This is a genomic window from Microcoleus sp. D3_18_C2, from assembly GCF_036702395.1.
Lineage (GTDB): Bacteria > Cyanobacteriota > Cyanobacteriia > Cyanobacteriales > Microcoleaceae > Microcoleus.
Genome location: NZ_JAUBTG010000003.1, coordinates 1 through 57,671, shown reverse-complemented (window position 1 = coordinate 57,671; position 57,671 = coordinate 1). Strand labels below are relative to the sequence as shown.

Annotated in this window: 48 protein-coding genes, 1 tRNA gene and 1 pseudogene (1 of these 50 running past the window's edge); 28 read left to right on the top strand and 22 right to left on the bottom strand. The window is 45.2% G+C overall.

Annotation, left to right across the window (positions count from 1 at the left end; genetic code table 11):
- From QUA88_RS02915 to QUA88_RS02905, 3 genes are all read right to left on the bottom strand, one after another.
- On the bottom strand, positions 1 to 968 hold the 5' end (the start) of the coding sequence (locus QUA88_RS02915) for an efflux RND transporter periplasmic adaptor subunit (RefSeq protein WP_333234121.1). Its footprint begins 976 nt before the window's first position; the window shows 968 of its 1,944 coding nt (coding positions 1–968); its start codon is at positions 966 to 968; the stop codon falls past the left edge of the window.
- Positions 969 to 1,170: 202 nt separating this feature from the next.
- Positions 1,171 to 1,368, bottom strand: a complete 198-nt coding sequence (locus QUA88_RS02910) for a hypothetical protein (RefSeq protein ID WP_333208625.1) — start codon at positions 1,366 to 1,368, stop codon at positions 1,171 to 1,173.
- 348 nt (positions 1,369 to 1,716) lie between these two features.
- Positions 1,717 to 2,448 carry a DUF305 domain-containing protein gene (locus QUA88_RS02905; protein WP_333262808.1) on the bottom strand — a complete coding sequence of 244 codons (732 nt, stop codon included), beginning with the start codon at positions 2,446 to 2,448 and terminating at the stop codon, positions 1,717 to 1,719.
- Between the two features lie 319 nt (positions 2,449 to 2,767).
- Here QUA88_RS02905 and QUA88_RS02900 point away from each other — a divergent pair, with 319 nt between their 5' ends.
- The 4 genes from QUA88_RS02900 (at position 2,768) to gloA (ending at position 6,580) form a co-directional block, all read left to right on the top strand.
- On the top strand, positions 2,768 to 2,968 hold the full coding sequence (locus QUA88_RS02900) for a heavy-metal-associated domain-containing protein (RefSeq protein ID WP_333208623.1): 201 nt from the start codon (positions 2,768 to 2,770) through the stop codon (positions 2,966 to 2,968).
- A 285-nt stretch (positions 2,969 to 3,253) separates the two neighbouring features.
- On the top strand, positions 3,254 to 5,509 hold the full coding sequence (locus QUA88_RS02895) for a heavy metal translocating P-type ATPase (RefSeq protein ID WP_333270147.1): 2,256 nt from the start codon (positions 3,254 to 3,256) through the stop codon (positions 5,507 to 5,509).
- A gap of 19 nt (positions 5,510 to 5,528) precedes the next feature.
- Positions 5,529 to 6,041, top strand: coding sequence for a cupredoxin domain-containing protein (locus QUA88_RS02890; RefSeq protein ID WP_333052872.1), 513 nt, complete (start codon positions 5,529 to 5,531; stop codon positions 6,039 to 6,041).
- 110 nt (positions 6,042 to 6,151) lie between these two features.
- On the top strand, positions 6,152 to 6,580 hold the full coding sequence (gene gloA / locus QUA88_RS02885) for a lactoylglutathione lyase (RefSeq protein WP_333270144.1): 429 nt from the start codon (positions 6,152 to 6,154) through the stop codon (positions 6,578 to 6,580).
- Positions 6,581 to 6,691: 111 nt separating this feature from the next.
- Here the strand turns inward: gloA and QUA88_RS02880 are convergent, their stop codons facing one another.
- The 3 genes from QUA88_RS02880 to QUA88_RS02870 all read right to left on the bottom strand — a co-directional run bounded on the left by QUA88_RS02880 (position 6,692) and on the right by QUA88_RS02870 (position 11,159).
- Positions 6,692 to 8,467: a hypothetical protein gene (locus QUA88_RS02880; protein ID WP_333270141.1), complete on the bottom strand. Its 1,776-nt coding sequence runs from the start codon at positions 8,465 to 8,467 to the stop codon at positions 6,692 to 6,694.
- A 281-nt stretch (positions 8,468 to 8,748) separates the two neighbouring features.
- A complete protein-coding gene (locus QUA88_RS02875; RefSeq protein WP_333270138.1) occupies positions 8,749 to 9,738 on the bottom strand; it encodes a DUF459 domain-containing protein in 990 nt (329 codons plus the stop codon).
- 5 nt (positions 9,739 to 9,743) lie between these two features.
- Positions 9,744 to 11,159 (bottom strand): MBOAT family O-acyltransferase, encoded by a 1,416-nt coding sequence (locus QUA88_RS02870; protein WP_333270135.1) that lies wholly within the window; start codon positions 11,157 to 11,159, stop codon positions 9,744 to 9,746.
- A 406-nt stretch (positions 11,160 to 11,565) separates the two neighbouring features.
- Here QUA88_RS02870 and QUA88_RS02865 point away from each other — a divergent pair, with 406 nt between their 5' ends.
- The 3 genes from QUA88_RS02865 to QUA88_RS02855 all read left to right on the top strand — a co-directional run bounded on the left by QUA88_RS02865 (position 11,566) and on the right by QUA88_RS02855 (position 15,202).
- Complete coding sequence (locus tag QUA88_RS02865) at positions 11,566 to 14,517, top strand: AAA family ATPase (RefSeq protein WP_333270132.1); 2,952 nt, start codon at positions 11,566 to 11,568, stop codon at positions 14,515 to 14,517.
- Positions 14,518 to 14,603: 86 nt separating this feature from the next.
- The gene (locus QUA88_RS02860) at positions 14,604 to 14,834 is read left to right on the top strand and encodes a DUF433 domain-containing protein (RefSeq protein ID WP_332947108.1); all 231 of its coding nucleotides are present in this window, start codon (positions 14,604 to 14,606) and stop codon (positions 14,832 to 14,834) included.
- Complete coding sequence (locus QUA88_RS02855) at positions 14,831 to 15,202, top strand: DUF5615 family PIN-like protein (RefSeq protein ID WP_333270128.1); 372 nt, start codon at positions 14,831 to 14,833, stop codon at positions 15,200 to 15,202. The genes QUA88_RS02860 and QUA88_RS02855 overlap by 4 nt, the downstream gene beginning before the upstream one ends.
- A 166-nt stretch (positions 15,203 to 15,368) precedes the next feature.
- Here the strand turns inward: QUA88_RS02855 and QUA88_RS02850 are convergent, their stop codons facing one another.
- Positions 15,369 to 15,599 carry a photosystem II protein, Psb35-related gene (locus QUA88_RS02850; protein ID WP_333270125.1) on the bottom strand — a complete coding sequence of 77 codons (231 nt, stop codon included), beginning with the start codon at positions 15,597 to 15,599 and terminating at the stop codon, positions 15,369 to 15,371.
- A 426-nt stretch (positions 15,600 to 16,025) separates the two neighbouring features.
- Between QUA88_RS02850 and treS the strand changes: the two genes are divergently transcribed.
- A complete protein-coding gene (treS, locus tag QUA88_RS02845) occupies positions 16,026 to 19,409 on the top strand; it encodes a maltose alpha-D-glucosyltransferase (RefSeq protein ID WP_333270122.1) in 3,384 nt (1,127 codons plus the stop codon).
- Between the two features lie 324 nt (positions 19,410 to 19,733).
- On the opposite strand, the gene QUA88_RS02840 is transcribed toward treS, so the two are convergent.
- Both QUA88_RS02840 and QUA88_RS02835 read right to left on the bottom strand, forming a co-directional pair.
- Positions 19,734 to 20,054 (bottom strand): 2Fe-2S iron-sulfur cluster-binding protein, encoded by a 321-nt coding sequence (locus QUA88_RS02840; protein ID WP_333046751.1) that lies wholly within the window; start codon positions 20,052 to 20,054, stop codon positions 19,734 to 19,736.
- A gap of 112 nt (positions 20,055 to 20,166) precedes the next feature.
- Positions 20,167 to 20,814: a sigma-70 family RNA polymerase sigma factor gene (locus QUA88_RS02835; protein ID WP_333270119.1), complete on the bottom strand. Its 648-nt coding sequence runs from the start codon at positions 20,812 to 20,814 to the stop codon at positions 20,167 to 20,169.
- A gap of 159 nt (positions 20,815 to 20,973) precedes the next feature.
- Between QUA88_RS02835 and QUA88_RS02830 the strand changes: the two genes are divergently transcribed.
- A complete protein-coding gene (locus QUA88_RS02830) occupies positions 20,974 to 21,444 on the top strand; it encodes an RNase H family protein (RefSeq protein WP_333052862.1) in 471 nt (156 codons plus the stop codon).
- Here the strand turns inward: QUA88_RS02830 and QUA88_RS02825 are convergent.
- On the bottom strand, positions 21,435 to 25,139 hold the full coding sequence (locus tag QUA88_RS02825; protein WP_333270115.1) for a hydantoinase B/oxoprolinase family protein: 3,705 nt from the start codon (positions 25,137 to 25,139) through the stop codon (positions 21,435 to 21,437). The genes QUA88_RS02830 and QUA88_RS02825 overlap by 10 nt on opposite strands.
- 146 nt (positions 25,140 to 25,285) lie before the next feature.
- Complete coding sequence (locus tag QUA88_RS02820; protein ID WP_333052860.1) at positions 25,286 to 26,188, bottom strand: M28 family peptidase; 903 nt, start codon at positions 26,186 to 26,188, stop codon at positions 25,286 to 25,288.
- A 47-nt stretch (positions 26,189 to 26,235) separates the two neighbouring features.
- On the opposite strand from QUA88_RS02820, the gene QUA88_RS02815 reads away from it, so the two are divergent.
- Genes QUA88_RS02815 through QUA88_RS02800 form a run of 4 tightly spaced genes read left to right on the top strand, consistent with a single transcriptional unit; the run spans position 26,236 to position 28,854 of the window.
- The gene (locus QUA88_RS02815) at positions 26,236 to 27,405 is read left to right on the top strand and encodes an AAA family ATPase (RefSeq protein WP_333270112.1); all 1,170 of its coding nucleotides are present in this window, start codon (positions 26,236 to 26,238) and stop codon (positions 27,403 to 27,405) included.
- A 1-nt stretch (position 27,406) separates the two neighbouring features.
- Positions 27,407 to 28,087 carry a phage tail protein gene (locus tag QUA88_RS02810; protein WP_333211921.1) on the top strand — a complete coding sequence of 227 codons (681 nt, stop codon included), beginning with the start codon at positions 27,407 to 27,409 and terminating at the stop codon, positions 28,085 to 28,087.
- A gap of 51 nt (positions 28,088 to 28,138) precedes the next feature.
- A complete protein-coding gene (locus tag QUA88_RS02805; protein ID WP_333052856.1) occupies positions 28,139 to 28,438 on the top strand; it encodes a hypothetical protein in 300 nt (99 codons plus the stop codon).
- The gene (locus QUA88_RS02800) at positions 28,435 to 28,854 is read left to right on the top strand and encodes a PIN domain-containing protein (RefSeq protein ID WP_333052855.1); all 420 of its coding nucleotides are present in this window, start codon (positions 28,435 to 28,437) and stop codon (positions 28,852 to 28,854) included. Before QUA88_RS02805 ends, QUA88_RS02800 begins: the two co-directional genes overlap by 4 nt.
- A 13-nt stretch (positions 28,855 to 28,867) precedes the next feature.
- Here QUA88_RS02800 and QUA88_RS02795 read toward each other — a convergent pair whose 3' ends face one another.
- Positions 28,868 to 29,941, bottom strand: a complete 1,074-nt coding sequence (locus QUA88_RS02795; RefSeq protein WP_333052853.1) for a DMT family transporter — start codon at positions 29,939 to 29,941, stop codon at positions 28,868 to 28,870.
- Positions 29,942 to 30,242: 301 nt separating this feature from the next.
- Here QUA88_RS02795 and sppA (QUA88_RS02790) point away from each other — a divergent pair, with 301 nt between their 5' ends.
- Both sppA (QUA88_RS02790) and aroH read left to right on the top strand, forming a co-directional pair.
- Positions 30,243 to 31,061 carry a signal peptide peptidase SppA gene (gene sppA / locus QUA88_RS02790; protein ID WP_333052852.1) on the top strand — a complete coding sequence of 273 codons (819 nt, stop codon included), beginning with the start codon at positions 30,243 to 30,245 and terminating at the stop codon, positions 31,059 to 31,061.
- 117 nt (positions 31,062 to 31,178) lie between these two features.
- Positions 31,179 to 31,586, top strand: a complete 408-nt coding sequence (gene aroH / locus QUA88_RS02785; protein ID WP_333052850.1) for a chorismate mutase — start codon at positions 31,179 to 31,181, stop codon at positions 31,584 to 31,586.
- Positions 31,587 to 31,868: 282 nt separating this feature from the next.
- On the opposite strand, the gene crtR is transcribed toward aroH, so the two are convergent.
- Positions 31,869 to 32,759, bottom strand: a complete 891-nt coding sequence (gene crtR, locus QUA88_RS02780) for a beta-carotene hydroxylase (protein ID WP_333052848.1) — start codon at positions 32,757 to 32,759, stop codon at positions 31,869 to 31,871.
- A gap of 455 nt (positions 32,760 to 33,214) precedes the next feature.
- Here crtR and pyk point away from each other — a divergent pair, with 455 nt between their 5' ends.
- Positions 33,215 to 35,002, top strand: a complete 1,788-nt coding sequence (pyk, locus tag QUA88_RS02775) for a pyruvate kinase (RefSeq protein ID WP_333052847.1) — start codon at positions 33,215 to 33,217, stop codon at positions 35,000 to 35,002.
- An 87-nt stretch (positions 35,003 to 35,089) separates the two neighbouring features.
- Positions 35,090 to 35,161: transfer RNA gene (locus tag QUA88_RS02770), tRNA-Thr, on the top strand.
- Positions 35,162 to 35,620: 459 nt separating this feature from the next.
- Here QUA88_RS02770 and QUA88_RS02765 read toward each other — a convergent pair.
- The 5 genes from QUA88_RS02765 to QUA88_RS02745 form a co-directional block, all read right to left on the bottom strand.
- On the bottom strand, positions 35,621 to 36,679 hold the full coding sequence (locus QUA88_RS02765) for a potassium channel protein (protein ID WP_333052846.1): 1,059 nt from the start codon (positions 36,677 to 36,679) through the stop codon (positions 35,621 to 35,623).
- Positions 36,680 to 37,041: 362 nt separating this feature from the next.
- Entirely contained in the window at positions 37,042 to 39,969 is a 2,928-nt protein-coding gene (locus QUA88_RS02760) for an AAA-like domain-containing protein (RefSeq protein ID WP_333211930.1), read from the bottom strand.
- A gap of 19 nt (positions 39,970 to 39,988) precedes the next feature.
- Positions 39,989 to 40,507: a type IV pilin-like G/H family protein gene (locus tag QUA88_RS02755; RefSeq protein WP_333052844.1), complete on the bottom strand. Its 519-nt coding sequence runs from the start codon at positions 40,505 to 40,507 to the stop codon at positions 39,989 to 39,991.
- 116 nt (positions 40,508 to 40,623) lie between these two features.
- Positions 40,624 to 41,184 carry an SPFH domain-containing protein gene (locus QUA88_RS02750; protein WP_333270106.1) on the bottom strand — a complete coding sequence of 187 codons (561 nt, stop codon included), beginning with the start codon at positions 41,182 to 41,184 and terminating at the stop codon, positions 40,624 to 40,626.
- A gap of 127 nt (positions 41,185 to 41,311) precedes the next feature.
- Positions 41,312 to 41,857, bottom strand: a complete 546-nt coding sequence (locus QUA88_RS02745; RefSeq protein WP_333211936.1) for an NfeD family protein — start codon at positions 41,855 to 41,857, stop codon at positions 41,312 to 41,314.
- A 175-nt stretch (positions 41,858 to 42,032) separates the two neighbouring features.
- Here QUA88_RS02745 and QUA88_RS02740 point away from each other — a divergent pair, with 175 nt between their 5' ends.
- From QUA88_RS02740 to QUA88_RS02725, 4 genes are all read left to right on the top strand, one after another.
- Positions 42,033 to 43,784: an AAA-like domain-containing protein gene (locus tag QUA88_RS02740; protein ID WP_333270103.1), complete on the top strand. Its 1,752-nt coding sequence runs from the start codon at positions 42,033 to 42,035 to the stop codon at positions 43,782 to 43,784.
- A gap of 434 nt (positions 43,785 to 44,218) precedes the next feature.
- Positions 44,219 to 44,782, top strand: coding sequence for a hypothetical protein (locus tag QUA88_RS02735; protein WP_333211940.1), 564 nt, complete (start codon positions 44,219 to 44,221; stop codon positions 44,780 to 44,782).
- 144 nt (positions 44,783 to 44,926) lie between these two features.
- A complete protein-coding gene (locus tag QUA88_RS02730; protein ID WP_333052839.1) occupies positions 44,927 to 45,115 on the top strand; it encodes a hypothetical protein in 189 nt (62 codons plus the stop codon).
- 172 nt (positions 45,116 to 45,287) lie between these two features.
- On the top strand, positions 45,288 to 46,388 hold the full coding sequence (locus QUA88_RS02725) for an iron-containing redox enzyme family protein (RefSeq protein ID WP_333233582.1): 1,101 nt from the start codon (positions 45,288 to 45,290) through the stop codon (positions 46,386 to 46,388).
- Between the two features lie 180 nt (positions 46,389 to 46,568).
- Here QUA88_RS02725 and QUA88_RS02720 read toward each other — a convergent pair whose 3' ends face one another.
- Complete coding sequence (locus QUA88_RS02720) at positions 46,569 to 47,288, bottom strand: SAM-dependent methyltransferase (protein WP_333270099.1); 720 nt, start codon at positions 47,286 to 47,288, stop codon at positions 46,569 to 46,571.
- A 248-nt stretch (positions 47,289 to 47,536) separates the two neighbouring features.
- On the opposite strand from QUA88_RS02720, the gene QUA88_RS02715 reads away from it, so the two are divergent.
- Both QUA88_RS02715 and QUA88_RS02710 read left to right on the top strand, forming a co-directional pair.
- Positions 47,537 to 48,169, top strand: a complete 633-nt coding sequence (locus QUA88_RS02715; protein WP_333052835.1) for a hypothetical protein — start codon at positions 47,537 to 47,539, stop codon at positions 48,167 to 48,169.
- Positions 48,170 to 48,543: 374 nt separating this feature from the next.
- Positions 48,544 to 48,963, top strand: a pseudogene (locus QUA88_RS02710) (DUF4142 domain-containing protein); the annotation flags it as partial.
- Positions 48,964 to 49,134: 171 nt separating this feature from the next.
- Here the strand turns inward: QUA88_RS02710 and QUA88_RS02705 are convergent.
- Positions 49,135 to 49,503, bottom strand: a complete 369-nt coding sequence (locus QUA88_RS02705; protein ID WP_333270096.1) for a Lin0512 family protein — start codon at positions 49,501 to 49,503, stop codon at positions 49,135 to 49,137.
- Between the two features lie 286 nt (positions 49,504 to 49,789).
- On the opposite strand from QUA88_RS02705, the gene QUA88_RS02700 reads away from it, so the two are divergent.
- The gene (locus tag QUA88_RS02700) at positions 49,790 to 50,704 is read left to right on the top strand and encodes a branched-chain amino acid transaminase (RefSeq protein WP_333052831.1); all 915 of its coding nucleotides are present in this window, start codon (positions 49,790 to 49,792) and stop codon (positions 50,702 to 50,704) included.
- Between the two features lie 164 nt (positions 50,705 to 50,868).
- Positions 50,869 to 51,153, top strand: a complete 285-nt coding sequence (locus QUA88_RS02695) for a tetratricopeptide repeat protein (RefSeq protein ID WP_333052830.1) — start codon at positions 50,869 to 50,871, stop codon at positions 51,151 to 51,153.
- A 22-nt stretch (positions 51,154 to 51,175) separates the two neighbouring features.
- Here QUA88_RS02695 and fghA read toward each other — a convergent pair whose 3' ends face one another.
- Positions 51,176 to 52,030: an S-formylglutathione hydrolase gene (gene fghA / locus QUA88_RS02690; RefSeq protein WP_333211947.1), complete on the bottom strand. Its 855-nt coding sequence runs from the start codon at positions 52,028 to 52,030 to the stop codon at positions 51,176 to 51,178.
- A 137-nt stretch (positions 52,031 to 52,167) separates the two neighbouring features.
- Positions 52,168 to 53,277 (bottom strand): S-(hydroxymethyl)glutathione dehydrogenase/class III alcohol dehydrogenase, encoded by a 1,110-nt coding sequence (locus QUA88_RS02685; RefSeq protein ID WP_333052929.1) that lies wholly within the window; start codon positions 53,275 to 53,277, stop codon positions 52,168 to 52,170.
- 218 nt (positions 53,278 to 53,495) lie between these two features.
- Between QUA88_RS02685 and QUA88_RS02680 the strand changes: the two genes are divergently transcribed.
- The 3 genes from QUA88_RS02680 to sppA (QUA88_RS02670) all read left to right on the top strand — a co-directional run bounded on the left by QUA88_RS02680 (position 53,496) and on the right by sppA (QUA88_RS02670) (position 57,443).
- Entirely contained in the window at positions 53,496 to 54,179 is a 684-nt protein-coding gene (locus tag QUA88_RS02680) for an SDR family NAD(P)-dependent oxidoreductase (protein WP_333052826.1), read from the top strand.
- Positions 54,180 to 54,324: 145 nt separating this feature from the next.
- Positions 54,325 to 55,374, top strand: coding sequence for a type 2 isopentenyl-diphosphate Delta-isomerase (gene fni, locus QUA88_RS02675; protein WP_333052824.1), 1,050 nt, complete (start codon positions 54,325 to 54,327; stop codon positions 55,372 to 55,374).
- Positions 55,375 to 55,622: 248 nt separating this feature from the next.
- Positions 55,623 to 57,443: a signal peptide peptidase SppA gene (gene sppA, locus QUA88_RS02670; RefSeq protein ID WP_333052823.1), complete on the top strand. Its 1,821-nt coding sequence runs from the start codon at positions 55,623 to 55,625 to the stop codon at positions 57,441 to 57,443.
- Positions 57,444 to 57,671 lie beyond the last annotated feature (228 nt).

Genomic DNA, 57,671 nt, shown 5'->3' with positions numbered 1-57,671 from the left:
CGTTTGAGTTGGTTCTCGGCTTCTAGGACTTCCCGACGGCTCAGAGCTCTGGTAAGTTGAGCTTTTGCGTCTGCTACTCTGCCTTGAGATTCCCGCAATTCCCGCATTGGGAGGTCTACTTCGGCTTGTTTAATTTCGGTTTGGGCTTTGATAACTTCAGGACGGCTTTTTGCCTTAGCAACAGCGGCTTGTGCTTCGGCGAAGTGGGCTTGCGATTCCAGCATTGTGCGCCGCGCGATCGCCCCTGATGCCACTAATTCTTTGTCGCGATCGAACTGTTCTTTAGCCACTGTCAGTTCAGTTTCTGCCCGCGCTATTTCTGCTTGCGCTATTTCAACTTGACGCTGATAGTTTTCTTTAGCGGCTTGCACCACGGAACGATTATTTACTAATTCTTGTTCTTGCTGGTACTGCTTAGTTACCGCTGTTAATTGGGTTTGGGCTTGGGCGATTTCTGCTGCGGATATTTGACTTTGGCGATCGTAATTTTCTCGTGCTAGTTTTAGATCCCCTTCTGCTTGCTGCAAATCTGCCTCAGCTTCGGCACGTTTCGAGAGAGATTCAACCCGCAACTGTCCTAATTCTGAACTCGATAAAACCGCCACCGGTTGACCTTTTGATACTTTGTCCCCAGGCTTAACCAGTAACTCTACTACTTTCCCAGCAACAGGAGCCGTCACTTCTACTTTTTGGTTAGGTAAAGTTTCAATTTCTCCAGTAGTTTTAATGCCGATATCTAGTCTCTGGCGCGTGGCAGGGGAGATTTTAATTCCGATCCGCTTCGATGTTTCCGCATCGACAGAAATAGCAGCAGGAGTTTGAGTTGTTTCGCCGCTTTGGTGAAATTCATCTCCGTGTCCCGCGTGAGCAAAAACGACAGCCGGAGAAGTTAGCAAAATTAGGCTGAACAAAATTCCCGAAAAGCTGCTAATAATTACTGGAGATTGAGCATATTTATGAATTATCATCGTTGGCATTGTCCTTGAAATCAGGTTGAGTGCCACAGGTTTAGCAGTTGGTATTTTGCCAAGGTAAGTAACTGATACCCATTAAGTAAAGTTACTTATTAGCATTTTCCAAGAAGCGACCGCTAAGCAATGACCAAGAGCTAGAAATGCTCTACTCAACCTAGTATTTCAGGGTCAAATGAAATTAGGATGAAATTTCGCCTCAGCAGCCCAGATGCCCACCAGATTCTAAAATATGAAGATAAGTTTCGCCTAATGACAAGCGATTATGCTTTAGATTTTTTTCAGGTTTTTTTATCTCTGCTGGCGCTGCAATTTCTTTTGTCAATGCGCTCAGTAGCTCATCTACGGCTGCATTTGACTTATAAATGTTGTTTAATTCCAAGCTATTCAATATCATACACTACCCTCTCTATCCATATAGCTTTTTACTGACTTACCTACTACTTTAGAGGTAGAGATGAGCAATTGTCTACAGTATTATTACGTAAGTTTATACTACTTTAGAGGTAGGGCGGCTCCATTATCTACAGTATGTGTAGGTACTCTCAAGAAACTGAGGTGGAGTCAGACAAATGCTGACAGCCACAGTCGAGCTATATTACTTTGTCTACCAAGGTTGTCGCCACTTTTTCCTTTGTTCAATTACTTGCTTTTGTGAAGCAAGTATTTTCGGAACTCTTGAGCTACTGTGATTAATGTCACTCATTTTCGGGATTTGGGTCACGTTTTGTTTAGGGCTGCTAAATTACTGTTTGTACCAAGCTTGCCGCCACTGTTTCATTTGCTCAATTTCTTGCTTTTGCGAAGTCAGAATTTCTTGAGCTAATTTCTTCATTTCTGGGCGTTTTGACTTGTTCAAAGCATCTTGGGCCATCACTAAAGCTCCTTCGTGGTGAGGAATCATCGCATTGATAAATCGCAAGTCAAATTTGTCGTCACCGGCCCCTAAATCCATGCTCATCATCATGCTTTGCATTTGTTCGGGAGTCATTGCCATCATGTGACCCATGGGAGCGTGATAAGCCATCGGCGTACTGCTGGCTTTGGGATACCAAGTTTTTCGCCACTCTTTCATTTGATTTATTTCGCGGTTTTGAGCAGCAATTATATCAGTGGCAAGTTTTTTCATTTCCGGGCGTTTGGATTGTTTAAGCACATCTTGAGCCATGTTTACAGCACCTTGATGGTGTACTGTCATGCCATCAATAAATCGCAAATCGTAGTCGGCATCAGCAGGGCCTAAATCCATTGACATATCGTGATTCATGCCATGATTCATGCCATGATTCATGCCACCCATGCCACCGCCTTGTACCACGTCTTGCTTGTTGTTTGCTTCGGTTGCAGCCGTAACATTTGGGGCGGGACTTTCACTGGAAGGGGCATTTGAACAAGCTGCAAGCACTCCACTGGTAAAAGCGGCTGTGGCGGTCAACATCAGCGCTGCAAAGCCTGTTTTCAATGAAATTGGTTTCATAGAGCTTATATCCTTAAAATGGCCATTTATTTTCAGCTTTTCACATATAAATGAAATTAGGATGAAATTTTTGTGGCAAACTTGTAAAGAATTATTGCTGTGCTGTCGATCGCACTCAAAGTTAAGATTTACAGAACTCACAACCTAATTATGTATGTGCACAGTGCGCGCCTTACCCCTATGGGTAGCGTGTCAAACCACTTTTTTCATAAATTCCTGATTTATTTTGCAATTCCCCTTGACTCTCCAGTGTACTGGAGACTTTACAATAGAGTTAATTCATTGATTGAGCAGAGTAGTTTCTGCTGAGGTTCAAATTATGACATTACAGCTAAAAGTGCCTAAGATGGCTTGTTCTGCTTGTGCGACTACAATCACAAAAGCAGTCCAAGCCATTGACTCAGCCTCAACCGTTGAGGCGGATCTCAAGACAAAATTGGTCACGATTCACACCGCTAAGTCGGAAAGTGAAGTTAGGAAAGCGATCGCATCTGCTGGCTATCCAACAAGTCAATTTTAGATTTGAGATTTGAGATTTGAGATTTACTTGCAGCTTTGAATCTGGGAGATTTAACAAGAGTCTAAAATTTTTGATTCTCCACGACAGGAGTACGTCGCACGTTATCCGTTTTTAGGCGAGGTCAATCGATTTTAGATTTTAGATTTTAGATTGAAGCATTGACCCTACGGATAAATTCGGGGGGCAATTTTCTCGGATACAGGTTTTTTATTTCTGGACGGATGAATCCGGGGGCTTTCGGTCATTTGAAGACAGAAGGTAACTTTATAAGTTAGGAGGGCATCTATGGACAATCTCACACTTAAATTGCGGGGCATGAGTTGTGCTTCTTGTGCTGCCTCTGTCGAACAAGCAATCCAATCTGTTCCCGGCGTAATTGAGTGTCATGTCAATTTTGGGATGGAACAAGCAACCATCCAATACGACTCCAAGCAAACCGACTTAGAAACAATTCAATCTGCTGTTGATGATGCGGGATACGAAGCTTTGCCGCTTCCAGAAATGGCGGCGCCAGAGGATGATTCCGAACAAGCCGATCGCAAATCGGAATCTCAAACCTTGCAGCGAAAACTCTGGACAGCAGGTATCATCAGCATCCTGCTAGTGGTGGGTTCTATTCCAGCGATGACCGGCTTGCACCTGCCATTTATTCCCGCATGGCTGCACAATTATTGGCTGCAATTAGTGCTGACATCACCCGTACAATTTTGGTGCGGGAAATCGTTTTATGTGGGAGCTTGGAAATCCCTAAAACGGCGGGTAGCAACAATGGATACTCTGATTGCCTTGGGTACAAGTGCTGCTTACTTTTATTCTGTATTTGTGACATTTTTCCCAGGTTTATTCACAGCCCAAGGTTTAAATTCTGGCGTTTACTACGAAGTTGCCGCCAGCGTTATTGCCTTAATTTTGTTGGGGAAAACCATAGAAAATCGGGCGAAGGGAGAGACTTCCGAAGCCATTCGCAAACTCATGGGTTTGCAAGCAAAAACTGCTCGAATAATTCGCAACGGGGAAGAGTTGGAAGTGCCGATCGCCCAAGTGGAAATTGGCGACATCGTGCAGGTGCGGCCGGGAGAGCAAATCCCCGTAGATGGAGAGGTAATTGAGGGGGCTTCGACGGTAGACGAAGCAATGGTTACGGGAGAAAGTTTGGCTGTCAAAAAGCAGCTTGGCGACGAAGTTATCGGAGCCACAATTAATAAAACTGGCAGTTTCAAGTTTCGGGCGACAAGAGTTGGCAAAGATACATTTTTAGCTCAAATTGTCAAGATGGTGCAGGACGCACAGGGGTCAAAAGCACCGATCCAAAAGTTAGCAGACCAAGTGACTGGTTGGTTTGTTCCTGTAGTAATTGCCGTCGCTTTAGCTACTTTCATTATCTGGTTTAACGCGACGGGAAACTTCACTCTAGCCACAGTGACAATGGTGGAAGTGCTGATTATTGCCTGTCCCTGCGCTTTGGGTTTGGCGACTCCGACTGCTGTGATGGTGGGAACTGGGAAAGGTGCAGAAAATGGGATTTTAATTAAAGGAGCCGAGAGTTTAGAATTGGCTCATAAAATCCAAATTATCGTATTAGATAAAACAGGAACTCTTACTGAAGGCAAGCCGACTGTAACTGATTTTGTGACAATTAAAGGAACGGCGAATAGCAATGAGTTAAAGTTGCTGCAATTGGCGGCGTCTGTAGAGCGAAATTCGGAGCATCCTTTGGGGGAAGCTGTTGTGAGGTATGCTCAATCTCAAGAGGTGAATTTGACGGATGTTAAGGATTTTGAGGCGATCGCGGGGAGTGGTGTTCGCGGGGTTGTAGGCGGAAAGTCGATCGCCCTGGGAACGCTGAGGTGGATGCAGGAACTAGGCTGCGATACTGAATATCTGGAACTGCGCGCGAGAGCTTTGGAAGCTGCGAGCAAAACGGTTGTTTGGATGGCTGTAGAAGGCAAAATAGAGGCAATTCTGGGCATTGCGGATGCTCTCAAACCGTCGTCAGCGCAGGCGGTGAAAGCGCTTCAAAAACTCGGTTTGGAGGTGGCGATGCTGACTGGAGATAATCGCGCGACGGCGGAGTCGATCGCCCAATCCGTGGGCATTACTCGCGTTTTTGCCGAAGTTAGACCCGACCAAAAAGCAGCTCAAATTCAAGCCCTGCAACGGGGAGGAAAAATTGTCGCGATGGTGGGAGACGGGATTAACGATGCACCAGCTTTGGCCGCTTCTGACGTGGGAATTGCGATCGGCACCGGCACCGATGTGGCGATCGCCGCCAGCGACATTACCTTAATTTCAGGCGATTTGCAAGGCATAGTTACAGCAATTAAACTTTCCCGCGCCACCATGCGGAACATCCGCGAAAATCTGTTTTTTGCGTTTATTTACAACATCGCTGGAATCCCGATCGCGGCGGGCATTTTGTACCCCATTTTTGGCTGGCTGCTAAATCCAATTATCGCCGGTGCAGCAATGGCTTTCAGTTCAGTCTCTGTAGTTACTAATGCTTTGCGCTTGCGGAATTTTCAAGCCAAATCTAGTGCATAAATTTGGAGGAATGAGAAAAATGTTACACCATCGTCAAATTTCGGGAAGTCTCGCGAGTTTAGGACTTGTGATGGGAATTGCATCGGGAGTTCAAGCTTCAGAAATGTCCGTCCAGCATTCTACTTCAACGACTCAATTCCGCAGCATTGAACAGCCACTAGGTTTAAAAGTTGGCGTCACAATAGGTGGTTTGACATTAATAGGTTTAGAATTGTGGTGGTTTTTGTTCAGTAAATCTAAAGGGCAGCAAGCTGAATCTATTCAGGGTATACAAGAGTTGAATATTACTGTAGACGGGGGTTATGAGCCTGCCACTGTAGTTGTGAAAGCAGGTCAATTAGTCAGGCTCAATTTCTTGAGGCGCGACCCCAACAGTTGTCTTGAAAAAGTGTTGTTACCAGATTTTCACATTGTGCGAGAATTGCCTCTAAATCAGGTAACGGCTGTTGAATTCACCCCTCAAAAACCTGGACGATACCTATTTACTTGCGGCATGAATATGTTTCGGGGTGTGGTGGAAGTACAAAGCTAAATCAAATAGACAGTTGTCAACCTGCGGCAATTGCGACGGTTGAGGCGCGAGTTTTTTCAGCAAGAAATCGCTAAAATAGATGAAAGCTTAAAAAATTTGGAGTGAGCTAAATGCAACTACTACACACGATGCTCCGAGTCGGCAACCTGGAAGAATCCCTCAAATTTTACACCGAGGTTCTGGGCATGAAATTACTGCGAAAAAAGGACTATCCAGACGGTAAATTTACTCTGGCTTTTGTGGGCTACGGCGATGAATCCGACACTACAGTTTTGGAATTAACATACAACTGGGGCGTCGAACAGTACAATTTAGGGGATGCTTACGGTCATATTGCGATCGGCGTTGACGACATTTACGGTACTTGCGAAGAAATTAAAGCTCGTGGCGGTAAAGTTAGTCGCGAACCCGGCCCGATGAAGCACGGTTCAACAGTCATCGCTTTTGTGCAAGACCCAGATGGATATAAAGTTGAATTAATTCAACTGGAAAATCAAGGTAGCAACACTCAGAAAGTAGCAGCAACAACCGCATCTTAGAGTTCGTCCTCTAGTCCTGGTAGGGTGCGTCAGAAACAATTTTTTTGAGTTAAGTTGAAACTCTTTCTCTGACGCACCCTACTGAGGGGATTTAGGGGGTTTTTAACACTTTTAATGCGATCGCACCGACGGTACAAACTGCTGCAAATATATTTTTTGCCACAACACAGAAAAACTGCTCCCTATTTGGCTTAAGCTATCAAATTTAGGAATTAATTTAGATTCTCGGCGCTTGTCTAAAGCAGCGATCGCCGAAAAAAATATAGCTAATACTAACAAAAATACCAGCATTACACTAAATAAAATATTCCAACAAACTAGAAATTCGCTTGTGTAGCTGACGGTAAACAGCGAGTTAATCACTGAATCCGATAAATACAAGAGCAGCCCTACTGAAAACCACACCCCGAACAATACCCATGTCCATTTAAAGATATCTGTTGCAGTCTTGTGATTTTTAGACACAGAAAGTTCTAAATCTCTAATTAGGCTGTTAATTTTGGATGTGACTTCATACAAAGTATATTGCAAAGAATCTCTGAGAGAATTTAGCTCGTTGTCGAGGTTTATGCACTGCTCGGATGTGCTTTTGTCAAAACTGAGATTTTGGAGTTTCTTGCGGTGCACAGACAGTTTATGACCTAGGGTGTAATCCCATTTTTGCAGCCGCTCTATAGTTAAATACAAAAGTTCCCTATTTGCATCTAACAAGCTCTGGCAATCTACGATCGACTTAACTAACTTGCTGAGATTGTTGATCTGCTCATCTACAGTATTTTGGTATTCCCTCTGTTTAGCTGACAACAAACTTGCGAGTTCGACATCCCGATCGCCGCACAGCGCCAAAGCCTCACAATACAAGTCGTCAATTTCCATTTTACCGAAATACAGTGACGCTTTGTACTCCTCAATTTCGGGAAGAGTCAGGGATTGTAAAGGCTTATATTTTACCTGAAATTTATATAGGATCGCTGTCAGAATCTGCGCCGATTTTTGCTCCAGCTTGTCTTTGTAGGGTGCTAAAATAATGGCAGCTAGATTTTTGACTTTCGCTTCCGGGTGGTGCAGGAAATCAAAAATTTTGGCAAGTATTTTGGAGAATTCTAAGTCATTAAAATTATTTTCCGCAACTTCCAAAAAGTTTGTTACTGCTGCATCGTTTTCGGCATTCAATTTGTAGGAATCCCTAAGTGCGATCGCAGCAAATACTCGATCGATCCAAAACAGATATTCCTCGCAATCCATTGGCAGGCTCGGCAGCAGCCAGCTAGGGCCGTACACCCAAAAATCGAGACAATTCTCATATTCCTTACCGCTGTCATGTCTGCGGCTGTCGTCCAAAGCAAATTTGTTGCTTGCTAATAGTTGAATTTGCTCTTCTACAACCAGCCGCTCAATTTCCCCTGCATTGATTGTGGAATTGACAGCACCTTCCTTGCCTTGTTGTTGCCCTACTTCATCCAACCACATTGACTTAATACTAACAGCCGCAGACCACCGAATTAAAGGAGTCGAGCCCCCTCGTGCTTCCTGTTCTAACGCCGCCAGCAGATTTTTGCTAAAATTACTTGCTCTAGCCGTTCTCTCACTTGATATCAGCCCCTCTCGCACCTTCCCCAATGCTTGAATTGCCAAAGCGCGAAACAGCAAATTCGGATGCGGTTTTCTGACGGATTCCGGTATATTTTCTCTGAATATTCCGCTGTTGGGTACGCCCAAAACTTCAGCAAAAGGCTCGATGCCGCACTGTTGCAGGATTTTTTCAACTAGGTTTATTCTTTGCCAAGGTTGAGTATATTTAGTGAGAGTGAAGATTAGCGCTGTGCCACTGCACCCCATTGACTCAGGGATGTTAGTGCGATCGAGTTTCCACATATTGCTCGTCATAATTTGTCGCCATGACAATTGCTAGATATGGAGGCCGTTGTTGGATGCTGAATTCAGCATTACATTTACTGTGGCTTTTTGTCAATATTAGTCCTGGACGCATAGGGAGTTATAAACCCGGTTTCATGAGTAAATTTATTATAACTCAATCCTAGATTTTCCCTATAAACCTAGTTGATCGAGACCAATGTGCGTCCCAAACTAAATATATTATCTTGCATTAATCGGTGAAATGTCAAAAAATTTGGTTGAGTTGAGTCACAAAAACCAACCTACTCTCGTCATTTCTTGGTCGGAGCTTTTAAGATTTTGTCGCTCACCATTTTGTCAACGATTAAGTCGCTGATAATTTGAGCTCCGTGGGAGGTAAAGTGCAAGCCGTCATTATTTTTTACATAGCCTCGCTTACCCGATTTATTAGCAACTACTGGAACAAATTTTCCGCCTTGTCCAAATGTCTCCCAAGTAGAAATAAATTCGATTTTTGATGAAGATTTACTGGCAGTCTTATAAATATTGTTCATGATGGGAAAAGCTTTGAGATAGGAAGATTTGTTGGGCATCGATTGACCGACCCAATACACTTTTCTCACGGATGACGAATCCAGTAAATTGGCATATTTTTCAACTCTTTCTTGATAAGCTTTTTGCCATTCTTTGCTCATAACAGCCCGGGCTTTTCCTTGAGAATCTATAATATTTTGACGGTCATTGGCTCCAAACAAAACTATCACTACATCCGGCTGGTAATTATTAATTGTTTGGCGACTTCTGGCATACCAATCATAATAATCTATCCGATTTAATCCGGTCGAGACCTTGTAGTCAATTTTCGTATCGGCGATATTGTATTTTTTCTTAAGAGTGTACTGGAGTTGAATTCCTAAGTCGAACATTACGGAATCTCCAATAAATAAAAATCTGCGATAAGGTATGGTCAGTTTGGGTTTAGCTGGGGTTGTTTTTTTCCCTTGAGTTGGTTTTTTAGCAGTGGCAGGCTGAGGGGGTTGAACGGCAGTTTTCGTTTCGGTTTGGACAGGAGGAAGTTCTGATTCTTTGGGGAGGCTATCGAAGTTAATATCTTTAATTTTGCTCCAAAAATCTTGTTCGGATTTTCGGAAACCGTCTATTTCGATCTGGCGCGCGGCTTGTTTAATTTCTGGACTTGCGAAAGGAGTTGAAGCAAAGCTTTTGAGAAATAATGATAAGTTTGAAAAGATTAAAGTGAGAATTACAGAAGTAACAATCAGTAAAATTTCCCGGTCTTTCATATTTCTTAGAAATTAAAGTAAATAAAAGGCGGAACGGTACTAGGCCCCAACATCAAGATAGTATACACGAGCAGCGAAACTAAGACAACTCGGAAGAAAATGTTTTTTAATGACAATACGGTTTGCAATAGTTGGGAGATGCGATCGCCCCACAAGTTGATCGCGCCAATGACTGCAATTACTAAATACAATTGCCAGAAGTTAAATTGAAAAGTTGCGACGACAGGATGGATAATTCCTTCAAAAAAGCTCACCGCCGTTTCCCAGTTGGGAGTGCCAAAAAATACCCAGCTACAAGTAACAAAACTAAATGTTAACAACCAACTGCAAAATTTAGCAAATCTGGGAAAGGCATAGTCTAATTTAAAGTGGATAGCTTGGGGGATATCTTTACATAAATGGTTGACAATTAATCCTAAACCGTGAATTGCTCCCCAGAAAATAAAGTTTAAACCTGCGCCGTGCCACAATCCACCGATCGCCATTGTCATCAGTAAATTTACGTACTTCCTCAACTTGCCGTATTTGTTACCACCAAAGGGAAAGTAAACGTAATCCCTCAGCCACTCTGAAAGACTGATGTGCCACCTTTTCCAAAATTCTTGCAGGCTGAGCGATCGGTATGGCATATTAAAGTTAGCAATGGGTTTGAAACCCAGCAAACAGGAGATGCCGTTGGCTAAATCCGAGTAGCCGCTGAAATCTACGTAAATCAAACAGGAATAGGAAATTGCCGCGAGGATTAAATCGATGCTGCTGTACTGCTGCGGGACTTTGAATGGCAAGTCAGTGAAGTTAAACAAAAAGCTCGATAAAGTATATTTTTTGAAGAGTCCAGACAAAATCAAAACTATAACTTCTTCAATTTTATAGTCGTATTTTTCCGGTGAATTTAGCTGCCAGTAAAATTCGCGAGCTCGCGAGATTGGCCCGGAGGCAATTTGCGGAAAATAGGTAATGTAGGCGGCATAGTCTACAAAATTCGGACAAGGGATTTTTTGCTGGTAGCAGTCGATTAAATGGGAAATTATTCTAAAAGTGTAGAAAGACACGCCGACGGGGGCGATTATTTGCAAAACTGGAAAGTCGGCGGGAATTTGTAGCTGATTCAGTACCTCAAATAAGGAAGTTACAAAGAAGTTGTAATATTTAAAGATGCCGAGATAGCCAATGTTGAAAATTAGACCGGAGATTAAAGCAAATTTTTTATATTTACTCTTGCAGAGCACCCGGAGAATGATATAATTGTAGACTGTAGAGAAAATCAGGAGCAAGAGAAAGTCAAAACTCCAAAAGGAATAAAATAATAAACTGGAAACTAACAAGACAATTTTATACAAATCGACTTGGGGTTTCACAGAGACGATCGCGCTAAAAATAATTAGGAAAAATACTAAAAATTGGTAAGTGGGAAATAGCATATATCTCAGCCGATAAAAAATCTTGTTTGTGGCAATATTTTTATAAGTACGGCCAGCGAACCTATCCCGAAGGAAATCGCCCTAGTCTGTCTGAACTCATATGTTGCACCATTGTCAGTTAGCCTTTTATGAACAGGCTTTTCGGCCTGTTCCACAAGAAAATTTATCTTTTGTGGAACGGGCATCTTGCCCGTTCTGGAGAATGGCGCAAGATGTGAGTCTCACCGCAGCAAATTTCGGGGTGGATTACGGACTGTAAGCTTTTTCAATCTTGTCAATTATTTCACAACTTCCGCCCTAGTTAACCGCACTCATAAATTCATAATCCTGTTTAAAGATTATGATGGTTGTGAGACGATGTATTAACGGATAACAACAGGAATCCCCTTGATTGCGAGGAACCAACGTGCAGCCAACAGACCCTAGCAAATTTACAGATCAAGCCTGGGAAGCCATTGTCAAATCCCAGGATGTAGCCCGCCGCTTTGCCAATCAGCAGCTAGAGGTTGAACATTTAGCCATCGCCCTTCTCGAACAGCTCGCGACAGCAAACACCATTCTCAGCTTGGCTGGGGTAGATGCCACCCGCTTGGCCCAGCAGTTAGATGCTTTTGCCAAACGACAGCCCAGAGTTGCCAACGCTGACCAACTATATCTCGGTCGCGGCTTAGAAGTGATGTTAGATGTTGCCGAGGCCACCAGGGCGACTTGGCAAGATAATTTTATCGCCGTTGAACATTTATTAATTGGCTTAGTAGAAGACGAACGAGTCGGCCGCAGGTTGCTGACAAAAGGCGACGGCCCGCCTGGTCGCCCCGGTTACGATCGCAAACCCCCAGCCGGTACACTCGATCGACCAAAACTCGAAGAAGCCATTAAATCTTTCCGCGCCACTGCTAAAGCCCAAGAAAAAAAATCCGAAACGGGGAAAGGCAGCCGCAGCAACGCTAAAGCGCAAGATCAAGATGGCGAAGCTAACTCCGAGGCCCTCAGCAAATACGGCCGCGATTTGACAGAAGCCGCCAAAGCCGGCAAACTCGACCCAGTAATCGGCCGCGACGAGGAAATCCGCCGCGTGGTACAAGTTCTTTCCCGCCGCCAAAAAAACAATCCGGTGTTAATTGGCGATCCCGGAGTCGGAAAAACTGCGATCGCCGAAGGTTTAGCCCAGCGAATTGTCAACGGCGACGTACCGGAATCTTTGAAAAATCGCCAGCTATTTAGCCTTGACATGGGCAGTTTAATTGCTGGGGCAAAATTCCGGGGCGAATTTGAAGAACGATTGCGATCAGTCCTGCGGGAAGTCATCGATTCCGACGGGCAAATTGTCCTATTTATTGACGAATTGCACACGGTTGTCGGGACTGGTGGCGGCGGCAGTTCCGGTTCGGGAATGGATGCGGGAAATTTGTTGAAACCCATGTTGGCGAGAGGCGAATTGCGCTGCATCGGCGCTACAACTCTCGACGAATTCCGCAAGAATATTGAAAAAGATCCAGCCCTGGAACGCCGCTTTCAACAAGTATTTGTCGGCGAACCCAGCGTTGAAGATACTGTTTCGATTTTGCGCGGATTGAAAGACCGTTACGAACGCCACCACGGGGTAAAAATTACTGATTCGGCCCTGGTAGCTGCTGCAACTCTGTCTTTTCGCTATATTTCCGATCGCTTTTTGCCGGACAAGGCGATCGACCTGGTAGATGAAGCGGCCGCCCACTTGAAAATGGAGATTACCTCTAAACCTGTGGAATTGGAAGGAATCGACCGCCGGGTGATGCAGTTGGAAATGGAAAAATTGTCGATCGAAGGCGAAGGAAAAGGAGCTCTAGCCCCTGGGCTCGGCTTCCGCGTCGAACGCATCACATCTGAGATTGACATTTTAAAAGTTAAGCAGGAAAAATTGTCCTCTCAGTGGTTGGGCGAAAAGCAGTTGTTGGATGCAATCAATAAATTGAAAGCAGAAGAAGACCAACTGCGAGTCCAAATCGAACAAGCAGAAAGGGCTTACGATTTGAATAAAGCCGCCCAGTTAAAGTACGGCAAGTTGGAAACGGCGGTGCGCGATCGCGAAGCGAAAGAAGCGGAACTTTTGAAACAGCAAGCTCAAGGTTCTTCCCTGCTGCGCGAAAAAGTTACTGAGGGCGATATTGCGGAAATTGTCGCTAAATGGACGGGCATTCCGGTTAACCGATTGTTGGAATCAGAACGCCAAAAATTGCTGCAATTGGAAAAACACTTGCACCAAAAAGTCATCGGTCAAGAGGAAGCTGTAACAGCCGTGGCGGCGGCAATTCGGCGCGCTAGGGCGGGGATGAAAGACCCCGGCAGGCCGATCGGCTCTTTCTTGTTTATGGGCCCGACAGGCGTGGGAAAAACTGAGTTAGCGCGGGCGTTGGCGGAGTTTTTGTTTGACAGCGATGATGCGATCGTCCGCATCGATATGTCGGAATACATGGAGAAACACAGCGTTTCTCGGTTGGTAGGAGCTCCTCCCGGATATGTCGGTTACGATGAAGGGGGACAACTTTCCGAAGCAGTGCGGAGACATCCTTATTCGGTAGTGCTGTTTGACGAAGTGGAAAAAGCGCACCCGGACGTATTTAACATTTTGCTGCAAGTGTTGGATGACGGCAGAATTACCGATTCTCAAGGTCGAGTGGTTGACTTTAGAAATACTGTAATTGTGATGACTAGCAATATCGGCAGCGATCACATTTTAGACGTGTTTACTAAGAAGGAAAAAACCGTCAAAAAACCTGCTAGCCGGAAGCAGGAAACGAAAGATTTGTCAAGTCAAAAGACAGATTATAAAGTGGCTGCCGATGGTACTGTTGAGGTGTCGGCCCAGCGAGTTGAGGTTGATAGTGTAAGTAAGAGTGAAAACAAGACTGAAAACAAGAGCGAAAATGAAAATTTATTGACTCAAGACCGGGAGACAGACCAAGAGTACGAACAGATGTTAAAACGGGTGATGACAGCGCTGCGATCGCACTTCCGGCCCGAATTTCTCAATCGGGTGGACGAGATAATTTTGTTCCACACTTTGAGCAAGGTCGAATTGCGGCAAATTGTCAGCATTCAAGTGAAGCGGATCGAGCGTTTGTTGGCCGAGCAAAAAATTACTTTGGAACTGTCGGATGCGGCGAAAAACCATATCACAGATGTTGGTTACGACCCGGTTTACGGCGCTCGTCCCTTGAAACGCGCTATCCAGCGGGAGCTGGAAAACCCGCTGGCTAACAAGATTCTGGAAAATGCGTTTGTGGAGGGTGATACAATTGCGATCGACTGCGAAAATAACACTTTGCAATTTCGCAAAAAAGAGTCTCGCCCAGCGCTGACAGGTAACAGTTTGTAGTTACCGAATAGTTAGGAACAGGCAAGATGCCTGTTCCACCAAAAATTAATCTTCTTTTGTCCCAGAAAGCCTGGTAGTTTAAAATCATGAAACAACTAACTAGAATCACTCTGAATCCAGAAGTAATGGGAGGAAAACCCTGCATTCGCGGCTTGCGAGTCACTGTGGGTACTATAGTCGGACTGATGGCATCGGGACACTTACCGTCAGGCATTTTGCAGGCTTATCCCTACCTGGAAGAAGCAGATATATATGAAGCACTTGCCTATGCAGCGTGGCGAGTTGAAGAAGTAGAAATTCCTCTCAAAATAGCGTGAAAATTTTGATTGATATGAACCTGTCACCTGAATGGACTGTCGTATTTACTAAATACGGAATAGAGTCTCTTCATTGGTCTACAGTCGGCGATCCTCGTGCCACCGATCGCGTTATTATGGAGTGGGCGCGAGTAAATGACTATGCCGTATTCACTCATGATTTAGATTTTGGCGCACTGCTGGCCGCAACCCAAGCTGATGCTCCCAGTGTCATTCAAGTCCGTATTCAAGACGTGCTGCCTGCTAATATAGAGAGTTTGATTGTGGAAGTGTTCCATCAATTTGAGCCACAAATTGAGTCGGGGGCGTTCATTTCTGTGGATGAAACGCGCTCTAGGGTGAGAATTTTGCCGATTACACTTCGATAATTATTTATGGCCTGTTTCACAAAAATTAATCTGCTTGTGGAACAGGCATCTTGCCTGTAATTCAAAAATTAAGAACAGGCAAGATGCCTGTTGCACAAAAAATAAATCTGCTTGTGCAACAGGCATCTTGCCTGTTCTTGAAAATAGTCAAGCCTGCTACTTAATATTACGAATTGCTCATCGTGCGGCTGCCATAGGCATCCATGCTGTAGGCAGGAACGCGAACGCGGTAGTCAACTTCTGTTCCCGTCACTGATTTTGCCAGTTGTTCAAAAGACTCATCGTTCCAATTCCGCTCGTGGATGGGCTTTGACTGTTCGCCCAGGAAATATGCTTGAGTGCCAATTAATGCTGCTGCGACCCAACCGACGATTAAAAGAGAGATTACAATAGCCATATTTGCTTGTTCCTTAAGTTTTGTTGCTTTATGTAAACTAATGTAACGAAAATTAGTAAGAAACGTCAAGATACTGTAATGTCGTGGCAACCGTCCGGCAGGTAGTAAATACCGCACCTTTGACGCCAGCCCCAGAGGAGAAGAACGGGAGAGAGCGAGAGTATGTAGGGTGGGCACCGCGCATCGGTAGCTAGCACAGTACCCGGATTGTGAACTGTATCCGAAATAGCAAAACAGATTGTTGAGACTTTATAGTTAAGAAATTATAAGTTTTGCGTTAATAAATTACGATTAAAAGTCTGCCGCTGGCATGAGGAATAGCGACCCAATTATAAGTTATGATTTATCAGTTTGGATGGGAACTAACACATCCCAATTACCAAATTTTAAGTACAAATTACTAATTACCAATCATCGCTACAAATCATGCCAAACTCAATGTTAAATGACGACCCCTTGTGGTTCAAAGACGCAATTATTTACGAAGTACCAGTTCGGGCTTTTGCCGACAGCAATGCAGACGGCATCGGCGACTTTAGAGGACTGACAGAAAAACTGGATTACCTGCAAAACTTGGGAGTAACAGCAATTTGGGTACTGCCATTTTTTCCCTCGCCGCTCCGAGACGACGGCTACGATACATCTCACTATACCACCGTCAACCCAATTTACGGCACATTAGAGGATTTTAAAGACCTTTTAGAAGCAGCGCACCAGCGGGGGATTCGAGTCATTATTGAGTTAATTGTCAACCACACTTCTGACCAGCACGCTTGGTTTCAGCGAGCGCGCCGCGCCCCGAAAGGCAGTAACGAAAGAGATTTTTATGTGTGGAGCGACACGCCGGAAAAATATCAAGATGCTCGGATTATTTTCCAAGATTTTGAAACATCTAATTGGGCTTGGGATGCGGTAGCAAAAGCTTATTACTGGCACCGTTTTTATTCCCACCAACCGGATTTGAATTACGACAATCCTGCCGTCCGCCAAGCCATCTTAGATGTGGTAGATTTCTGGTTGGCACTGGGAGTAGACGGACTGCGGATGGATGCGGTGCCTTACCTGTACGAGCGCGAAGGTACTAATTGCGAAAACCTGCCAGAAACTCACGTATTCCTGAAGCAATTGCGGAAGCACGTAGATGAGAAATTCCCGAACCGGATGCTGCTGGCTGAGGCGAATCAGTGGCCGGAGGATGCAGTTGAATATTACGCTGCTGGGGATGAATGTCACATGAACTTTCATTTTCCACTGATGCCGCGTTTATTTATGGCTTTGCATATGGAAGATAGCTTCCCAATTAGCGACATTCTCCAGCAAACTCCGCATATTCCCAATAATTGTCAGTGGGCATTATTTTTGCGGAATCATGATGAATTGACGCTGGAAATGGTGAGTGATGAAGACCGAGATTATATGTATCGGGTTTACGCTCAAGACACTCAGGCGAGAATTAATTTGGGCATCCGCCGCCGTTTGGCTCCTTTGATGGGAAATAACCGCCGCCGTATCGAGTTGATGAATGCTTTGCTGCTGTCTCTTCCGGGTACGCCGGTGCTTTACTACGGCGATGAAATTGGCATGGGAGACAATATCTATTTGGGCGATCGCAATGGGGTGAGAACTCCGATGCAGTGGAGTGGCGATCGCAATGCCGGTTTTAGTCGCGCCAACCCGCAGCGGCTTTACGCACCGCCAATTGTTGACCCTGAATATCACTACGAATCTGTTAACGTGGACGCGCAGCGGGCGAATCCGAGTTCTCTGTGGTGGTGGATGAAACGCCTGATTGCAATTAGGCAGCGCTTCCAAGCATTCGGCCGCGGAACTTGCGAGTTTCTGTACCCGGAAAACCGCAAAGTTTTAGCTTTTGTACGCACTTATCAAGACGAACACATCCTCGTAGTGGCTAATTTGTCACGCTTCGTCCAGACGGCAGAATTAGACCTTTCGCCCTTTAAAGGTGCTGTTCCGGTGGAGATTTTCGGCCGCACGGAGTTTCCTGCTGTTGGCGAGGCTCCTTACTTTTTGAGCTTGAGTCCTCACACGTTTTACTGGTTTACTCTTACTGTTAAACACGAAGATTTTTCGCTGCACGGTGTTCCCACAGACTTGCCTACTTTGGCGGTGATAGGCAATTGGAAAACTGCTTTCGCTACAACTCAGTTAAGCGATATGCTGCTTAATATTTTGCCGGGATACTTGCGGCGCAATCGCTGGTTTAGCGGTACGGATCGGACAATTCAATCTTTAGAAATAAGTGAGATTGTATCGGTTGAATGTAAAGATAGTGCGGGGGAGCAATCTCAAGTTTACATTCTGTTCTTGCAGTTGAATTATACTGAAGGTATGCCGGAAACTTACGTTTTGCCTTTAGGTTGGGAAGAGATTAAAGGCGATGTGGACGATCGGGCGATCGCGCGCCTGCACTTCCCAGAAACCAAAAAGGAAATCGGGGTACTATTTGATGCTGCTGGGGAGAAAGGTTTTCTGAGCGCGCTGCTGGGAGCGATCGCCAATTCTCGCAGTTACAGAGGTGTTGCAGGTCAACTGCTAGGAATTGCCGACCGTGCATTCAAATCAGAAGAAGAGTTAGCGCAGCTCGAACCTCACCTGTTCAAAAAAGAACAAAGCAATACATCCGCAGGTTACGGCGACCGCTTCGTCCTGAAAATATTGCGAAAAATCGAGGAAGGAATCAACCCCGAATTAGAAATCGGACGCTTTTTAACAGAGCGCAACTCGATCCAACACTACGCTCCAATTGCCGGAGCATTGGAATATCACACACCAGCAAAACAAGTCCTTACAGTCGGAATCCTACAAAAATTAATCCCCGACAGCGTAGATGCTTGGTCTTATACATTAGACACGCTGCGCGACTATTTCGAGCAAGTAATGACAGTAGAAGCAAAGCATTCCGGCGAGAATTTATCTACTGCCCCCGAAAATTATTTGCCGAACGCTTTGACCGGACAAACCCAGCGGCAGCAAAACTCGCTAGTAGCCGATTTATCCCTAGAAATTCCGGCATTAGCTCGCGAACTCATCGGCTCTTACTTAGCATCAGCCGAACTTTTAGGTCAGCGGACAGCCGAACTTCACCTCGCTTTAGCTTCTGACATAGAAAATCCCGCTTTTGCCCCAGAAAGCTTTACCTCGTTTTACCAGCGTTCCATCTATCAATACATGAGAAATCTGGCAGGAAGAACTTTGCTGGAGCTGAAAAAACGGCTGTCCAAACTGCCGCCAGAAATACAAAAATCGGCGCAAAAGCTCCTCAACCGCGAAGAGCTGATCATGGAACGTTTCAAGTCTATTTTGAACTTGAGAATCACCGCCGATAGAATTCGGTGTCACGGGGACTTTCATTTCGGGCAAGTTCTTTATACAGGCAAAGACTTCGTAATTATTGATTTCGGAGGAGAACGCGATCGACCCTTAAGCGAGCGGCGGATGAAGAGGTCGCCCCTGCGAGATGTTGCAGGAATGCTGCAATCTATAAGTTACGCTGTTACTTTGGCACTCCGCAATGAAGTAGAAAGTGGCATGATTCGCCCTGAAAATCTCCCGGAGATGCAGCAGTGGGCGAACGTTTGGCACCGCTGGGTCAGCCTAACTTTTGTCAAGAGTTATTTGGCGACTGCCGCCGATGCAAGTTTCTTGCCCAAATCTATACCGGAACTACAAGTTTTGCTGGATGCTTACATTTTGGAAAAAGCGGTTGCCGAGCTAGCCTACGAACTCAATTACCGCTTAGATTTCGCGGAAATTCCGCTTCAGCGGATTCTACAATTGCTGAATTTATAAGGGTGGGTTTATCTATACTCGTTAGGGTGCGTGGCTTTCTAGTTCCTCAATTAACAGCGAGATGCTGGAAAGTCACGCACCTTACATGACACCAAATCTGGTTTGATAAGGATTTGAGATCATGTCCGATCGAGTGACCGCGATGAAAAGGGCGGGTTTTTGAGATTGTCAATTATGGGCAGATATTTTTTGTTAACCCGCCCCTACCGTATTAGGGGTAATCGACGGGACATAATATGACTGGCGAATATAATTCGCTCTTCTACAAAGAAATTTCGTGCCCAGCGAGGCTAGAATAAAAGATGGTAAAAAACTGATTTTCTATTACTTAAAATAAAGGGCGGCTTGATATAAAACTTGTTCTTGATGAGTTAACAAAGTGCAGTCAGAAAGCGGGTAAGCCACACAAGTAACAGCGTAGCCAGCTTGCAATTCTGACGGCTTCAAAAACTTTTGTTCGCTTTGGTCGATTTCACCGCTCAGCAGTTTGACAACGCAAGCAGAACACTCTCCTTGCTTGCATCCATTCGGCAAGCGGATGCCGGCATCTTCTGCCATATCTAAGATATACTGGTCGTCTGGTACTGCGATCGTGCGATCGAGCGCGAGAGCCTCATTCACCAACCGAACTTGATAAACTGCCATTTTTTCCTTATTCCTCGCGAAAGGGCGGGTTTACGATGCTGTTAGTCCTAGCAAATATTTCGGGTAAAACCCGCCCGTACAACTAGAAAGGGCGGATTTATATCGTGTATATCTAGACAAGTGCTTCTTGATAATCGAGATTTTCATCTAGATAAATAGCCCGAATATCCTCCGGCAAGTTGGATTCTAAAGTTTGATATCCTTTTTGCAGCAAAGCCTTTACCTGAGCGGGCGAAATAGCTTCGCCTTCTGCTTGTAAATAAGCTGCAATTCGAGTTTCGCTCCAGCGGAAAGTCTGAGCCATCAACACCACTAAACGCGGCAGCGGCGCTAACAATTCTAAGGCTTGTTTGACGTAACACCACAGGGGAGGCGGCGCCGATTGCAAAGAGTAGTGAATCGACTCAACAGGGGGCAATTCAGCTTGATTTATGCAGACTGCGGTGACATTAATCAGCCAGTTTTGGAGACTGAGATTTTCGCCATCAGACTCTTGGATTTCGCGACGCAAATCGAGGCCTCGGAGTTCGTGATAGATGTGCAGCCAAGTGTGGGCAAACAGGTAATCGCCTTGTACGGGCGATCGCACGGAATGGCGAATCAGGGAGTGTACAATTTGAGCGTAGCGGCAAAAAATCGCCGTGAAGAAGCGACCCTGATCGGGATGGTTTTGAAACAGAGTCAATAATTCCTGATCGCTGTGGTGAAACAGGGATTTGACCACAGGATGGTTGAATTCTGAAAAATTAGGTGTTTGCACAATTGTTCTGTAACGGTTTTGGGAATAAATGCTGGTGCAGCCCGATTCTACAACACGATCTACATTGGGTGCAACAGGTTTGAAATTATGTTAATACTTAATTCAATTAATTATATAATATCGCCAAATGTTTATATTCCATGAAGGAGTCCCACAAGCATGAGCAACTTGAAACAAGTTAGCATCTATACTCGCGGTATAACTACGGCGAGCGGTGCTGGCGGATATGGGGCAGTCTTGCTGTATGAAAATCATCGCAAGGAACGATCCGGCGGATTTCACTTAACTACAAACAATCGTATGGATATTATTGCTGCAATTGAAGGCCTGAAAGCACTCAAAACAAGATGTAAAGTGACGCTATATAATAACAACGGCTACCTTGTAGATGCTATGGCCAACAATTGGGCGTTGCGCTGGCAAGCTAATAACTGGAAAAATAGCGAACAGAAACCTACTGCTAACGTAGATTTGTGGGAGCAACTACTCCAATTCTGTTCGCAACACCACGTTGAGTTTATTAGAATTAAGCAATGTGCGGGCAACCAAGAGTATAAACGCTGCAATTATATTTCCAGACAAGCGGCCAATCAACAAAACTTACCAGCAGATGAAGGTTATCAACGGTGAACCCCGCTAGGAAAACCATATCCTCCACCCCCAGGAGTCTCAATGATGAACACATCCCCCGGCTGCATTTCCACACTCGCCGTACTCCCCAATTCCTCAACTTTACCATCAACGCGCTCTACATAATTCCGTCCAACTTTCCCCGCTTCACCCCCATTCAAACCGCAGGGAGAAATCACCCGCCGCCCCGATAAAATTCCCGCCGTCATCGCCTCCCGAAACCGTACCCTGCGTACCACTCCATTACCGCCGCGATGACATCCATTTCCCCCGCTATTAGCCCGAATTGCAAAACTTTCCAACAACACCGGGAAGCGCCATTCTAATACTTCTGGATCAGTTAAACGCGAATTAGTCATGTGAGTTTGAACCGCATCAGTGCCGTCAAAATCTGCACCAGCACCCGAACCGCCGCAAATAGTTTCATAATATTGATAGCGCTGATTTCCAAAGGTAAAATTATTCATAGTTCCCTGAGAAGCAGCCATCACTCCCAACGCACAATACAAAGCATCGGTAATATTCTGCGATGTTTCCACATTTCCGGCAACTACCGCCGCCGGATAGCGAGGATTCAGCATACAGCCTTCGGGATTGATGATTTCGAGAGGTTTCAAACAGCCCGCATTTAGAGGAATATCGTCATCTACCAACGTGCGGAAAACATACAAAACAGCGGCTTTGCACACCGCAGCGGGAGCATTAAAATTGTTGAATTGTTGAGCAGAAGTGCCAGTAAAATCTATTTTTGCACTGCGCGCAGATTTGTCAATTGTAATCGCTACCTTAATTTGTCCGCCGCTATCCATCGGATAAGTAAACTCGCCATCTTGCAAAACATCAATTACCCTGCGTACCGACTCTTCCGCATTGTCTTGTACGAAGCCCATATAAGCTTGCACCGTCTCTAATCCATAATGTTTTACCATCTTGAGCAGTTCTTCGGCGCCGCGCTTGTTAGCAGCAATTTGTGCTTGCAAATCGGCTATGTTTTGAGGGGAATTGCGGACAGGAAAATTCCCCGCTGTCAGAATTTCTAGTAATTTTTTTTCTCGAAAATTGCCCTTGCTTACTAACAGAAAATTGTCAAGCAATACACCTTCTTCAGTTACTGTTGTACTGTTAGGAGGCATGGAACCGGGAGTAATGCCGCCGATGTCGGCGTGGTGTCCCCGCGAGGCAACATAAAACAAAGGAAGGGAGGAATCACGATCGAATACTGGAGTAATAACGGTGATATCTGGTAAATGCGTGCCGCCGTTGTAGGGATTGTTAGAAACATAAACATCGCCCGGTTGAATCGCATTGCCTTGTGCTAAAATTAAAGCTTCAACGCTTTCGCTCATCGAGCCTAGATGTACGGGAATGTGCGGCGCGTTGGCAACTAATTGCCCGTTTTTGTCGAAAATTGCACAGGAAAAGTCGAGACGTTCTTTGATGTTGACTGAGGAACTTGTGTTTTGCAATGTGACGCCCATTTGTTCCGCTATCGCCCGAAACAAATTATTAAAAATTTCCAGCAAAACTGGATCTGATTTAGCCGCAGATAAACGCGAATGAATGCGGATATTATCTGCGTCCATCTGCGTCCATCTGCGGTTCAAAATTAGATCGTTTCTTTCTGTTAATACCGCTTCCCAGCCCGGTTCAATAACATTAGTTCCCGTAGCTTCAACAATCATAGCAGGGCCGCTAATGCAGTCGTGCGATCGCAAATCGTCTCTCTGATAAACAGGCGTTTCCCGCCAGCCGCCACCCACATACATTTGCACCGTTGAAATTGGTTGCACAGGCAAGATGCCTGTGCCACAAGAGGGGGAAATTGTGGATGCTTCTGGCACATCCATTGTTTCTACAACTTCCACCGAAACCGCTTCCACAATCAGCGGTTTTTCTGGCATAATAAAACTGTAACGCTGTCGGTGTGCTGCTTCAAATTCCGCCTGCATCGCTTCAATATTGTCAGCAAAATTGACCGCCAAAACCGAGTCACTCCCCTGATATTTTAAGCGCAACTTGCTAACAACTAAAACCTCAGACTCATTCTCTGTGTTCTCTGCGCCTCTGCGGTTCAATTCCCTCTTTCCCTCAGCCTCCAATTCGCTTAAAATATAATGCAAATCAGATAATAATTCTGTATTTAATTGTTGCTCGATCGCCCTTTCGCGAATAGCCCGCACATCAGCCAAACCCATACCGTAAGCCGACAACACACCCGCATAAGGGTGAATAAATACCCGTTTCATCCCCAAAGCATCGGCGATCGCACAAGCGTGTTGGCCGCCCGCACCGCCGAAACAGCACAAAGTATACTCCGAAACATCGTAACCGCGCTGAAGCGAGATTTTTTTGACAGCATTTGCCATCTTTTCCACAGCGATCGCCAAAAAACCCTCCGCCACCTCTTCGGCCGTCCTCTCGCCCCCAATTTCCCCCGCTAATTGCCCAAATTTTTGCTTTACTACGTCAGGGGCGATCGGCAAATCTCCATTCAATCCAAATACTTTCGGGAAAAAATCCGGTTGAATTTTACCCAACATCACATTGCAATCAGTCACCGTCAAGGGGCCACCTTTGCGATAGCAAGCAGGCCCAGGATTGGCCCCTGCAGACTCCGGCCCGACGCGGTAGCGAGCCCCGTCAAAAAAGACAATTGAACCGCCGCCGGCTGCTACAGTGTGAATTGCCATCACGGGCGATCGCAATCTCACCCCAGCAATTTCCGTCTCAAATTCGCGTTCGTATTCGCCGTTAAAATGGGCAACATCTGTCGAAGTTCCGCCCATATCAAAGGTAATAATTTTATCAAAACCTGCCTTTTTGCTCGTTTGAACTGCACCGACAATTCCCCCAGCAGGCCCAGATAAAATACTGTTTTTTCCTTGAAATTGTGCCGCCTCCACTAAGCCGCCATTCGATTGCATAAACATTAATTTGGGGCATTGGGAATTGGGCATTAATAATCCCTCGTTCCCGGAATCTGCCTCTATTAATTGACTGGTTACTTGTTCGACATAACGCCGTAAAATCGGAGATAAATAAGCATCGACAACCGCAGTATCTCCCCGCGAAACTAATTTCATCAGCGGGCTGACTTCGTGAGATACTGAAATTTGAGTAAAGCCAATTTCTTTCGCTATTTTAGCAACTTTTTTTTCGTGTTCCGAGTAGCGGTAGCCGTGCATGAATACGATCGCACAACTGCGAATTCCCTCATCGTATGCTTGCTGCAAAGACGGGATAAATTCGGGATTGACAGCAGTTAACTCCTCACCTTGAGCACTGTAGCGTTCTGCAACTTCAATAACTCGATCGTACAGCATCTGGGGCAAAACAATGTGGCGCGCGAAAATATTCGGGCGGTTTTGATAGCCAATTCTCAGCGCATCGCCGAAACCTTTAGTAATTAACAGAATTGTGCGATCGCCCTTTCGTTCCAGCAAAGCATTTGTCGCTACCGTCGTCCCCATTTTAATCGCTTCAATTTCGGCGGCGGGTATAGCTGCGCCGGCGGGAATTCTCAAAATCTCGCGAATTCCTTGAACTGCGGCGTCGGTGTAGCGTTCCGGGTTTTCCGACAGCAGCTTGTGAATGACTAATTTACCGTCGGGGCTGTTGGCGACAATATCGGTAAAAGTGCCACCGCGATCGATCCAAAATTGCCAGCGAGTGCGATCGGGAAAAGTAGGATTCATATCTCTTTTTTTTGAAATTTTTGCTTGATTAATTTACAAGTATTCAACAAACTTCTGTTCAAGTCAATTCATAAAATTCATAACTTCGGGTCATAAAAGTCATAATTTCTGGTCAATCCAACTAGCACGCGCTCGATCGTGTTAATTTATAGATGTCGAATGCCCTTGACTAACCCCTGACAAACACCAGCCAGAAAATCTAAATCCAAAGTCTCAATCCTATCGCTTTCTCGATGATAATGCGGATTTCGCATATTAGCAGTATCAGTCACCATGATAGCGGGATAACCATTATCCCAAAAAGGAACATGATCGCTGCGGCGAGTATCCGGCACAATTAAACCTCGATTCGGCACCGGCAGCCACTCGCAGGGCTGACCAGATTGGCGAATTTTGCCACTCAAATTAATCAAATCGGGAACCGTCCGCAAAGTGCCAATTAAAGCAATAAAATTGCCACTATTGGGATAAAAATATTTCAAGCCAGCGGGATAGCTTTGAGAATTAGGATTATGGTTGCAATAACCCAACATTTCCAAAGAAATCATTAACCGGATTGACTTTTGCTGTTGCTTGTATTTAGCTGCATGATGACTGCTTCCCAAATAACCGTATTCTTCCATATCAAAGGCGACTAATTGCACTGGATATTTGAGCGGCCCAGATGCGATATCCCTTGCGAGTTCCAGCAAAACAGCAACACCAGTAGCATTATCATCGGCCCCAGGCGATCCGGGTACAGTATCGTAATGAGCACCAATTACGATCGGCTTTTCTTGCTTCTTTTCTTGCTTCCCCCCTTTAGCAAGGGGTGATTCTTCTTGCTTCCCCCCCTTAGCAAGGGGGGGACTGAGGGGGGGTAAATCCAAAATCAAATTGTGATGAATTCGGCCGCGCACGGAAAAATCGTCAATTTCTACAGTTCCCCACTGTCCCAACTGTTCCCGGATGTATTGCTGAGCATAAAAATGCCCTTGGGATGCGAGGTATGGATTGCGATCGCGTACAATTTGAATCAGATGGCTGTGCAAGCGTTCTTTGAGATTCATGCGATCGGAGATACAATGAGTACATTAAGATTATATGGGATTGAATTATGATTGGAGAAGTCAGAATCGAAAATTATAAGTCCATTCAAAAGCTAAAGCTAGAATTAGGACGAGTAACTGTATTGATCGGTGAAAATGGCTGCGGCAAGAGTAATATCCTAGAGGCGATCGCCCTTGCTTCTGCGGCGGCAGATGACAAGCTGGATAACGAGTTTTTAGCTTCTCGCGGCATTAGAGTGACAGAACCTCAATTTATGCGATCGGCTTTTGAAATTGAAAATTTGGTTAAAGATATCAAGATTGAGTTAAGAGGGAATGAAATCCAACCATTCAGTTGTATTTTACAAAATGATAATTCTACCTATTCTAAGTGGGTTAGTGAAAACTTTATGGGTGATATTGAGACCTCTATAAGAAAAGCTATTAATGTTCTTATTAAAAACTACGGTGGATCGGAAAAAATCAGATCTATTTTATTAGACGAAACAAAATACTCAGAACCAGAGTTATCAAGATTACTCAAAGATTCACAATCATTTAGTAGGATAATTAACCTTAATGAATTTATAATTTATTCTCCTGAAAACCAAGCTTTACGAACTTTTGAAAAAGAAGGTCAAGTTCAACCATTAGGAATTAATGGAGAAGGTTTGTTTAAACTTTTAAAATTTTTGACTTCAGATGATAACCAAGACCAGCTTAATGAAATCAAAAAAAAGCTGCAATTGATAGATTGGTTTCAAGATTTTGAAGCTACTCTAAATTTATCAAATATTCAAAATTTTCTCCAAATTAAAGATAGGTACTTAGATCCTGATTTAACTTACTTTGACCAAAGAAGCTCTAATGAAGGCTTTTTATTCTTGCTTTTTTACTTCGCTTTATTTATTAGCGATATCACGCCTAAATTTTTTGCAATAGATAACATTGATGCTTCTCTTAACCCCAGATTGTGTCGCAGATTAATGCAAGAATTAGTCGAATTAGCAAAAAAACACGACAAACAAGTTATATTCACAACCCACAACCCGGCAGTTTTGGACGGTTTGGATTTAGGTGATGAGGAACAGCGGCTGTTTGTGATCTACCGCAGCCAACTAGGTCATACTAAGGCTATACGTATTCTCAAACCCAAACCTCTGGAGGGACAAGAACCTGTAAAATTATCAGAGGCTTTTTTGAGAGGCTATATCGGCGGACTTCCTGAAAATTTTTAATATGATTAAGTTTGGATTGATTACAGAGGGACTTACTGACCAGATTGTTATTAAGAGTATTTTAGCTGGATATTTCAACAGATCCGATCTAGTTATCAGATCGCTGCAACCAGAAATAGACAAAGACAAAAACTATGGCGGTTGGACTCTAGTTTTTGATTATTGCAAGTCAAACATTTTTCGAGAATCATTTCAATATAATGACTATATCATTATCCAAATAGATACAGATGTTTTGCTGGATTACCAAAATTCTAATTATAATATTCCCAAGCGAGATGAAAATGGTAATGAATTTACTCCTCAGCAGTCGATCGAAAAAGTTATTGAAAAATTCAGAGATACGATTGGTGAGGATTTTTATGATAAACATCAACAGCGGATCGTGTTTGCAATTTCTGTTGACTCTATTGAGTGTTGGTTCCTCCCACTGTATTATACCGACAGTAGAAAAGCTAAAATTACAAACTGCCTCGACACGTTAAATCGGGAACTGGCGAAAAAACACAATTTTACGATCGACGCTAAGGCTAAAAATCCTGAATATTATCGAATAATTTCAAAACCATATCGCAAGCATAAAGTTTTGATGAAGCATTACGCAGATAATCCCAGTTTAAAAACTTTTATAGAACAGATTCAAAGCAGAGACATTAAGATTGGTGGTGAAGAGGATTGGTAATGAAGCAAGTTATTATGTCCTATAATAGAAACATAGTTATCGGAGATTACCATGCAAGCATACAAACTTAGAGGTAAAATCGATGCAACTGGCAACTTGGTAGTTGTGGAACCCGTGAATATGCCGCCGGGAGATGTAGAAATCATCGTCTTGCAGCTACCTGATACGGTTAAACAAGCCAGCGCGTCAGAAAATGCGATCGCACCTGAAGCACCTCAAAAAAAGTTTAAAACTAATGTGAAGGCATTTCAAGGTTTATTCGATCGAGATGCTGTACCGGAAACGCTGGATTTTGACGATCCAGACAAACAAGCAAAATGGGAATATTTAAAAGAGAAACATAACTTGTGAAAATCCTGATAGACACCAATATAATAGTAGATGTTGCGCTCGATCGAGAACCTTTCTTTTCTGAGAGCGATCGCATTTTAACTTTTGTTGAAGAAGCAAAAATTCAAGGCTATATTTCAGCCTCAACTTTTAGCGACCTTTACTATATTATCCGCAGAGACAGAGGCCGCGATTGGACGCTGGATTTTTTGCGGCAGTTAGCCACATTTTGTCAAGTCGCAACAGTAGATAACTCTGTTATTTCAATGGCATTAACTTGCAACTTCAAGGATTTTGAAGATGCGATTCAGTACAGCACTGCTGTCATCAATCGAATTGATGCCATTGTCACCCGCAACCCGCGAGATTTTCCGGTTACTACTCCTAGGATTGTAACTCCAAATCAGTTAATTCTTGAATTAACTGATTCTCCCTAAATTTCTCAAAGCGCTAAACTTCTGATTCCAGTTCGCTAACCCGCAACTGCACGGGTAATTCTACAGAATTCAACTCAGACGACTCTAACAATCCTGTAGCTTCAACTTCTGCACTCGCTTCACCGTGCCGCACTTTTCGCAATTTCTCACCCAAAGTATCCCGCTGGTTAATCAAATAAATACTAACCAAAGTCAGCCCAACTCCCATCGATTGCAGCGGATTGAGCACTTCGCCCAAGAACAAATTGCCGAACAGCAAAGCAAATACAGGCGTAAGAAAGGTAAGAGAACTTAAACTGGTTAGACTGCCACTCGAAGCAAAATAAAAGAATAAACCGTAGGCGATCGCACTTCCGAACACAGTAGAATAACCTAACGCCATCCAGCCCGAAAAATCGATATTCACAAACTGTTCAGACTCAGTTGCAGCCGAAATTGCCAACAGCGGCAAACCGCCCAAAATCATGTGCCAACCAGTCGCCACCACCGGGTCAACATAACGGCAAACCCAGCGCACCAAAACCGTACCCACAGCCATCGACAAAGCAGCCAACAGCATCAACCATTCTCCACCCTGAAACAACTGTTCGATACCCGCAGAAACCTCCCTGTTTTCAGGATGAAAAAGCCCCAAAATCCAGCCATCGGGCAACCCGATCAAACTGATGCCCGCAACGCCAATAACTAATCCCAACCAGCCCCAAAAACCAATTTTTTCTTGAAACAGCCACAAACACAAAATCGCCACTGCTAGCGGCTGAGAATCAATCATCACCGAACCCAAACCCGCACCGGTTCTCGCCAAACCTTCGGCTAAAAAGCCTTGAAACAAAGTAGCGTCAACCAAAGCAAACAGCGAAATCCACAGCCAAGCTTTCCAACCCTGGGGCTGTGGTTTTCCCATCAGCGCCGCCGCCAGCAGCACCAACACACCCGCAGGTACTAGACGCACGAATGCCACAAACAGTGGCGTTGTATGCGGCATCACCCCCTTCATCGCTACCATCGCGGTTCCCCACAGGAAAAACGGCGCAATTAGCAACAGCGGGGCAAAAGGTAGTTTTGAATCGGTAAGTTTTAGCTGCATGGCGGAGACTCCAAATAATTGATGAGATTGATTCTGGTGGGGATGATGTAGTTTTGTTAAGCAATTTTTACAATTATATATTGGTGTAGTCCTGGACGCACGGGTGGCCAGAAACCGGGTTTTTTCACCCACATATTTGCCTCAAACCCTGAATCTCTGCAAAAAACCCGGTTTCTTCAGTCTCATCGAGTGGCCTTCTTCCCTCTTCCTTCTTCCTTCTTCCTTCTTCTCTCTTCCTTCTTCCTTGAGATAAGGCACACTAGAAGTGAGATACAAAAAGTAACATTGCCCGAAACTGCCCATGATTTGGCCATTCAAGCCCCGCTACCGCAAACAAATCGCCCGTATCGAAATCACCGGAGCCATTGCCGGAGAAACCCGTAAACGAGTCCTAGAAGCTCTCAAAACCGTTGAAGAACGCAAATTTCCCGCCTTGCTGCTGCGGATAGACAGCCCCGGCGGCACTGTCGGCGATTCCCAGGAAATTTACAGCGCACTCAAGCGTTTGCGCGAAAAAGTCAAAATTGTCGCCAGTTTTGGCAATATTTCAGCTTCTGGCGGAGTTTACATCGGCATGGGAGCCGAACATATCGTTGCTAATCCCGGTACAATTACTGGCAGCATTGGCGTGATTATCCGGGGTAACAATTTAGAACGGCTGTTAGAAAAAGTAGGCGTTTCTTTTCAGGTGATTAAATCGGGGCCGTATAAAGATATCTTGGCATTCGATCGCGAATTGACAGATCCTGAACAGCAAATTCTGCAAGACTTGATCGACACCAGCTACCAGCAATTCGTGGAAACCGTTGCTGAAGCCCGGAAATTGCCTGTTGAGAAAGTGAAAAGTTTTGCCGACGGTCGGGTTTTTACCGGCCAGCAAGCCTTAGAATTGGGTTTGGTCGATCGACTGGGAACAGAAGAGGACGCTCGCCGCCTTGCCGCCGAACTCGCAGGCCTCGACCCGGAAAAAACCGAGTCTTGCACGCTAGAAAAACAAAAACCTTTCCTAAATCGCGTCTTGGGGAGTAGTCTGGATATATCCGGGCTTTCGGCTTACAAGAATTTGCTGGAATTCGATCTTTCTACTAGCGGTTTGCCGCTGTGGATGTATCGCCCGTGATTAAATAGTCAGTTGGCAGTTGGCAGTGGTAATTAGTAATTAGTAATGGGTAATTGCAACTAGCAACTGACAACTAGCAACTGACAACTAACAACTGACAACTGGCAACTGACTAATATGGAGGAAATTTGCGTGGAGTGGCAAGTGCGGGGGATTCGTGGGGCAACAACAGCTAGCGAGAATTCGGTGGCAGCAATTCGAGAAGCGGTGAGAGAATTATTAGATGAATTAGAAGCAAAAAATGATATAAATCCAGATTTAATTATTAGTGCTACGTTTTCTGCTACTCGCGATTTAGATGCTGTGTTTCCGGCTGCGATCGCCCGCGAACGTCCTCACTGGTGTAATGTTCCTTTGTTGGACGTGCAGCAAATGCACGTTGAAGGTGCTTTGGAACGCTGCATTCGGTTTTTAATTCACGTCAATTGGCCGGCAAATACTGAAATTTATCATCCTTATTTGCGGGGAGCTCAAAATTTGCGCCCCGATAGGAATTTAGCGGTGGCGGTGGCTGGGGAAAAATAATAGATTCACTTTGGGCTTGATTTAAAAGTTAACTCACCATTACAGGTGGGTTTATTTTTTACGGGATTTGATACAGTACAAAACCTGCCTTGGGGATATACAGCACTTTCCAGGTAAGTGAAGTACAGAGAAACCGGGTTTCTTGAATAAAACCGGTTTCTGGCGAGAAATCCAGAAGAAACCCGGTTTCTGGGGTGTACTTTATAAACCTGGAATCCGCTGTATGCTTAAAAGCTTTTATTATAAAAAAAACCCGGTTTCTTTGAGAAGCCGGGTTTTTTGTCAATCAGACGCTTTCTTGTGATGCAGCCTAATCCCTAAAAAAATGTCATATATAAAACTCCAAAAGTCCTTTTTCCCTTCCAATATTCCCAAAGTTTGAGGAGAACCTTTCTCATCCAACAGCGGCTTGACAGCCTCATAAGCAGGCTTGTAATTGTACCAAGGAATGGAAGGCCACAAGTGATGAATCAGATGATAATTCTGCCCCAAAATCAAGATATTTAGAATAGGACTAGGATATACTCTGGCATTTTTCCAGCGATCGCGCTCGTGAAACGGACGGTGCGGCAAATAATCAAAAAACAACCCCAAGGCCAACCCCACCACCAAAGCCGGAGAAAACCAAAAATTCAGCACGTAACCTAAATGGTCGTACTGAATGGCAATATACACCACCGCTACGACAAACAAACGGCTGAGAAACCATTCCAAGAGTTCGTATTTCCGCCACAGTTTGCGCTTAAAAAAGAAAATCTCGTGGTAAAAAAACCTCGCAGCAATCAACCACAAAGGCCCGCCCGTAGAAACATAATGGTCTGGATCGTTATCTGGGTCATTAACGTGGGCGTGATGCTGCATATGTACCCGCGTAAACACCGGGAAAGCAAAACCCAACATCAGCGCGCTACCGTGTCCCAAAATAGCATTAACTGTGCGATCGCGATGGGCCGCATTGTGAGACGCATCGTGAATCACAGTTCCAGCCATGTGCAACGCCAACACGTTCAGCGTAAAACAGCACCACTGCGGCCATCCCCAACACCAGAAACCCAAGTTAGAAATCACGATAATCACTACTGCACTCAAAAACAGCAGCAGTGTCGGATTCAAGTCACCGGGAGGACTCAGAAACTCTTTCGGCACTGTCAGCGGCCGTCCTGCCTCCGACATCTTTGTTAAGACTCCTTAATATTTCACACTTGCGTAGTATAAGATACAAGCCAGACAATAGTAAAGTTTTGTCAGGAACCTCAGCCTCAAGGCATGAAAGAACAGAGTTCGATCGCCAAAAACTAGCCTCTGCACAAACAGGAAAGTATTGCTGTTGTACAAGGATACCAGTCCTAGATTAGCCAAAAGAGCTCAGCAGACCAATTAAAATCAATGGGTATGTCTGTATTTATGTCAAGCCTGAGAGCGGAAAAATTTGCAAAAAAGAGCGCTCCCCAAGAAAAGATTACCGATCGGTAAAAAGTCAGATATTCTATATATTGTTCAATACCTACTTTTTTGACGACTATCAAAATTTTTAAGACTTGAGACTAGCATCATTGCTTGTAGTGCAAAGATGAAACGTTAGCCGAAATTTAAACAAGAAATCCACCTGCCTCCCCAGAACACCGCTGATGCAATTGCCAAAAGCCCTACGCCGGACTAAAATCGTCGCCACCATTGGCCCAGCAACTTCGGACCCACAAGTGCTGCGCCAGCTCATAGAAGCAGGTGCCACAACTTTGCGACTCAACTTTTCCCACGGAACAGAAGAAGACCACCAGCGCAGCATTCGCTTAATCCGGCAAACATCCTTTGAACTCAACCAGCCGGTTGCCATCCTCCAAGACCTCCAAGGCCCGAAAATTCGTTTAGGGCGCTTTGAGACAGGCTCTATAGTTGTCAAAAACGGCGATCCTTTCATTCTCACCAGTCGCCAAGTTCCAGGCACCGAACTCATTTCTTCCGTCACCTACGACCCCCTAGCAGACGAAGTTCCAGAGGGATCAGTGATTCTGCTTGACGACGGGAAAGTGGAAATGCTGGTCGAAAAAGTAGACCGTGCGGCGCGGGAATTGTACTGCCGCGTCGTCGTCGGCGGGCCACTTTCCAACAACAAAGGGGTGAATTTTCCCGGAGTTTACCTGTCAATTAAAGCGCTGACTGATAAAGACCGCAAAGATTTAATGTTCGGCCTCGACCAAGGTGTCGATTGGGTGGCCCTGAGCTTTGTGCGGAATCCCCAAGATGTGCTCGAAATTAAAGAGCTGATTGCCAGTGCGGGCAAGCAAGTACCGGTGATTGCTAAGATCGAAAAGCACGAGGCGATCGAACAAATGGAGGAAATTCTCACCCTTTGCAACGGCGTGATGGTCGCCCGCGGCGATTTGGGAGTGGAACTACCCGCCGAAGACGTGCCGATTTTGCAAAAGCGCCTGATTGCTACCTCCAACCGCCTGGGCATTCCGGTAATTACCGCTACCCAGATGCTCGACAGCATGGTCAACAATCCCCGTCCCACCCGCGCCGAGATTTCCGACGTGGCCAACGCGATTCTTGACGGAACTGATGCAGTGATGCTGTCCAATGAAACTGCTGTCGGCAAGTTCCCCGTCGAAGCGGTGGCGACGATGGCGAGAATTGCGGTGCGGATGGAGAGGGAAGGAATTAAGCGGAATATTAGGAATGTAGAAGATATTGGTCGATCGATCCCCAACGGCATCAGCCAAGCAGTCAGCCAAATCTCCGAACAATTGAACGCCGCGGCCATCATGACGCTGACCAAAACCGGCGCCACAGCCCGAAATGTCTCGAAATTCCGACCCAAAACTCCGATTTTGGCAGTTACTCCTCACGTAGACGTAGCCCGACAACTGCAATTAGTATGGGGAGTAAAACCCTTGCTGGTGCTGGATTTGCCCTCCACCGGCCAGACATTTCACTCTGCCATGACAGTCGCCCAGGAAAAAGAGTTAGTCTCCGACGGAGATTTAGTGGTAATGACCGCCGGTACTCTGCAAGGGGTTGCCGGATCGACGGATTTGATCAAAGTTGAAGTAGTGACAGCAGTTTTAGGCAAAGGCACCGGTGTCGGTTTGGGATCGGTGAGTGGGATGGCCAGGGTTGCTCGCACTGCTGCGGATGTAGGCAATTTCCACGCTGGAGAAATTTTGGTAGTGGAACACACCAGCGTCGCTTTTGTGGAGATGATTCGGAAAGCCGCAGGTGTGGTGACGGAGGAGGACAGTTTGACTTCTCACGCCGCGATTATCGGTTTGCGGTTGGGCGTGCCGGTGATGGTGGGCGTGAAGAATGCCACGCGGGTAATTCGGGACGGAACTATGCTGACGCTGGATATGCAGCGGGGTTTGGTTTATTCCGGGGCCAGAGGCGGTTCAACTGACACTGAAGTGACCGTTTAACTGTTGGTGAGTTGTAGAATTTTGAATTAAATTCTACAACTCGTTGCTTTTTTCGCTGAGGTTGTGCTATAATCCAAAATTGTCTGTGCCGATGTAGCTCAGGGGTAGAGTATTCGATTCGTAATCGAACGGTCGTGGGTTCAAATCCCACCATCGGCTTTGGGTTTCAGCGATTTTTGTCTGTCTTTAGTCTATGACTGAGCTCAAACTGTGATCAAAACGCAGTTTAACTGCTCAAAAATGCTCTCGGCGCCGAGAGCATTTTTATTTTCCCTAAATCCTTGTGTGGTGGAGATTATGAATTTTTTTAATCATATCGTTTCCGGTTGCATCGGTATTGTTCAAATGTCCAAACAGTGAGTTGTCATATCAATTCCGGTTTTATCGGAATGATGAAACCGCAGAGGACACAGAGGATACAGAGAAAGGGAAGAGAGAGATGAATACAGGACGATGCCAACGGATTTGATATCATATCGTTTCCGGTTGCATTTGAATAATAAAATTGAGTCAACATTTAACACTCAACCATTGAGTTTTTCGACCCAGAGTCAACAGTCAACAGTCAACAGTCAACAGTCAACAGTCAACAGCCAACAGTACAAACCTGACATCGTATTACTTTGGGGGCCGGGGGAGGCGAAAACTCAGGGGACTGAGGATTTGATTGAGAGTTCGCAGTTGTTCGGCGGTGCCCAAACAAATCAGCATATCTCCTCCTTCGATCGCAGTTTCTCCGGTAGGCCCGACAATCAAAGTCCCGTCAGCGCGCCGCACTGCTAAAACCAAGGCCCCCGATTGCGATCGCAACTTGGCATTTCTCAAAGTTTCCCCAACGTAGACACAACTATTGGGATCGACCAAAAATTCCTCCATGTAAAAAGAACTCTCGGTGCCGGTCAAAACACCGTCTAAAAAATCCATAACTTGAGGCCGCAAAGCCGCCGCCGCCATGCGTTTTCCCCCGGTAATGTAGGGGGATACGACGGCATCGGCGCCGCCCCGCTGCAACTTCTTTACGGCTTCTTCTGTGGTGGCGCGGGCGATCGCCCGTACTTTCGGATTCAGAGTTTTCGCTGACATGACAGTGTATAAATTCTCGGCATCCGAAGGCAAAGCTGCTACTATGCAAATTGCGCGATCGATCCCCACACTCAGCAAAATTTCGTCCAGAGTCGCGTCTCCTTGGACAGCCGTGTACCCCAGTGCCAAGGCTGCCTCAACCGACTGTACCGCCGAATCTATGACCACAAAAGGAATATTTTCGGCCTGAAATTCCAAGCCAATCTGGCGGCCAGTGCGCCCAAAACCGCAGAGAATGTAATGCCCGATCAAAGAATCTACCAATCGTCGCTGCTGCCTAATTCTTGCTCCTTCTTGAAAATATCCTTCAATCAGTGCTTCTGTAAAGCGGTTGACGATGAAACCAATCACAATCACGCCCATCAAAATCAGGCATATGGTAAACATTCGCCCGCGTTGACCGAGGGGCTGAAGTTCACCGTAGCCGACAGTGGCTAGGGTAAATACTGTCATGTAAGCGGCATCGAGCAAAGACCATTTTTCCACCTGCCAATACCAGAGAGTACCTGTGCAGAAAATGCCGCCCAGGGCGATGACTCCGCCCGTTAAGTCTTTTTGCAGGCGCTGGTACTTTTGTTCTAGAGTTGAATACACCGATCGGGCTTACCTATTACCTATTAGCTGCTACTAATTTTAACGATATCAGCCCTAGACGCAGGGGCGGTCAATCGATTTTAGATTTTAGATTTTAGATTTTAGATTTTAGAGGCGACCCCACGGATAAATGCGGGGGGTTGAGGATTTTCGATTTGGGATTGACTTGCGCGAGATAAATCACGTGGCGGGTACCACCTTTGAAAATCTTGGTCAAAAAGCCAGTTTCTGCCTAGATACTTTGCTGCCAAACTCAACATTTTGACCGAAAGCATCCAGGATACAAGCCACCGAATTTATCTCGCGCAAGTCAATGCTTCAATTCTTTAATCTAAAATCTAAAATCTAAAATCTAAAATCGATTAACCCGGTTTTTTTTGCGTGAGTTCCGACTGAGTTCCAATCCCGTCGCAGAGGTGGCGATTGCTGGGATAGGCGATCGGATTTGTCTGAAAATAATTGCGGGCTCCATCGCAACCCTGCTGCAACAAATCGTCAAGATTAAAATTCCACAGCATCACCGTACCGTCAGCGCTAGCAGTAGCGATCGCTTTGCCGTCTGGACTAAAACTCGCACTCCAAACAGCATCCTTGTTACCTTTTAAAGTTTTGAGCAATGTACCGTCAATGTTCCACAGCCTCACCATTTTGTCTGTGCTTGCAGATAGCAACATTTGACTGTCGGGACTAAAGCTGATATTAGTCACTCCACTTGTATGCTTTAAAATACTTAGCGGTGTGCCGTCTTTGCTCCAAATTCTCGCAGTTCCCCCAGCACTTGCAGTCGCCAGCATTGCTCCATCTGGACTGAAAGCTACACTCATTATTTTATCACTTTCAATCTGTAAAGTTCGGAGCAATTTGATATCGGAGCTTGCTTCAATTGACTGCTGTTTTTGCAACTTTTCCACAATCTTTCTCAAACTCCAAAGTTTAACAGTGCCATCAGTGCCAGCCGCAGCAATTATCTGACCGTCGGGGCTAAAACTCGCGCTGGTTATCCAACCTCGCTCGACTTTTAAACTTGACAATTCTTCACCGTTGATTTTCCATAGCTTAACTGTTCCATCGGCACTTGCTGAAGCAATAATTTTACCATCTGGACTCAAACAGACGCTTGTTATTTGACCGCTGTGTGCTTTTATATCATGAATTAACTTGCCATCTTTTTGCCAAATTTTGAGAGTTTGGTCGTCGCTTGCAGAGACAATTATCTGACCGCTAGCATTGAAAACTGCCCTGATAATTTTATCAGTATGCCCTGTCAATGTTGCTTGCAAAGTTCCATTAGTTTGCCAAAGCTTGATATAATTATCATCGGTAGCAGTCACAATTGTTTGACTGTCGGGACTGAAACTCGCGAAAGCAAGGGTACTGGCTTGACTCTGCAAGCGGCGGCGTTCCCGAAAGTTGTAAACTGCCTGTTCTAGGGCGATCGCCACTCGCATCTGAATATCTGAACTCACTCCGAGCGATCGTTTCATTTCTGTAACAGCTCTGATGCTTTCTAGCAAAGCTTCTTCTTTTTTATCCGCAGCAAATAGCGTTTCTGATAGCAAACTGAGAGTGAGAATTTTGTTGTTTCTTTCTTCGATTGACGGTTTTACCCAAAAAGTTACTATCAGGATTGATATTAATATGACTGCGGAGCCGGTAACTGTTTGCACTCTCAGTTGTTGCTCGCGCCAAAGTTTAGCTGCAATCACTTTTTTCTGCTTTTGTGCTTCGCTTAGTTCCTCTAGTAACTTTTTTTCGCGGCGCAGTTGTTCCATTTCAGCTTGAGTTTGTTTTTCGCGATCGCGCAATTTGGCAAACTCCGCTTCTTGACTTGCACCTAAAAATTGATAATCTTGGGTATTCAAGCTTTTATTTGCCGCCCACTGTCGGGCATCTTCCAGTGCTTGACCGCGCAACAAGCGAGATTCGTCTTGACAATTGGTAGCTATCCATGCTGTTAGGGATTCAGCATAGGGGCGCAAGTCGCCGAGCGCTTTTTCTACCCAGTCATGGCTGAATATAGCTGCGTAAATGCGGTTGGATACGGTTAATTTTCCGGCTCGTTTTACTACTAATCCGCTCAGCCGCAATTCTGTTTGTTCGGGAGTATCATCCGCGCAGATCCCCCCTGCCCCCCTTAATAAGGGGGGTTCTGAAGGTTGCTGATTTCCACTCAGTTGCTGTTCGGTTTGTTCGGGAGTATCATCGGCGCAGATCCCCCCTGCCCCCCTTAACAAGGGTAATTCTGGCATTTTCTCCCCCCTTATTAAGGGGGGTTGGGGGGGATCGCAGGGTGGCAATATTTTTTGATATAGTCCTAATAACCTACTGGCGCGGTGCGGACTTCTGAGAAGGCGATCGCGAATTGTTTTAATGTGTACTGGTTCATCGGACGATTCCCAATTATCAATAATATGAGATTGCACGATCTCGCTAATTAATAATTGATTTATAGTAATATTTTCAGTTTTGCTTTCATCCGTTGAATCTGATATAATAGAAGCCGACGCTAAACTTTTTACATGGTACAAAATCAGCTTGCAAAGCTTTTGAGTCAGAAATGGCTGCCCTCCAGTCCAGTCCAAAATCTCTTTTAAAACCTCTTGAGGATTCTCTACTTTTCCCTCAAACCCCTTTGCTAAAGGCAGAGCTTCTTGTAAGTTAAAACCGTGCAATTCAATAGGTAAACCGATATTGAAGGGCGTGCGAGTTGCATCGCTAATTAAATCCGATGGGGTAGCTACTCCCAGCAAAGCAAATGTAATGCGCTGGTATTCTGAATTGTGAGCGCGTTTATTGTAGCAACATCTAATTAATGCAAAAAAATCGTCTAGCGGTTCTTGGAAACTCAGAACGCTATCAATTTCATCAATAAAAATGACCAGGTTTTGAGAAATTTTGACCAGCAGCAATTCTTCAATTAACTCTCCTAAGCGCTGCACCGGCGACATCAACTCTCTCTCCCGCCACCAAGCCATAAACTCGACTGGGTTAAACAGGTTGAAGCTGCACAAGAGTTTGTAAGCGACGCCGCCGTACCACTTATCTAGAGAGACTTGCTGGTTGCCAATGTCCGAAAGGTCGATCGTAGCACAAGCAATGCCATCAGCCGAGAGTTTTTGTACAGTTCGCACTAGCAAACTAGATTTGCCCATTTGTCGGGAATTGAGCACGTAACAAAACTCTCCGGCTTTGAGGGCTTGATAAAGTTCTGAGTCAGCTTGTCGCACTACATAAGTAGGTGCATTTTGCGGGAGACTGCCGCCGATTTGATATTGGTAATCGACTGTCATGATCTAGCCTCTAGTTAGATTATCTGGTCATTTGTGTTGTGCCTGTGCTACAAGCAAGTTTACCATTTTCATAGGTGGGTTCCGCTGGTTTAATTGTACCGGGAGAATCAGCTTCGCACAATATGGACGTTGTAGTTCTTTCCTCTTTAGCAGCATTTGGATTAAATTTTTTAGCAGGAACTAGAAAAACACCACCGACATAACTTTTTAAGTCGTTTTGCTTTGCTAATGCATAATTAAATGCTGCTTTTTTACTGACACGAATTGAATATTTGAAACTTATTGTCTCTGTTTTAATGCCAAGTCCTAAAGCATCAACAGAAGTAGCAAAAGCACTTTTTTCTATAAATAGGCTTGTCTGTGCGCGGTTCATTGAGCGAACATAATGTGTTACTTCCAATGTCCTAATCTTATTCCTGCTAGCAAGAAATGTTGGCAGAGCGATCGCGCCAATTACTCCAATGCCCATTAAAAGCAATAAGCAGCCGCAACCTTGATAAGTTGAATTGTTAATACTTGATTTTTGATGTTTAGTCATGATATCCTCTCCTTAAATGGTATATACAATGCGAATTATAGTCGGCGAGGCACAGCCTCTGGATCTGCGTTACCAGGAAGAGCCTGGTAACAATGAAAATGAGGAAATACTAATCTTTAAGCTCGCAGCTTTTGTACCTCTTTCCTGTCAATGGATGTGGGCTGAATCACTTTACTGCCGATCGCAAAATCGCGCAATTCCACTCTCGTAAACTTCACACCCCAAGGATCTGTCGTTGTATCCAACTCTTCCACTAAAGCATTATTAATCTCATGTCGAGCCGTGTAGAGTTCCTCAACAGATAATTTAGCAAGGTGAGTCCGAATTGAAAGAATCAGCATATTTAACATCGCTTCCTTGAGATTCTGCACTTTGTAGGAAGCTTTTTCTAAGTCAATGATTCGCCAGTACACAATAAAATCAACGGTGACGGCAACCCGATCGCGCGTTGTGCATTCTTGCGGTGGCAAGTTTAAAATTTGCTCGCGCAGAGTTTGTTTATAGGCGACTTGCTCGACAAAGGGAATCAAAAAGGTTATACCCGGTTCGAGTTTTTTTCGATCGTACTTTCCGAAAATTTCAACTAACGCCTCATCTCCTTGACGGACGATTTTTACACTGCTGGCTAAGGATACTCCGGTGATGGCAAACAATACCGTCAAAAAATAGTGATACATAGTGAATCTCCTGGTAAATAGTTGGCAGTTGACAGTTGACAGTTGATAGGGATTTCTTAGTCTCTTATAGAGGGACTTTGTTTGGCAAGAAGCGATTTCAATCGTCTAGTCATAAAAGAACTCAGATTTAGCCGTTGATGTGGATTAATCTGTCAGGTACAACAATCAGCGTGTTTCCTTCGCGGCGCAAAACGTAAACTTTTTGTCTGGGTGCGATCGCCCCTTGGGAATCTTCATTGCGAGCTTTCCACGAAGCCCCTTCATAAATCACCATTCCGGTTTCTCCGGGGAAAATTTCGGAGATTGTTGTCGCTTCCGTGGCTTCGGGAATCACAAACTTTTTGCGAACAATAAAAATTGGTCGAATCCAGATGCTCAGCGCGAGGGCTATCCCCATCCAGTAGAAGATTTGCCAGTCAAAATCTTCATACATTATGTTCGCCCAACTAAACTGAAATGCTACCGATCCTCTCCACAAAATAAATGATTCAATTACAGCCGAAGCTCCCATCATTAGCAGGTAAAATCTGTATTTTTGGGGCTGAGTTTTGATGATTAATAGCTCCATCGCACTAAGCACAACTCCGATCAGCAACCAGAATAGGGGCGGGGTGAAGGCGAAACCTGGTTGATTAGTGGCTGACGCCAGCGACCAAATTAGGATAGAATACACAATGCTTTTACCTCGTTTTGATGGGATTCAACCTTGTTATTTCTAATCTAATCAGGTGGCTATTTGAGTTTGCGACTGAGTTATTTGAAAATTCATCGACTTTTCATCGACTTTTCATCGACTTTAGGGACGGTTGGCATTTATGATGGTTTCAGTGTTTTGATTGTGATAAGCAATGCCACGATCGCTAAGGGTGCGCGAAGAGTGCATTCGCGCAGTTAAATCCTGTCTCCTGAGAAATGGCTTCCCCAGTCAAAAAATCCTGGCTGAGGATTTAGGGATGGCGCAATCTACTGTCAGCCATTTTCTGAATGGCAAACCTGTGGATTATGCCAATTTCATTGAAATTTGTCGCGGATTGGGGCAGGAATGGCGCGATATAGCCGATTTTGAGGCGAATTCAGAGCCAGAGGAGGTAGTGCTGGTGAGGGCCACAGTGGCGATCGTCCGATCGACCTCACACAAAACCCTTTCCCAGCAGTTACACCAAGCTTTGAGTGCGGGAGGCCACGAAGTCTTTTTTATTAACAACAGCAGCGACTCAGCCTCATATCTAAAGCGTTGCGATTATTTGCTGTTGCTGATTTCGGAAGAATCGGCCGCTAGCGAAATGGTATTGGAACAAGTGCAGCTAGCCAAGGAATTACACAATCTAACTGCTCACAAACCCGCAATTCTACCGATTTTAGTTGAATTAAATACACCGCTTTCCTTTGATTTACTGAGCTATTTAGCAGGAATTCAGCCCTGGCTGTGGCGCGGTGTTGGCGAGTCATTTAAGTTAATATCACAAATTTTAACCATTATCAAAGAAGGTCGCACATCGTTAACTGCCGACCATGAATTAGCTGTAGAATGGCAAGTAATTACTAGCACAAAACAGTCAATAATTCAACCCCTGCCAGCCGCGCCGCCAGAATTGCCGGGAGGACAAGTTGAACTCACTTCTTGTTTTTATATAGATCGCCCTCCGATCGAATCCCGCTGTTACGAGACGATCGCCCAACCGGGAGCGCTCATCCGCATAAAAGCACCCAGACAAATGGGCAAAACTTCTTTGATGGCGAGGATTTTGCATCACGCAGAACAGCAAGGTTCTCGCACGGTAGCGCTGAGTTTTCAGCTAGCCAATCGTAAAATATTCGCTAATTCAGATACATTTTTGCAGTGGTTTTGTGCTAGCATCGGTCAAGAGCTAGGAATGCTGGAGCAGTTGCCCAAGTGTTGGGAATTAGCCGATTTAATTGGCAGTAATCAGTGCTGCAAGGCTTATTTTGAACAGTATTTGCTGTCAGAATCCTCAAAACCTCTGACGTTAGGCTTGGATGAGAGCGATCGCCTGTTTGAATCGCCGGAAATTGCCGATGATTTTTTTGGGTTATTGCGAGCTTTGCATGAAGAAGCAAAACGGCGAGATATTTGGAAAAAGTTTCGTTTGATTGTGGTGCATTCGACGGAAGTTTATATCCCGCTGGATGTGAATAAATCGCCGTTTAATGTAGGGTTGCCCATTGATTTGCCTGAGTTTAATTCGCAGCAAGTGCAAGATTTGGCTAAACGGCACGGATTGAATTGGAGTGGGAATGAAGTTGGAGAAGTGATGGGGTTAGTGGGCGGAAATCCTTATTTAGTGCGCCTAGGAATGTATCATATTTCCCGTCAAGATGTGACTTTAGATCGGTTAGTGAAAGAATCTGCAACTGAAGCGGGAATTTATAGCGATCATTTGCGGCGGCATTTATGGAATTTAGAGAAATACTCGGAATTAATGGAGGCGATGAGAGAGATTGTGAGTGTTTCCCAGCCAGTTAGATTGAGGTCTGAATTGGGGTTTAAGTTAAATAGTATGGGGTTGGTGAAATTGGATGGAAATCATTGCATTCCGAGATGTCGGTTGTATCAGGAGTATTTTGGCGATCGGCTATAAGCCCAGAGAAACCGGGTTTCTGACAAAAAACATTGGGTTTATTGCAAAGTCTTGGCCACAAACCCGGTTTCTAACCCTGCGATAACTCCAGAGAAACCGGGTTTCTGAGCAAAAATCTCAGGTTGATTGCAAAGTCTTGGCCAGAAACCCGGTTTCTGTCACAGGTCTGCGTTGCGTAACTCCTGGAAAAGTCGATGAGAAGTCGATGAGAACTCACTCAAGTTCTCAAATAGCCACCTGATTTAATAGAGACATCGAGCGAAAAAGATGAGACTATGAGAAACTTACACCGTCTTGAATTCACCGCTGACAGAAAAGCTCGCAAAGCCAACACACCCAATATTTCCTCTGTGATAGTAAGCCTACTTATTTCTGGGTTCACTATATTTTTTACAATTTCTTATTTTCCAGTTTTGCCAAAAATTAATTTGCCAATGACGTTCCTGGATTTGGGATTTTTAATTTTACCTGCTACTTTCATAGCAGCGATCGCTACTAGGAAGTTGGTACGAGATATTAAAAACCTGTGGCGAAATTACAGCAGACTAGCTTTATGTCAGACATCGATCCTTTTTTCTAGTTTATTGCTTCTGATGATTGGATTCAACCAGGCTTTATACCACGAGAATCCAGTGAATAACTTTAATGCTTATGTCAAACACCGAGAAGAAATCGTCGCTCTAATTCATTCAGGGCAATTAAAAGGAGAGAAACAAAGTTCAACAGACGATTATAATCGGGGAATAAAAATTAGTTTACCTGAAAAATTTAAAGGGCTGTCGCGGGGAGGAGAAGTCAGGGCGATCGCAAAGGGCGGAGTGCTGGAAGTTATCTTTATTCATAGCACTATGGGATTCGGAGACGGAACTCGCTATTTCATCTATCGCTCAGACAGCGATGAACGGAAAATTTCCTTTTTTATACGTAAACAAAAACATCCTTTCGTGAACCTCAAAAAATTAAAAAATCGATGGTTTTATTTGGCGCTCTCCTACTGACAAAAAATTAATACGCTTACTCGTCTGAAAACCGCTCATGTAAAACATTCTGTCTAGAAGCAGAATGTTTGCGATTGCTTCACGCAGTGAACAATGACAAGAACGGGGGTTGTAAACCCGGATATAGTATAAATATCGACATTAATGAGAATCTCATGTTACCTGAAATTATCAAATAAGATTAAGGATATTAGCCTGAATGTTGTTGTCCTTTCAGGAGGTATCAAAGCGTGGCGGCAAGCAGTGCCGGCTCCAAAAGATGCTCAGATATTAGCTCCAATTACTTTGGGGAGTTTGATAAAGTCTCCGTCAGTCACCCTGCTTTCGGAATGAATCGGGGCAGTTGTGACCAATTAGATTTTTGTCAAATCTCTATCAATAGAAAGGTGTATCGTGCTGACAGATTAGCTATCTTCAAGAAAAGTAGCCATAATCCTCAGCAATCAGCAACGGTTGGCTGTTTGGGCAGGCACCACAATAATTAGAGTTAGCATAACTTTATTCCATGCAAAACACCCTAGAGATACTTCCTTCTTCCGACTCGCCGAGTCTTCCCAAAAAGCAGCCCGCACTTCCAAATTACGAAGCAGCCGATCGCCAATTTGTCAATTTGCTAGAAGTCGAGGATTTAGACAAGACGGTGGCGGCAAAACCGTTACTTGTCAGCGATTTTGAAAGCGCGATCGCCTATGCAATTCAAGCAGCTTACCAACAGGAACCGGGCGATGAGGCCGCTCACCGCTTCTTGCAGCGCATACTTTACCGCATCAACCGCCTCAACTTGTTTTGGTACGACGATTTGCGCCGCTACAATAACGAGCGATCGCACTATTTGCGTTCCGTGCGCGATCGCATTGAGGAACCTTGGCAGCAGTGGGAAATCGCACAAATCGACGTTGCAGCGCTGCAAAAATTGCCGGATGTCAAGCAAGCGCTGCGCGATCGCGCCGCGGCAGATGTCGATCCTCCGCTAACTGAGCTCGATCGCTACCAGCGGGAACAGATGACTGAAGAGGGATACAAACACCTACTGGCGATCGCCTCCTTCGACGGTTTAGTGGAAGCCAGCCGTGTTTCTCGCATCATCGGCGGTGCCGGCAACGAAATTCAGTGCACCCTTACGCGAGTGCTGATCGAAGAATACGGCGGCGGTCGCCTCCCGCGCAAGCACTCGACCTTTTTTGCTCAAATGCTGGCAGAATTCGATATGAGTACGGAACCGGAAGCGTACTTCGATTTAGTGCCTTGGGAAGTGCTCGCAAGTATTAATCACAACTTCCTGCTGACGGAACGCAAGCGCCATTTTCTGCGCTATAACGGCGGACTCACATATTTTGAGGTGGCGGGGCCTGTGGCTTACCGCAATTATCTAGCCGCCGCCCAGCGTTTGGGCCTCTCGCACGCTGCGATGGGTTATTGGGAACTCCACATCAAAGAAGATGAACGTCATGGCCGGTGGATGTTGGATGAAGTGGCGATCCCGCTGGTTGATAGATACCCGCAGGAGGCTTGGGAACTGGTGTTGGGGTACGATCAGGAGAAGTCGATCGGCGATCGGGCTGCTGCTGCTGTGGTGCGATCGATCCAAGCGGCAGAACGGAATTAACAGCTATATCCTAGGGTGGGTCAGAGACTGATGCACCCTAGATTGTGCACCGTTCTCAATAAGCCTTTTAGGAACAGGCAAGATGCCTGTTCCACAAGAAATACACTCTTTGTGGAACAGACATCTTGCCTGTTGCTGACCATGGTGGAACAGGCATCTTGCACCTACCAGGCCTGTATTTTAAAATGCTGTCATTAACTGAATTAGCTCGATCGACAAATCTCTGGGCGACTTTTGGTGCTTCTTAAACAAAACTCCAGCCAGCAGATAGATATTTTCCGAATAAAAAGCCATTCCCTGTTCTCTGAGAGTGGCGATCGCGCTTTTCACCTTCGGTTCCGAGCTATAATAGCCAAAATTTAAAGGTGCAATTTCAAAATTCGCAACCGAGTAGCCTCGATCCAAGGCATAATCGATCAAACCCACAGGATTAGAATAGCTAGAAACCATCAGCAAAACTTCATCGCAGCCCAAAGATAAAAGTTTTTTAGCAATTGTCGAACCATCACTCCCGCCGTGCAACAGAGGCTGGTAAATCTTATCATCCACCGCCGGCAAGTAAGGGGGATTTGAGATGACACAATCCGCCGACTCGTATAAAGGCGAATCAAAAAAAGAGCAATTGTTGACGGTGTATCGTTCGCTCAGTTCATATTGCTTAATTTGAGACTGAGCAATTTTCCAAGCTACATTATTTAGCTCAAATCCCTGTATCGTCCCATCAAAATCACTTCTCAGCAAAGACTTAATAACCGGACTTCCCTCTCCTGAACCAAACTCTACGATAAATCGATAATTGTCACTAGCATTTAACACTAAACTTTCCAAGCAGTGCGCGTAAAAATCCGATTCTTCCGGGCAGTGGAATACCTGTTTGAGAGGATGCGATGAAGTGAGCATAAATTCTGTAACAAAGTTAACTATTTTAAAATTATCGAATCAGTAATATTCCAGCCATCTGTCGCAAGAGCTATTTAATCAACTTGTGCAATCTATCTCTTCCTGTTTTACCTGGTGCGATCGAATAACTATAACTGCAGGCAGATTCTCCAATTACCTAGATTAATCCGATTGACAGATTGCAATTAGAGCGATTGCTGCTGAGATAGTACCTAAGCAAATAATTGTAAATTTTAATAGTTTCAGATATGACCTTTTTTAATTGTTCAGTTCCGCCTCTGCGCCGGAAACAGCTTAACATCGAGGTTCCGGAGTTAGAAGGGCTTTGGCAGGTTCAGTTTCCCCTTGGCAAAGATCGATTTTATTCACAATTTTATACTTGTCTCGATCGAACTTGCTTGCTGTGGAGCTTGCTGTTAATACCCATGTTCGGCACAGCACAATTTTTTTCGGTGAGTTGGATGCTGCAAGCCGGTTTGTGGTCAGCGCTCAGCCTCGTAGGTACAGCCGCAATGGTAAGCATGACATACTCTTGGGTCAAAATAGAACGCCTGCTTTGGGTGCTTTACGGTTGGGTAATACTAATGTTATTAGGATTGCTGCTGACCGATTTAGCAATTTTTCTCAGTTGGGGAAAAGTATTGGCGAATCTCTGTCCCCTGTGGTTGGGAATGAGCGGAATAGGGTATTTGGGGACTGGATTTGCAGTGCGATCGCGCGCGCTTTTAGCCGCAAGTTTACTTCACCTGGTGGGAATTTTGATTTTGCCTTACACGGGCGGTTGGTCTTTCCTATTTACGGGAACCGTAATGGTATTTAGCTTGCTGGTTTTAGCCGAATTGCAATGGGATATGCGCCAGCCGATTAACAGGCTCGATTAACTTGTGTACCACCGCGATTCCAACAGCTATCAACGTAAAGCATTAATCACAAGTGATGAGTAGATTGCTAATGACTGATGAGATCATGCCCGCTAGAATAACGTCACTGCAATTGGTTGGTAGTGAGGATTCTTCCTTATCATCAAAAGTTGAGGAATGAAGCCCTCACTACACAGCTAATAGGGGTTATGTTAGCGGACACGATATAGCAATCCTCGCATCAGTTGTACAAATATGTAGGGGTAGTGCTAAGAGTGCCTACCCCCCACGGATCGGGGCAACCACGGGGGGTTTGCCCTACAAAAATTACACAATTCATTTAGGATTGCTATAGCGAAACTTCGCCTAATTCTCTCAGCAGCCAAGACAAAAACTTTGCCATGCAAGCAGGTCAAATTGGTATGATGGAAGTGCAGCTCGGCAAGTTAGCCGTGGAGCGCGGTTCTAGTGCTAGTGTGAAACAATACGGGCAAGAAATGGTTGAGGAACACACCCAGGCTAATGAAGAATTGATGCAGTTAGCAATGCAAAAAGAGGTAAAACTGCCAACCGAAATGAGTACCCAGAACAAAGCTTTGATGGAGCGACTTTCGGGACTCTCTGGTACAAGTTTTGACAGGGCTTATAAGCAGGCTATGATCGACAGCCACAATCAGGCTATTGCTTTGTTTCAAGCTCAATCTCAACAGGGACAAGATCCCGAATTGAAGGCTTGGGCAACCCAAAAGTTGCCGAACCTTCAGGCGCACTTGCAAATGGTTAACCAAATGTTGGCAGATACCAGTCAGCCGTAATATCAGGTAGAGGAGGTAGAGTCCGATCGCCTAAAAGCCGATCGCACTCTACTTTTCCTAATTCGAGACTTAGCCTAAATTAATCATTTTTTTACACACAGGCGTTCGATCGCCCGATCGCGGAAACAAGCAAGTGCGATCTGGCGATTTATTCAAAGAACACCAAATTAATTAGTCCTCAGTTTCGACAAAAACAGTCACAGCCGCCACAGCGATTAGCATTTCATCATTTTTATCATTCAGAGAGGCGATCGCCCTTCCTGGCACAATCATGCCTCCTTGCTCCACAATCAGAGTTTTGCTGCCAAAAGGCAGCACCGCCAACACCTCCTGTTCCCGCACTTGTTCCGGGTAAGGAACAGCCACCTTAACCTCAACAATCATCTGATTCGGGTCAGTCAAACCCGCCACTTCCCAGACGCCTAGGAGAGCATTGTGGGCGATCGCATTTCGTACAGCCCTTGCACAGGCTACAGTCGGTTCCTGCCCGTGCTGGTCTATACCCATCCCCATCTCAATGATGAAACATTTACGTGCCATAGTTGCCCCTTGGTTGATTTTTATTTTTAGTTGATCGCAGTTTTTCCCAAAACAATTATCAACCAAAATGACCGCACTTTATATTATTTTATCGATTCCTCGAATAACACAATAATCATCTCATTTAATCAAAAAAAGGTAACTTTTGACCAGAGCCAAACTGATATCAAATCAGTCCTTGTAAATCTAAAATCTAAAATCTAAAATCTAAAGTGGTATAACTTATGGTAATATAACCAAATTCAGCTTTCCTCGCGGACTGCCAAACTCATCGCCAGCTTGAATCATGGATAGTTTTCTACCAATTGCCTACTTTCAAAACCAATTTCTCCCATTTACCGACGCCAAAATTTCCATAGCCACCCACGCACTGCACTACGGAACCGGAGTTTTAGGCGGGTTGCGGGGAATTCCAGACCCCCAAAATGCCGATCGAATATTGCTATTTAGATTAGACCGCCACTGTCAAAGATTAAGTCAAAGTGCCCGCTTCCTCAACTGCGATTTACCAGCCAGCAAAATCCAACAAATAATTATTGATTTTGTCCAGAAAAACCAACCAACAAAATCATTTTATATCCGCCCTTTTATCTACACATCCAGTTTAGGAATTGCCCCCCGACTGCACAACGTAGAAACCGACTTTTTTGTCTACGGATTAGAACTTTCCGACTATTTGCCCAAAGAAGGAGTCAACTGTAGAATTAGCTCTTGGTACCGCCAAGAAGACCGCAGTTTGCCCTTAAGAGGTAAAATTAGCGGCGCCTACATCACCTCAGCTTTAGCCAAAACCGAAGCAGTAGAATCCGGCTTCGACGAAGCAATTATGATGAACACTCAGGGAAAAGTCAGCGAAGCTTCAGGGATGAACATATTTGTCGCCAGAAACGGTAAATTAGTTACTCCCGGTTTCGAGCAAGATATTCTCGAAGGAATTACCAGAGACAGCGTAATCACAATCGCCAGAGACTTAGGAATTGAAGTCATAGAAAGACCCGTTGATAGATCAGAACTGTTGATTGCAGACGAAATTTTCCTCTGCGGAACCGCAGCCAAAATTACGCCAATTAAGCGAGTAGAAAACTATCACTTGCCCAAAAACCGACCCATCACCGAAAAGATTTTGGACAAACTAACCGGGATTATCGAAAATCGCGACAGCAATTATAAAGACTGGGTATTTCCGATTGATCTTAATTAACCGTTTGTAGTGAGGAGTTCAGTCCTTCTTTTAAGGACTAAATTCCTCACTACAAACCATCAACGGGACTGCCGTGTCCTTACACCCGTCTGCTCTATTTCATCGGCTTAAAAACTTCTATATCGACGCTCCAGAATTAACTACATCGATAATTAAGAAATGCTATGGAAGCTCGAGAATTTTACGAACAAGGATTCGACCTCGGTCGCAGGGGGCTGTACGAGGAAGCAGTTGCAGCTTTTACTCAAGCAATAAATCTCAATCCTGACTTTGTAGAAGCTTACATGATTCGTGCTACAGCTCGAAGTGGAACAGGAGATTTACAGGGGGGAATTGAAGATTTTGAGAAAGCTATGGATATCTACAGGTCTAGAGGACAATCGCAAATAGCTGATATGCTTTTAGTCCCCTGGAGTGCGCTGCACAATGAAATTAGGTTTAAGGACTAAAGTCCTTACTACAAACTAAAGTTCACTCACACAAAGCAGCCGCGTGAAATTGAATATGATCCTCGATAAAACTAGCTATAAAATAATAGCTGTGATCGTAACCTTCCTGCATCCTTAAATTCAGGGGCTGTCCCGCTTTTGCACAAGCTTCCGCGAACACTTCCGGCAACAACTGCCCATCAGCAAGAAACGAATCAGCCGTGCCGCAGTCAATCAGAATCGGACGGTTGTATTGCGCCTCAAGCACCAATTCGCTAGCATCCCAAGCCCTCCAAATCTCTTTGTCGCTGCCGAGGTAGTTTGCAAAAGCTTTTTGTCCCCAAGGGCAGCGCATTGGCGCGGAAATCGGCGCAAAAGCGGAAACTGAAAGATAGCGAGATCCATTTTTCAACGCACAAATTAAAGCCCCGTGTCCGCCCATCGAATGACCGAAAATTCCTTGTTTTTCCGGTATCGCCGGAAAATTGTCGGCGATTAAATTCGGCAATTCATCAACCACATAACTGTACATTCGATAGTGAGCATTCCAAGGTGCGGCTTTCGCATCAACATAAAAACCTGCACCACTTCCTAAATCCCAATCGTCATCTTCCCCAGGGATGCCTGTATTGCGCGGGCTTGTGTCGGGCGCAACCAGCATTAACCCGTATTTGGCCGCAAATTGTTGCGCCCCCGCTTTTGCCATAAAGTTCTCTTCTGTGCAGGTTAAACCTGATAGAAAATACAGGACGGGTACGGGTTGAGATAAAGCTTGCGGCGGCTGATAAACTGCGAATTTCATCTCGCTGTTGCAGGTTGAGGATTGATGGCTGTAAAAGCCGAGTTTGCCACGGAAACTTTTCTGTTCTTTGTGCAGTTTTAGGGAGTCTGATATCATGTTAATTCTATTTCATTTTTGAATTAGATTTTTTTTAACCGCAGAGGGCGCAGAGGGCGCAGAGGAAGAGAGAAGAGAGAAGTTATGTTGGGTGCGCGGAAGAGTACCTTCTTCCTTCTTCCTTCTTCCTTTTTCCTTCAAAATGTCAAAACTGTGCGAATTACTTCGCCTTTGTGCATTAAATCAAAGGCTTCATTGATTTTGTCGATCGGCATTACCTGAGTTACCAGACTGTCAATATCAATTTTACCGTCCATGTACCAATCCACAATCTTAGGCACATCAGTTCGGCCTTTTGCGCCACCAAAAGCCGTCCCTTTCCAAACCCTACCAGTTACTAGCTGAAACGGGCGGGTGCTAATTTCTTGACCGGCTCCCGCTACCCCGACAATTACGCTCACGCCCCAACCTTTGTGGCAGCATTCTAAAGCTTGGCGCATCACATTAATGTTGCCGATACATTCAAAACTGTAATCAGCGCCGCCTTTGGTTAAATCTACTAAATAAGGCACTAAATCGCCTTCGACTTCGCGGGGATTGACAAAGTGAGTCATGCCGAATTTTTCCGCCATCTCTCGCTTGTCGGGGTTCAAGTCTACGCCGACAATCATGTTAGCTCCCACCATGCGAGCTGCTTGAATTACATTCAAACCCACGCCGCCCAAACCGAAAACTACCACATTAGATCCCGGCTCTACTTTCGCAGTATTGATGACAGCGCCGATGCCAGTTGTTACGCCGCAGCCGATTAAACAAACTTTATCAAAAGGAGCATCTTCGCGAATTTTGGCTACCGCAATTTCTGGCAATACTGTATAATTAGCAAAGGTAGAAGTTCCCATGTAATGGTATAGTTTCTGCCCATCTATGGAAAATCGGCTCGTGCCGTCGGGCATCACTCCCTGGCCTTGAGTCAGGCGAATTGCTTGACAGAGGTTAGTTTTGCGGCTCAAACAATATTCGCAGTTGCGACATTCGGGAATGTAGAGAGGAATTACCCGATCGCCCACTTTGACACTCGTGACTCCCGGCCCAACTTCTGCGACAATCCCGGCTCCCTCGTGGCCTAAAATAGCCGGAAACAAGCCTTCTGGATCGGCACCGGAAAGAGTGTAAGCGTCAGTGTGACAAACACCCGTGGCTTTAATTTCCACCAGCACCTCTCCAGCCCTCGGCCCATCTAGATCAACCGTTTCAATGCTCAAAGGTTTGCCGGCACTGCGAGCAACTGCTGCTTTTACTTTCATGCTTTCTCCCTGCGATCGATTTGTCAATTCACCAGTCATTCGATTTTAGATTTTAGATTTTAGATTTTGGATTGACTTGCGCGAGATTAATTCGGGGGACGCAAGGATTTTAGATTTTGGATTGACTTGCGCGAGATAAATCACGTGGCGGGTACCACATGAAGAAATTCTTGGTCAAGATGTATTGTATTACTTAATGTCAAACTTGGAGCAAATCTATGACAAAATTAATTGTAATTACCGGAGTCAGTCGCGGTCTAGGTCTTGCCATGACCGAAAAGTTTATTGAATTGGGACATACAGTTGTGGGATGCGCCCGTTCTTCCGAAGCGGTGGAAAAACTCCGACAAAAATATAGTGCGCCCCACCATTTTACTTGTTTGGATGTCACCAACGACGATCGAGTAAAAGCTTGGGCCACAGAAATGCTGGCAAAAAATGCTCCCCCAGATTTGTTAATTAATAATGCAGGCGTAGCTAATCATCTCGCGCCTCTTTGGAATATCAGCAACGAAGAATTTTCTCAGGTAATTGATGTTAACATTAAAGGTACAGCTAATGTAATTCGTCACTTTGTCCCGGCAATGATTGCTCGAAAAAGTGGCATAATTGTCAACTTTAGTTCTGGTTGGGGAAGGTCAACTTCGCCGGAAGTCGCTCCCTATTGCGCTTCCAAGTGGGCAATAGAAGGACTTACGCGATCGCTCGCTCAAGAATTGCCCGCAGGTATGGCAGCATTTCCTTTGAATCCGGGGATAATTCACACCGATATGCTAGACATTTGTTTCGGAGAAGATGCGGCAAATTACCCATCAGTCAAAGCATGGGTGCAAAAAGCAGTTCCTTTTTTACTCAAGTTGAAAGCTTCAGATAACGGAATGCCGCTGACTGTTCCTGGATAATACAACAACCCTTACAGGATTTGCGAACCTCTCTCCTTTCTTCTCCTCTGTGCCCTCTGCGCTCTCTGCGGTTCATAAAAAAAAATCAAAAATGAAATAAAATTGCTATATTCCCAAATCACAACTCTTTCCCCAAATAGCCACAGTGAACTTGCCGCTAACCTCCCCCTCGCAAACCGAAACCCGCAAAGCAGACCACCTGCGGATTTGCCTCGAAGAAGACGTACAATTTCGCGAAACTACCAGCGGCCTCGAACGCTACCGTTTTGAACACTGCTGTTTGCCAGAACTCGATCGCACTGAAATAGATTTAACCTCCACATTTCTCAACAAAAAACTAGCCGTTCCCCTGCTAATTTCCTCAATGACCGGCGGCACAGAATTAGCCCAGACAATCAATTATCGCCTCGCCGATGTCGCGCAAGAATACAAACTAGCAATGGGAGTCGGTTCCCAGCGAATTGTTGTAGAAAATCCTCAACTCGCTCCTACATTTGCCGTCCGCCGCCGCGCTCCAGATATTCTGTTATTTGCAAATATCGGAGCCGTTCAATTAAACTACAATTACGGTTTGGAACAGTGCCAAAAAATCATTGATATTCTCGAAGCAGATGCCCTAATTTTGCACCTCAATCCGCTGCAAGAGTGCGTCCAAACCGAAGGCGATACTAACTTTAAAGGACTGCTAGATAAAATTGCCAAATTGTGCGATAAATTACCAGTACCAGTTATTGCTAAAGAAGTCGGCAACGGTATTTCAGGAAAAATGGCAAAGAAATTGCTCGCCGCCGGGGTAGGTGCGATCGACATTGCCGGGGCCGGAGGCACTTCTTGGGCGAAAATAGAAGGAGAGCGAGCTAAAGATGGCAAGCAGCGCAGGTTGGGCGCAACCTTTGCCGACTGGGGAATACCGACAGCCGAGTGCATTGTCAGCACCCGCGCCGTAGCGCCGGATGTTCCTCTGATTGCCTCTGGAGGCTTGCAGAATGGGTTGGATGCAGCGAAGGCTCTCGCCCTTGGCGCGGATATTGCGGGACTGGCGCGGCCGTTTCTACAAGCTGCTGCGGAATCGGAATCCGCCGCAGCCCTTCTAGCTGAGGTTTTAATTGCAGAAATCGCCACCGTGATGTTCTGTACGGGCTGCGGTAATTTGGATGAGCTAAAACATTCTGGGGTTTTGGAAAGGTTAAGATAAAAGTGAGTCAGCAGTCAAAAGTCATTAGTCAGCAGTCAAAAGTCATTAGCTAATAACTACGACAGAGGATAATTGCTAAATCCTAGTTGCAGGAATTACCCATAATATCGTTTCCGCTGGCATCGGAAAAATATCATTCCGATTGCAGTGCGAGCGGGACGCTCGTCTCGGTATCATTCCACTCTCACCGGATATACTCTAACTAATGACTATTGACTATTGACTAATAACTAATTACCAATTATCTAATGAAAGATTTCCTAAAATATACCTGTGCAAGTTTACTGGGAACCTTCCTAGGATTGTTGCTGCTGGGCAGCATCGGATTGGGGGGACTGGTACTACTAATTGCTCTGGCGGCATCGTCGTCTAAAGATTCAGGCCCGCAAGTTAAAGATAAGTCTGTATTGGTATTAGACCTTTCTTTAAATATTACCGACAGCAAACCGAGCCGCAGCACTAGCGCGGCGATTGAAGAAGTGCTTTCGGAAGATTCCGGCGATACAGTGACGCTGCGGACTGTTTTAGACACGATCGAATATGCGAAAAAAGACCCGAAAATCGTTGGCCTTTATCTTGAAGGCAGCTCAAATTCGAGCAGCAGCGGGTTTGCCAATCTCAAAGAAGTTCGATCGGCCTTGCAGCGTTTCCGAGATGCCAAAAAACCCATTTTTGCTTACCAGATGGACTGGAATGAGCGAGATTATTACCTCGGTTCCGTTGCTAATACAATTGCCGTAAATCCTTACGGCGCTTTGGAAATCAACGGTTTTAGCAGTCAGGCAATGTTTCTCACTGGTGCTTTGGAAAAATACGGCGTGGGAGTGCAAGTCACTCGCGTCGGCAAATACAAGTCAGCCGTTGAGCCGTTTTTGCTGACAAAAATGAGTCCCGAAAATCGCCAGCAAACTCAAAAGTTGCTCGGAGATATGTGGGGAGAATACCTGAAAACTGTCGCCCCAAGTCGCAAAGTGACTGTGCCGCAACTGCAAGCGCTTGCAGATAAGGGCGGAATTTTGATGGCTGACGAAGCTCTCAAAAACAAGTTAGTTGATAAAGTTGTATACTTTGACGAAGTATCGACAGAACTCAAAAAACTCACAGGAACCGATCGCGAAAACAAATCTTTCAAGCAAATTAGTTTGAAAAACTACGCGAGAATTGCTGAAAATAAAAACTCAACTCGCGCTGACAAGAAAAACCAAGTTGCTATACTTTACGCTGAAGGAGAGATTGTAGACGGCGAAGGGGGCCCGACTCAAGTAGGAGGCGATCGCATCGCTCAAGCAATGCGGAAAATCCGAGAAGATGACGACGTAAAAGCCGTAGTTTTGCGCGTCAACAGTCCCGGAGGCAGCGCGACGGGGGCCGAAGTAATTGCACGCGAAGTAATGCTGACGGGGAAAAAGAAACCAGTTATTGTTTCAATGGGCAATTTAGCAGCATCCGGTGGCTATTGGATTTCGATGGGTTCCAACCGCATTTTTGCCGAACCGAATACGATTACCGGTTCGATAGGCGTTTTTGGAATGCGGTTCAACGCCGAAAAGTTGGCTGCTAACAACGGCCTGACTTGGGACGTGGTGAAAACCGCCCGCTTTGCAGATATTAACACGGTTTCCCGCCCGAAAAATCCTCAAGAATTGGCGAATATTCAGAGGAGAGTCGATAGCATTTACGATCGATTTATTACTAAAGTCGCCACCGCCCGCAAACTGCCGAAAAACCAGGTACAAGAAATTGCTCAAGGCAGGGTGTGGTCTGGTACGGCCGCGAAACAGTTGGGTTTAGTGGATGAAATTGGCGGTCTTGAAGATGCTGTCAGAGAGGCTGCTAAGCAAGCTAAACTAGGCGACGATTGGAAGGTGGAAGAATATCCAAAACGCCGCACTTTGGAGGAGCGAATTTTGGAAAGACTTTCAGGCGTTCACGTTTTGAAACCAGCCGCCAAACTCGACCCGCTAACTGCCGAATTTAAGAAAATGCAAGAGGAATTGGCTGCGATCAAGTCGATGAACGACCCGCAGGGGATTTACGTTCGCTTGCCTTTCAATTTGCGGATTGATTAATTAATGCCAAATCCGGGATTTTTACCCCTTTATTCTTCACTCCCCCTCTGTGCGGACGAAAGTTTTGCTCTTGAACCGTTGCAAGCGCTGAGTCCGATCGGGGTTTTTAACCCGGATTTGGTAAAAGTAGGCTGACAAGCGAATTTCTTGATGGTACCCGCCACGTGATTTATCCGTGGAATCAATCCAAAATCGAAAATCGAAAATCACTTATTGCCCCCGCATTTA

What these genes read in the sequence shown, in the direction of transcription:
- QUA88_RS02910 (WP_333208625.1), bottom strand. Translation starts at nt 1,368, where the DNA reads ATGATATTGAATAGCTTGGAATTAAACAACATTTATAAGTCAAATGCA.
- QUA88_RS02905 (WP_333262808.1), bottom strand. Translation starts at nt 2,448, where the DNA reads ATGAAACCAATTTCATTGAAAACAGGCTTTGCAGCGCTGATGTTGACC.
- QUA88_RS02900 (WP_333208623.1), top strand. Translation starts at nt 2,768, where the DNA reads ATGACATTACAGCTAAAAGTGCCTAAGATGGCTTGTTCTGCTTGTGCG.
- QUA88_RS02895 (WP_333270147.1), top strand. Translation starts at nt 3,254, where the DNA reads ATGGACAATCTCACACTTAAATTGCGGGGCATGAGTTGTGCTTCTTGT.
- QUA88_RS02890 (WP_333052872.1), top strand. Translation starts at nt 5,529, where the DNA reads ATGTTACACCATCGTCAAATTTCGGGAAGTCTCGCGAGTTTAGGACTT.
- gloA (WP_333270144.1), top strand. Translation starts at nt 6,152, where the DNA reads ATGCAACTACTACACACGATGCTCCGAGTCGGCAACCTGGAAGAATCC.
- QUA88_RS02880 (WP_333270141.1), bottom strand. Translation starts at nt 8,467, where the DNA reads ATGACGAGCAATATGTGGAAACTCGATCGCACTAACATCCCTGAGTCA.
- QUA88_RS02875 (WP_333270138.1), bottom strand. Translation starts at nt 9,738, where the DNA reads ATGAAAGACCGGGAAATTTTACTGATTGTTACTTCTGTAATTCTCACT.
- QUA88_RS02870 (WP_333270135.1), bottom strand. Translation starts at nt 11,159, where the DNA reads ATGCTATTTCCCACTTACCAATTTTTAGTATTTTTCCTAATTATTTTT.
- QUA88_RS02860 (WP_332947108.1), top strand. Translation starts at nt 14,604, where the DNA reads ATGAAACAACTAACTAGAATCACTCTGAATCCAGAAGTAATGGGAGGA.
- QUA88_RS02850 (WP_333270125.1), bottom strand. Translation starts at nt 15,599, where the DNA reads ATGGCTATTGTAATCTCTCTTTTAATCGTCGGTTGGGTCGCAGCAGCA.
- treS (WP_333270122.1), top strand. Translation starts at nt 16,026, where the DNA reads ATGCCAAACTCAATGTTAAATGACGACCCCTTGTGGTTCAAAGACGCA.
- QUA88_RS02840 (WP_333046751.1), bottom strand. Translation starts at nt 20,054, where the DNA reads ATGGCAGTTTATCAAGTTCGGTTGGTGAATGAGGCTCTCGCGCTCGAT.
- QUA88_RS02830 (WP_333052862.1), top strand. Translation starts at nt 20,974, where the DNA reads ATGAGCAACTTGAAACAAGTTAGCATCTATACTCGCGGTATAACTACG.
- QUA88_RS02825 (WP_333270115.1), bottom strand. Translation starts at nt 25,139, where the DNA reads ATGAATCCTACTTTTCCCGATCGCACTCGCTGGCAATTTTGGATCGAT.
- QUA88_RS02820 (WP_333052860.1), bottom strand. Translation starts at nt 26,188, where the DNA reads ATGAATCTCAAAGAACGCTTGCACAGCCATCTGATTCAAATTGTACGC.
- QUA88_RS02815 (WP_333270112.1), top strand. Translation starts at nt 26,236, where the DNA reads ATGATTGGAGAAGTCAGAATCGAAAATTATAAGTCCATTCAAAAGCTA.
- QUA88_RS02810 (WP_333211921.1), top strand. Translation starts at nt 27,407, where the DNA reads ATGATTAAGTTTGGATTGATTACAGAGGGACTTACTGACCAGATTGTT.
- QUA88_RS02805 (WP_333052856.1), top strand. Translation starts at nt 28,139, where the DNA reads ATGCAAGCATACAAACTTAGAGGTAAAATCGATGCAACTGGCAACTTG.
- QUA88_RS02795 (WP_333052853.1), bottom strand. Translation starts at nt 29,941, where the DNA reads ATGCAGCTAAAACTTACCGATTCAAAACTACCTTTTGCCCCGCTGTTG.
- sppA (WP_333052852.1), top strand. Translation starts at nt 30,243, where the DNA reads ATGATTTGGCCATTCAAGCCCCGCTACCGCAAACAAATCGCCCGTATC.
- aroH (WP_333052850.1), top strand. Translation starts at nt 31,179, where the DNA reads ATGGAGGAAATTTGCGTGGAGTGGCAAGTGCGGGGGATTCGTGGGGCA.
- crtR (WP_333052848.1), bottom strand. Translation starts at nt 32,759, where the DNA reads ATGTCGGAGGCAGGACGGCCGCTGACAGTGCCGAAAGAGTTTCTGAGT.
- pyk (WP_333052847.1), top strand. Translation starts at nt 33,215, where the DNA reads ATGCAATTGCCAAAAGCCCTACGCCGGACTAAAATCGTCGCCACCATT.
- QUA88_RS02760 (WP_333211930.1), bottom strand. Translation starts at nt 39,969, where the DNA reads ATGACAGTCGATTACCAATATCAAATCGGCGGCAGTCTCCCGCAAAAT.
- QUA88_RS02755 (WP_333052844.1), bottom strand. Translation starts at nt 40,507, where the DNA reads ATGACTAAACATCAAAAATCAAGTATTAACAATTCAACTTATCAAGGT.
- QUA88_RS02750 (WP_333270106.1), bottom strand. Translation starts at nt 41,184, where the DNA reads ATGTATCACTATTTTTTGACGGTATTGTTTGCCATCACCGGAGTATCC.
- QUA88_RS02740 (WP_333270103.1), top strand. Translation starts at nt 42,033, where the DNA reads ATGCCACGATCGCTAAGGGTGCGCGAAGAGTGCATTCGCGCAGTTAAA.
- QUA88_RS02735 (WP_333211940.1), top strand. Translation starts at nt 44,219, where the DNA reads ATGACGTTCCTGGATTTGGGATTTTTAATTTTACCTGCTACTTTCATA.
- QUA88_RS02730 (WP_333052839.1), top strand. Translation starts at nt 44,927, where the DNA reads ATGAGAATCTCATGTTACCTGAAATTATCAAATAAGATTAAGGATATT.
- QUA88_RS02725 (WP_333233582.1), top strand. Translation starts at nt 45,288, where the DNA reads ATGCAAAACACCCTAGAGATACTTCCTTCTTCCGACTCGCCGAGTCTT.
- QUA88_RS02720 (WP_333270099.1), bottom strand. Translation starts at nt 47,288, where the DNA reads ATGCTCACTTCATCGCATCCTCTCAAACAGGTATTCCACTGCCCGGAA.
- QUA88_RS02715 (WP_333052835.1), top strand. Translation starts at nt 47,537, where the DNA reads ATGACCTTTTTTAATTGTTCAGTTCCGCCTCTGCGCCGGAAACAGCTT.
- QUA88_RS02705 (WP_333270096.1), bottom strand. Translation starts at nt 49,503, where the DNA reads ATGGCACGTAAATGTTTCATCATTGAGATGGGGATGGGTATAGACCAG.
- QUA88_RS02700 (WP_333052831.1), top strand. Translation starts at nt 49,790, where the DNA reads ATGGATAGTTTTCTACCAATTGCCTACTTTCAAAACCAATTTCTCCCA.
- QUA88_RS02695 (WP_333052830.1), top strand. Translation starts at nt 50,869, where the DNA reads ATGGAAGCTCGAGAATTTTACGAACAAGGATTCGACCTCGGTCGCAGG.
- fghA (WP_333211947.1), bottom strand. Translation starts at nt 52,030, where the DNA reads ATGATATCAGACTCCCTAAAACTGCACAAAGAACAGAAAAGTTTCCGT.
- QUA88_RS02685 (WP_333052929.1), bottom strand. Translation starts at nt 53,277, where the DNA reads ATGAAAGTAAAAGCAGCAGTTGCTCGCAGTGCCGGCAAACCTTTGAGC.
- QUA88_RS02680 (WP_333052826.1), top strand. Translation starts at nt 53,496, where the DNA reads ATGACAAAATTAATTGTAATTACCGGAGTCAGTCGCGGTCTAGGTCTT.
- sppA (WP_333052823.1), top strand. Translation starts at nt 55,623, where the DNA reads ATGAAAGATTTCCTAAAATATACCTGTGCAAGTTTACTGGGAACCTTC.